The 57,671-nt window shown below is 59.9% G+C and carries 46 protein-coding genes and 1 pseudogene (1 of these 47 running past the window's edge); 25 read left to right on the top strand and 22 right to left on the bottom strand.

Annotated features, from left to right (window positions below):
* Window positions 1-194 carry the beginning of a glycosyltransferase gene (locus tag C8N42_RS16090; RefSeq protein ID WP_107817603.1) on the bottom strand. 709 nt of this gene lie to the left of the window's left edge, so the window shows 194 of its 903 coding nt (coding positions 1-194); its start codon is at window positions 192-194; its stop codon lies off the left edge, out of view.
* A gap of 183 nt (window positions 195-377) precedes the next feature.
* Window positions 378-1,589: a glycosyltransferase gene (locus C8N42_RS16085; RefSeq protein WP_170109335.1), complete on the bottom strand. Its 1,212-nt coding sequence runs from the start codon at window positions 1,587-1,589 to the stop codon at window positions 378-380.
* Between the two features lie 333 nt (window positions 1,590-1,922).
* Here C8N42_RS16085 and C8N42_RS16080 point away from each other — a divergent pair, with 333 nt between their 5' ends.
* The 4 genes and pseudogenes from C8N42_RS16080 to C8N42_RS22185 form a co-directional block, all read left to right on the top strand.
* A complete protein-coding gene (locus C8N42_RS16080) occupies window positions 1,923-8,987 on the top strand; it encodes a GEVED domain-containing protein (protein ID WP_146168284.1) in 7,065 nt (2,354 codons plus the stop codon).
* A 147-nt stretch (window positions 8,988-9,134) separates the two neighbouring features.
* The gene (locus C8N42_RS16075; protein WP_107817600.1) at window positions 9,135-11,975 is read left to right on the top strand and encodes a sensor histidine kinase; all 2,841 of its coding nucleotides are present in this window, start codon (window positions 9,135-9,137) and stop codon (window positions 11,973-11,975) included.
* Window positions 11,976-12,154: 179 nt separating this feature from the next.
* On the top strand, window positions 12,155-13,264 hold the full coding sequence (locus tag C8N42_RS16070) for a sensor histidine kinase (protein ID WP_107817599.1): 1,110 nt from the start codon (window positions 12,155-12,157) through the stop codon (window positions 13,262-13,264).
* A gap of 276 nt (window positions 13,265-13,540) precedes the next feature.
* Window positions 13,541-14,221: pseudogene (locus tag C8N42_RS22185) on the top strand (IS30 family transposase); the annotation flags it as partial.
* Between the two features lie 26 nt (window positions 14,222-14,247).
* Here the strand turns inward: C8N42_RS22185 and C8N42_RS16060 are convergent.
* From C8N42_RS16060 to C8N42_RS16045, 4 genes are all read right to left on the bottom strand, one after another.
* Window positions 14,248-15,552, bottom strand: a complete 1,305-nt coding sequence (locus C8N42_RS16060) for a TRAP transporter large permease (RefSeq protein ID WP_107817597.1) — start codon at window positions 15,550-15,552, stop codon at window positions 14,248-14,250.
* A gap of 1 nt (window position 15,553) precedes the next feature.
* Window positions 15,554-16,057: a TRAP transporter small permease gene (locus C8N42_RS16055; protein WP_107817596.1), complete on the bottom strand. Its 504-nt coding sequence runs from the start codon at window positions 16,055-16,057 to the stop codon at window positions 15,554-15,556.
* A gap of 6 nt (window positions 16,058-16,063) precedes the next feature.
* Complete coding sequence (locus C8N42_RS16050; RefSeq protein ID WP_107817595.1) at window positions 16,064-17,032, bottom strand: TRAP transporter substrate-binding protein; 969 nt, start codon at window positions 17,030-17,032, stop codon at window positions 16,064-16,066.
* 132 nt (window positions 17,033-17,164) lie between these two features.
* Entirely contained in the window at window positions 17,165-18,349 is a 1,185-nt protein-coding gene (locus C8N42_RS16045; RefSeq protein ID WP_107817594.1) for a LysR family transcriptional regulator, read from the bottom strand.
* Window positions 18,350-18,504: 155 nt separating this feature from the next.
* On the opposite strand from C8N42_RS16045, the gene C8N42_RS16040 reads away from it, so the two are divergent.
* The 4 genes from C8N42_RS16040 (at window position 18,505) to C8N42_RS16025 (ending at window position 22,058) form a co-directional block, all read left to right on the top strand.
* Entirely contained in the window at window positions 18,505-19,233 is a 729-nt protein-coding gene (locus C8N42_RS16040) for a PIG-L deacetylase family protein (RefSeq protein WP_107817624.1), read from the top strand.
* Between the two features lie 91 nt (window positions 19,234-19,324).
* Window positions 19,325-20,287, top strand: a complete 963-nt coding sequence (locus tag C8N42_RS16035) for a VOC family protein (protein ID WP_107817593.1) — start codon at window positions 19,325-19,327, stop codon at window positions 20,285-20,287.
* 57 nt (window positions 20,288-20,344) lie between these two features.
* The gene (locus tag C8N42_RS16030) at window positions 20,345-21,016 is read left to right on the top strand and encodes a 4-carboxy-4-hydroxy-2-oxoadipate aldolase/oxaloacetate decarboxylase (protein WP_107817592.1); all 672 of its coding nucleotides are present in this window, start codon (window positions 20,345-20,347) and stop codon (window positions 21,014-21,016) included.
* Window positions 21,009-22,058, top strand: coding sequence for a 4-oxalomesaconate tautomerase (locus C8N42_RS16025; RefSeq protein WP_107817591.1), 1,050 nt, complete (start codon window positions 21,009-21,011; stop codon window positions 22,056-22,058). The genes C8N42_RS16030 and C8N42_RS16025 overlap by 8 nt, the downstream gene beginning before the upstream one ends.
* A 10-nt stretch (window positions 22,059-22,068) precedes the next feature.
* On the opposite strand, the gene C8N42_RS21920 is transcribed toward C8N42_RS16025, so the two are convergent.
* From C8N42_RS21920 to C8N42_RS16005, 4 genes are all read right to left on the bottom strand, one after another.
* Window positions 22,069-22,398 carry an ABC transporter ATP-binding protein gene (locus tag C8N42_RS21920; protein WP_107817590.1) on the bottom strand — a complete coding sequence of 110 codons (330 nt, stop codon included), beginning with the start codon at window positions 22,396-22,398 and terminating at the stop codon, window positions 22,069-22,071.
* 298 nt (window positions 22,399-22,696) lie between these two features.
* A complete protein-coding gene (locus C8N42_RS16015; protein WP_107817589.1) occupies window positions 22,697-23,812 on the bottom strand; it encodes a SufD family Fe-S cluster assembly protein in 1,116 nt (371 codons plus the stop codon).
* Between the two features lie 45 nt (window positions 23,813-23,857).
* Entirely contained in the window at window positions 23,858-24,574 is a 717-nt protein-coding gene (locus C8N42_RS16010; RefSeq protein ID WP_107817588.1) for an ABC transporter ATP-binding protein, read from the bottom strand.
* Between the two features lie 443 nt (window positions 24,575-25,017).
* Window positions 25,018-27,141 (bottom strand): TonB-dependent receptor family protein, encoded by a 2,124-nt coding sequence (locus C8N42_RS16005; protein WP_107817587.1) that lies wholly within the window; start codon window positions 27,139-27,141, stop codon window positions 25,018-25,020.
* A gap of 344 nt (window positions 27,142-27,485) precedes the next feature.
* Here C8N42_RS16005 and C8N42_RS16000 point away from each other — a divergent pair, with 344 nt between their 5' ends.
* The 5 genes from C8N42_RS16000 to C8N42_RS15980 all read left to right on the top strand — a co-directional run bounded on the left by C8N42_RS16000 (window position 27,486) and on the right by C8N42_RS15980 (window position 31,721).
* Window positions 27,486-27,902 carry a hypothetical protein gene (locus tag C8N42_RS16000; RefSeq protein WP_107817586.1) on the top strand — a complete coding sequence of 139 codons (417 nt, stop codon included), beginning with the start codon at window positions 27,486-27,488 and terminating at the stop codon, window positions 27,900-27,902.
* Window positions 27,903-27,968: 66 nt separating this feature from the next.
* Window positions 27,969-28,961 (top strand): ABC transporter substrate-binding protein, encoded by a 993-nt coding sequence (locus C8N42_RS15995; RefSeq protein WP_170109333.1) that lies wholly within the window; start codon window positions 27,969-27,971, stop codon window positions 28,959-28,961.
* Window positions 28,958-29,767, top strand: a complete 810-nt coding sequence (locus tag C8N42_RS15990; RefSeq protein WP_107817584.1) for an ABC transporter permease — start codon at window positions 28,958-28,960, stop codon at window positions 29,765-29,767. Before C8N42_RS15995 ends, C8N42_RS15990 begins: the two co-directional genes overlap by 4 nt.
* Window positions 29,764-30,519: an ABC transporter ATP-binding protein gene (locus tag C8N42_RS15985; RefSeq protein ID WP_107817583.1), complete on the top strand. Its 756-nt coding sequence runs from the start codon at window positions 29,764-29,766 to the stop codon at window positions 30,517-30,519. Before C8N42_RS15990 ends, C8N42_RS15985 begins: the two co-directional genes overlap by 4 nt.
* The gene (locus tag C8N42_RS15980) at window positions 30,516-31,721 is read left to right on the top strand and encodes an NnrS family protein (RefSeq protein WP_107817582.1); all 1,206 of its coding nucleotides are present in this window, start codon (window positions 30,516-30,518) and stop codon (window positions 31,719-31,721) included. Before C8N42_RS15985 ends, C8N42_RS15980 begins: the two co-directional genes overlap by 4 nt.
* A 419-nt stretch (window positions 31,722-32,140) precedes the next feature.
* Here C8N42_RS15980 and C8N42_RS15975 read toward each other — a convergent pair whose 3' ends face one another.
* Window positions 32,141-32,887, bottom strand: a complete 747-nt coding sequence (locus tag C8N42_RS15975; protein WP_170109332.1) for an IclR family transcriptional regulator — start codon at window positions 32,885-32,887, stop codon at window positions 32,141-32,143.
* Between the two features lie 175 nt (window positions 32,888-33,062).
* Between C8N42_RS15975 and C8N42_RS15970 the strand changes: the two genes are divergently transcribed.
* Window positions 33,063-34,703, top strand: a complete 1,641-nt coding sequence (locus C8N42_RS15970; RefSeq protein ID WP_107817580.1) for an FAD-dependent monooxygenase — start codon at window positions 33,063-33,065, stop codon at window positions 34,701-34,703.
* A gap of 76 nt (window positions 34,704-34,779) precedes the next feature.
* Here the strand turns inward: C8N42_RS15970 and C8N42_RS15965 are convergent, their stop codons facing one another.
* From C8N42_RS15965 to C8N42_RS15955, 3 genes are all read right to left on the bottom strand, one after another.
* Window positions 34,780-36,669, bottom strand: a complete 1,890-nt coding sequence (locus C8N42_RS15965; RefSeq protein ID WP_107817579.1) for a TRAP transporter permease — start codon at window positions 36,667-36,669, stop codon at window positions 34,780-34,782.
* A 146-nt stretch (window positions 36,670-36,815) separates the two neighbouring features.
* Window positions 36,816-37,757 (bottom strand): TAXI family TRAP transporter solute-binding subunit, encoded by a 942-nt coding sequence (locus C8N42_RS15960; RefSeq protein ID WP_170109331.1) that lies wholly within the window; start codon window positions 37,755-37,757, stop codon window positions 36,816-36,818.
* 65 nt (window positions 37,758-37,822) lie between these two features.
* A complete protein-coding gene (locus C8N42_RS15955) occupies window positions 37,823-38,836 on the bottom strand; it encodes an amidohydrolase family protein (protein WP_107817577.1) in 1,014 nt (337 codons plus the stop codon).
* A 130-nt stretch (window positions 38,837-38,966) separates the two neighbouring features.
* Between C8N42_RS15955 and C8N42_RS15950 the strand changes: the two genes are divergently transcribed.
* Window positions 38,967-39,884 carry a LysR family transcriptional regulator gene (locus tag C8N42_RS15950; protein WP_107817576.1) on the top strand — a complete coding sequence of 306 codons (918 nt, stop codon included), beginning with the start codon at window positions 38,967-38,969 and terminating at the stop codon, window positions 39,882-39,884.
* On the opposite strand, the gene C8N42_RS15945 is transcribed toward C8N42_RS15950, so the two are convergent.
* From C8N42_RS15945 to C8N42_RS15930, 4 genes are all read right to left on the bottom strand, one after another.
* A complete protein-coding gene (locus tag C8N42_RS15945) occupies window positions 39,881-40,357 on the bottom strand; it encodes a PaaI family thioesterase (RefSeq protein ID WP_170109330.1) in 477 nt (158 codons plus the stop codon). The genes C8N42_RS15950 and C8N42_RS15945 overlap by 4 nt on opposite strands.
* 105 nt (window positions 40,358-40,462) lie before the next feature.
* Window positions 40,463-41,638: an acetyl-CoA C-acyltransferase family protein gene (locus C8N42_RS15940; RefSeq protein WP_107817623.1), complete on the bottom strand. Its 1,176-nt coding sequence runs from the start codon at window positions 41,636-41,638 to the stop codon at window positions 40,463-40,465.
* A gap of 84 nt (window positions 41,639-41,722) precedes the next feature.
* Window positions 41,723-43,363: an acyl-CoA synthetase gene (locus C8N42_RS15935; protein ID WP_281261419.1), complete on the bottom strand. Its 1,641-nt coding sequence runs from the start codon at window positions 43,361-43,363 to the stop codon at window positions 41,723-41,725.
* A 56-nt stretch (window positions 43,364-43,419) separates the two neighbouring features.
* On the bottom strand, window positions 43,420-43,848 hold the full coding sequence (locus tag C8N42_RS15930; RefSeq protein ID WP_170109329.1) for a hypothetical protein: 429 nt from the start codon (window positions 43,846-43,848) through the stop codon (window positions 43,420-43,422).
* On the opposite strand from C8N42_RS15930, the gene C8N42_RS15925 reads away from it, so the two are divergent.
* A complete protein-coding gene (locus C8N42_RS15925) occupies window positions 43,840-45,207 on the top strand; it encodes an ATP-binding protein (protein ID WP_170109328.1) in 1,368 nt (455 codons plus the stop codon). The genes C8N42_RS15930 and C8N42_RS15925 overlap by 9 nt on opposite strands.
* Complete coding sequence (locus tag C8N42_RS15920; RefSeq protein ID WP_107817571.1) at window positions 45,204-45,923, top strand: response regulator transcription factor; 720 nt, start codon at window positions 45,204-45,206, stop codon at window positions 45,921-45,923. The genes C8N42_RS15925 and C8N42_RS15920 overlap by 4 nt, the downstream gene beginning before the upstream one ends.
* Before the next feature lie 16 nt (window positions 45,924-45,939).
* On the opposite strand, the gene nadC is transcribed toward C8N42_RS15920, so the two are convergent.
* The 4 genes from nadC to C8N42_RS15900 all read right to left on the bottom strand — a co-directional run bounded on the left by nadC (window position 45,940) and on the right by C8N42_RS15900 (window position 50,307).
* Entirely contained in the window at window positions 45,940-46,806 is an 867-nt protein-coding gene (gene nadC / locus C8N42_RS15915) for a carboxylating nicotinate-nucleotide diphosphorylase (protein WP_342747978.1), read from the bottom strand.
* The gene (locus tag C8N42_RS15910) at window positions 46,803-48,374 is read right to left on the bottom strand and encodes an L-aspartate oxidase (protein ID WP_107817570.1); all 1,572 of its coding nucleotides are present in this window, start codon (window positions 48,372-48,374) and stop codon (window positions 46,803-46,805) included. Before C8N42_RS15910 ends, nadC begins: the two co-directional genes overlap by 4 nt.
* Complete coding sequence (nadA, locus tag C8N42_RS15905) at window positions 48,374-49,342, bottom strand: quinolinate synthase NadA (RefSeq protein WP_107817569.1); 969 nt, start codon at window positions 49,340-49,342, stop codon at window positions 48,374-48,376. The genes C8N42_RS15910 and nadA overlap by 1 nt, the downstream gene beginning before the upstream one ends.
* An 80-nt stretch (window positions 49,343-49,422) precedes the next feature.
* Window positions 49,423-50,307, bottom strand: a complete 885-nt coding sequence (locus C8N42_RS15900) for an NUDIX hydrolase (RefSeq protein ID WP_107817568.1) — start codon at window positions 50,305-50,307, stop codon at window positions 49,423-49,425.
* A 492-nt stretch (window positions 50,308-50,799) separates the two neighbouring features.
* Between C8N42_RS15900 and thiC the strand changes: the two genes are divergently transcribed.
* The 8 genes from thiC (at window position 50,800) to C8N42_RS15860 (ending at window position 57,639) form a co-directional block, all read left to right on the top strand.
* Window positions 50,800-52,587: a phosphomethylpyrimidine synthase ThiC gene (thiC, locus tag C8N42_RS15895; protein ID WP_107817567.1), complete on the top strand. Its 1,788-nt coding sequence runs from the start codon at window positions 50,800-50,802 to the stop codon at window positions 52,585-52,587.
* The gene (locus C8N42_RS15890; RefSeq protein WP_107817566.1) at window positions 52,584-53,516 is read left to right on the top strand and encodes an FAD-dependent oxidoreductase; all 933 of its coding nucleotides are present in this window, start codon (window positions 52,584-52,586) and stop codon (window positions 53,514-53,516) included. The genes thiC and C8N42_RS15890 overlap by 4 nt, the downstream gene beginning before the upstream one ends.
* The gene (gene thiS, locus C8N42_RS15885) at window positions 53,506-53,703 is read left to right on the top strand and encodes a sulfur carrier protein ThiS (protein ID WP_107817565.1); all 198 of its coding nucleotides are present in this window, start codon (window positions 53,506-53,508) and stop codon (window positions 53,701-53,703) included. Before C8N42_RS15890 ends, thiS begins: the two co-directional genes overlap by 11 nt.
* A gap of 1 nt (window position 53,704) precedes the next feature.
* A complete protein-coding gene (locus C8N42_RS15880; RefSeq protein WP_107817564.1) occupies window positions 53,705-54,466 on the top strand; it encodes a thiazole synthase in 762 nt (253 codons plus the stop codon).
* Complete coding sequence (locus C8N42_RS15875; protein WP_107817563.1) at window positions 54,463-55,071, top strand: thiamine phosphate synthase; 609 nt, start codon at window positions 54,463-54,465, stop codon at window positions 55,069-55,071. Before C8N42_RS15880 ends, C8N42_RS15875 begins: the two co-directional genes overlap by 4 nt.
* Window positions 55,068-55,982 carry a HesA/MoeB/ThiF family protein gene (locus C8N42_RS15870; RefSeq protein WP_107817562.1) on the top strand — a complete coding sequence of 305 codons (915 nt, stop codon included), beginning with the start codon at window positions 55,068-55,070 and terminating at the stop codon, window positions 55,980-55,982. Before C8N42_RS15875 ends, C8N42_RS15870 begins: the two co-directional genes overlap by 4 nt.
* Complete coding sequence (locus C8N42_RS15865; RefSeq protein WP_107817561.1) at window positions 55,979-56,707, top strand: hydroxymethylpyrimidine/phosphomethylpyrimidine kinase; 729 nt, start codon at window positions 55,979-55,981, stop codon at window positions 56,705-56,707. The genes C8N42_RS15870 and C8N42_RS15865 overlap by 4 nt, the downstream gene beginning before the upstream one ends.
* Before the next feature lie 437 nt (window positions 56,708-57,144).
* Window positions 57,145-57,639, top strand: coding sequence for a cytochrome b (locus C8N42_RS15860; protein ID WP_107817560.1), 495 nt, complete (start codon window positions 57,145-57,147; stop codon window positions 57,637-57,639).
* Window positions 57,640-57,671 lie beyond the last annotated feature (32 nt).

Genomic DNA, 57,671 nt, shown 5'->3' with positions numbered 1-57,671 from the left:
ACAAAGATGAAGTCGACATCCGGATGACCTGCCATGAAACAGGCGAAGGCTTCGTTATTGAACCGGCGCGCCTCATTGTAGCAGGGCACCACGACAAGCGTGCGCAAGCGCGGGTTGTTCGGCCAGGGGCAGACCGGGGCCGGGATCTCTTGCGACACGGTTTTCGTCAGAGGATGAGAAACGATGGCGTTCATGGCAGCACCTTTGATTTTCGGTTAAACCTTTATTTCAGATGCAACCGTGAAATGCGCGGAAACGGCGGTATAGACCATTGTTTCAAAAGGATATTCACTATGCCTTGGCGGTATTTCTCAGAACAAAGGAAGAGCGGCCTATCCTTTCGGACAGGCCGCTTTCTCCACCGAGGTGAGGGAAACTCAGGCGGAAATCTGGCTCAATTCGGGTCTCTGTCGCCGGGACATACGCAGCATTGCCACATGGAATCGCGCGATCTGTGAGAGCGGGATATCCTGAGAGGCCACGCGGTTCTTTTCGACCAGACGCTGCGCGGCAACGAGATCGCCCAAGGCTTTGCGCATCACCCAGGCCAATTCGACCGGCTTGCCCGGCGTGTAGTTCATGCCGCGCAGACCCTCGTGCTCACAGACATCGACGAAATCCCCGATATTGGGAAAGATCGGCACGGTTTCATAGCTCACCGCCTGATGCAGGACGCCGGAACTGCCGGTCGTGGCATTGTAATCGAACACGCTGAGACGTGCCTGCGAGAAGAAATCCGGCACATCCTCTTCGGCGACATAACCATGAAAGACAACGCCTTCGTCACCCTCTCGCATCCGGGCGACCCGGTCGAGATAACCGGGGGCCGCCGGATGATCCATGCCGCCGATCACCAGTTGGTAATCGGCGAACTCCGGCATCGCGCGCATCAGGTCAAACGCTGCGAGCAGGGTTTCGAGACGTTTATAGGTGCCGAATTTCCCCATGGTAACGATCCGTTTCGGACGCTCGGACAGTTTCGGCAGGGTCCGCGCAGCGGTGTCGAACGTGCCGTGAGGAATGTGATGAACCTCGACGCGGGGATAACGATCATGCAGCATTTCGGCATAGGAGGTGAGCGTCACGGTCATATAATCGGCCGACAGCAAAGCGCGGGTGACAACCGCACCAGCGGAGCGCACGATGGCCTGACGGATCGGCCTTCCTTTGAGCTGGGTGTTGTCGAGGTCGATCCCCGAGACGAGATTGTGCGCAATGACCCCGCTGCGCCAGCCTGCGAGGCGGGCGAGGGCAGGGGTGAGCAGGGCGAGTGCTGCGGGAAGTTCACGATTGCCGAAACTCGCCATCTGGAGATTCCAGAGCACCCCGTCCACCTCCTCGCGATAAAGCGCACGCAGGATCGCGGGACCGGCGGAAAGCCTGTTGAAAGACCAGACACGACAGACGCGGATTTTAGGTCCGAGATCAAGCTCTGGCTCTGAAATCGCAAGCTTTTCGGCGATGACGACGATCTCCTCGACATCCGGGAAAGCGGCCAGTTCGCGGGCGAGGTGAAGCCCGTATTCATTGAGGCTCTGGCGGCCTGGCGGGAAGGCGGAGACAAGAGCGATACGTTGGGGGTTGGGCATGTGGGCAATCCTTCGCGACATAAAGGGCGCCGCATTTCGCGGCCTGATCCCAGTATGTTCTCCGTGTTCTGGGCGCGCTTTCACGCAGAGGATCAAACCAGAGGACATGCGCAGAGGCCGCGCACCCCGACCGGGTCGCCCAACTACCCAGAAGGATAGGGACCTGGGCCAATGGCCCGCGCAGGTAGACCAAGGCGCGAAGGCATTTCCCCCTGCGATCAGACAAAGTGATTCCTGTGTCGCAGACCCCGGGTCGATGCGCACGGGTGCCGCGTCCCTGCCGGTCCCGTGGCTCCGGGGCACTCAAGCAGGGTCAGATCGAGGTGCCTTCCCGTGTTCAAGCCAATGTCGCGGCTCCTGTTGTCAGCTTTGTCTTTCTCCGTCGTCTTCGGCGGGGTGTCTGTCCTGTCTTCGCCTGCACAAGCCGGGGATTTCACCATTGACTGGGGGGCCTTTGATTGGCCTGCGGGTTTTGGCGGACCGCTCGACCGAACGCTTTACGATCAATACGGGTTCGCCGTGGATGTGACGGTCGAAGTGAACGGACCGTTGAGCACCTATGTCAACGGATCGGGACAGACCGTGCAGACGCCGGATGACGACACTATCTTTGGCGGCAATATCGAATCCCTCATCCTTGTGTCCGACGCACCGCAAAACGCAGGTGCAATCGGCGACAGCCGGGTCGTCAACACCGTTTCGGCCAGTTCCGGCGGCGTGGCGGTTCAGGTCGACAATCTGCGGATCGACGTGCTGGACATTGACGCGACCGATAACAATGCGACCTCGGACCGCTGCGACTTTCTCACAGCTTTTGGCGACAACGGCAATCCGGCGCTCACCGCACTCAGCCCTACACCGTCTGTCGTGGTCGGCCCCGGTCCGGGGTCGGGGCTGACAGGGACGATTGCCGCCAACCAGGCGCAGTGCATCTATAATGAGGGTCCGGCAGGCTCACCGACCTCGCCCAATGATTACACGGGCACGGTGCGCGCGACCTTCCCGGACGGCACGTCTTCGGTGACCTTCTGGTATGACGAAAGCATTCAAAACGTGCGCAATTATCCTGTATTCCAAAATTACAACCCCGGCGCGCGCGGCATCGGCATGTTCGCCGAAGTCTATTTCACCGTCGATCAGAGCATCACACTGGCGCGCAACGTCTCTCCCGCCACAGCGATCGAAGGCGACACGCTCACTTATACCTATACCGTGACCAACACAGGCACTCTGCCGTTCAACACCGAGCAGGATGTGGTGATCGAGGACACGCAGCTTGGCACTGTGTCCTGTCCCGCCATCACCGCGCCTGTGGCGCCGGGCGGCACCGTGACCTGTACCACCACCTACACTGTCACGGCGGCGGATGTTCTGACCGGCAATGTCGACAGCACGGCGACTGCCGGGATCGGCACGATCGGAACCGGATTTGTGTCGCGGCTGCAATCGAACAGCTCAAGCACGAATGTGGCCACCAGTGCCGTAGTCTCCCCGAGTCCTCTGACCTGTACCCCGGAAACGATATTCGATCATCCCCGCACCCAGCTTGCCGGCAGCGGCAGCGCATCGGCGCTTCAAGTCGGGGATACGTTCCTCTTTGAGGATGTGGCCACCGATGCGGCGGGCAATTTCATCGACATCGTAACCCGGATCGAGACGATCTCAAACTCAAGTGGCGCAATACTTCAGACCACAGGGATTGAGGCAACGATGACGCCGACGCTCGATTCACACATCATCTACCGGATCAACCTGGTCAAGGACGGCTCCGCCACGACCGCAAATCCGCTGGGCGATCCCATCGACCAAAGCGGGATCAATGGCATCATCGTGCAACAAAACGATGTGGACAGCCTTTATAACGGCCATGATTCCTCCGATGTGGTGGGCTTTCTCGATGGCATGCCCACGATCACCCATTTCAACACTGTGGAAATCACCGGCTTTGCGGCTGGCGGCACGGCGATTGCCATGGACCCGGCCAAGGTGGGCGATCCGACGAACTGGATCGAAGAGCCGAACGAGACACCATGGGACAACTTTGTCACCTATGAATTCCCAACCTTCGCAACAGCGCGCTTTATCCACGGCTTTACCGGAAGCAGCGCCGAATCCGGGTATCGCGGTTCCAACATTCTCTTGTGCCCGATCAACGAGACCTCTGCCGTGGTGCGGGCCGAGGATGACGATTACACTTCTACGCCCGTGAACAACCTCTTGGGCGGCAGCGCGGGCGAGGTCTACACCAACGACACAATCAACGGTCTGACAGCCACGGTCGCCACCGCCGATCTGAGCGTTCTTGTCGAGGCGACGCCGCAGAATATTGGCGATCCAGTGCCCTTCATTGAAACCTCCGGACTCGATGAGGGCCGCGTGGTGGTGCCCGCAGGTGTGCCGGCAGGTGTCTACACGATAGAGTATGAGATGTGCGATGCGCTTAACCCCGGCGATTGTGACCGTGCGAAGGTGACCGTGGCCGTGTTCGACGGCGACGGGGTGGATTTCGGGGATGCGCCTTTGAGCTATCTCATCGCCTCGCATGGGGTGAATGCCACGCAGACCGTCTATCTCGGCACTATTGCCCCCGACGCGGAGCTGATCGCCCAATCGGACTCAACCGCCACCGCCGATGACCTTTTGGACACAGACGACGAAGACGCGGTGACTTTTCCCGTGCTCACACAGGGCATGATTTCAACCCTGGATGTCGCGGTGAGTGGCGACGGCTATCTTCAGGCCTGGATCGACTTTAATGGTGACGGGCTATTTGAAGGGACACTTGGCGAGCGCATTGCCACCGATCTGCGCGATGACGGGACGGGGTTTGACGATGTGGCGGGCGATGGCGTGATCCAGATCGACGTAACCGTGCCGACGGATGCGACGACCGCGACCACCTTCGCGCGGTTCCGCTACAGCTCGGAACTGACCCTCCTGCCGTCCTCTTTTGCCGTCGATGGCGAGGTGGAGGATTATTCTCTGGTGATCGCCGCCGCCGACTTGGTCGACCGGGGCGATGCGCCCGCCTCCTATGGTGATCCGCGCCATATCGTCGTGCCGGAGATTTACCTCGGCGCAGGGCTTCCCGACACGGAGACCACAACCCAGCACACGGTCGGCGCCGATGGCGATGACCTGTCGGGTATCGACGACGAAGATGCCGTGGCGGTCTTCCCCGAGCTTGTGGGCGGCAGCACGGTGCAGCTCACCGTCGTGACCCATGAAACCCTCAGCCTGCAACTCGATCTCGGCCTGCCGGTGACCGAAGGGATCACCAATTTGCAGCTCTGGATCGACTTTGACCAGAACGGGCTGTTCGACACCGCTGAACAGATCGCCGTCGACTACCGCGATGGTGGCACGGGCGACACCGATGGGGTGTTCAACAATCAGATCACCCTCGACATCGCCGTGCCGACGGATGCGGTGAGCGGCGAGACCTATGCCCGCCTGCGCTGGTCCACCACAAGTGGCGTGACCTCCGATCCGTTCAACGGACTCAATGCGGATGGCGAGGTGGAGGATTACCTTGTCACCGTCACCAATCCCGAAGGGCCGCTGGTCTGTGACACCGGGTTCTTCATGGTCTTTGCGCTCAATGGCGATCCGGTTCTCGAAAAGCTTCAGATCACCGGAAGCCCCGGAAGCTACACCTCCGTGCGCACCACCTATCCGCCCGATTTCACCGGCAACTATGTGACGACTGGCTGGGGCTGGAACGAGCTGGACCATTATATCTACGGCGTCTTGCGCGATACGTTCCAGCTGTACCGCGTGACCTATTCCGGCGCGCTGCGTCCGGTGGTGGACATGGCTGGGTTGGGGCTTGGCACTGTGGGCTCGACGCTTGAGATTCTGCCCAATGGGGTGATGGTCTACAACGTACTGAACCAGAGCGGGAAATATCAGCTCGTCGATCTGTCCGATCCGTTCAACCCGGTGAACCTCGGGATTCTCGATGCGGGGGCCTCCGCGCCGAACGGGCTTGATATGACTTACAACCCGCGCGACGGCCTGCTTTATATGGTGGTCAATGGCAATTCGATCTATGCCATGGACCCGAAAGGCGGCACGGCGGGGGCCACGACAACCACACTTGTCTCGGCAAACATCCCTCTGCCCGCAGGGTTCGGCTCGGCCCAGCTCGACTCCGTCTGGATGGATGAACACGGCTTCTTCTACGCCTATGACAACAACTCGAAACAGGTGTTTTACGTCGAAGTCGGCGCAGAGGGCGCACGTCCGGCAAGCTATCAGTTCGAAGCGATCGCCGGCACCGGGTCCGCCCCCATCGGCAACGATGGCGCGTCTTGCCGCAAAGGGTCGTTCTATGCCTCGACCGTTTTTGCCGAGGGGTCCATCTCTGGCACTGTCTTTGAGGATGTGAACGCCGATTCTGTGCTTGACGCGGGCGACAGCGGCCTCGGCGCCGTCACGGTCACGCTTTATAATGATAATGGCACCCCCGCCGACACAGCCGACGACACGCTTGTCGCCACCACGGAAAGCGTGGCGGACGGCACCTATAGCTTTGCAGCTGTTGACGCGACCCAGACCTACCGGATCGAGGTAGACGGCGCGGATGCGGATGTTCCGGCCAACCTCAACCTGACCTCCGCAAACCCGATCACGGGCGTCGTCGTCACCTCGGGCGCCGATACGGGCGATCAGAATTTCGCTTTCACCGATCCCGCGACCCCGGTCTACGATCCCAACGGGCCGCTTGTCTGTTCGGATACATTCTACATGGTCGCGACGGAAACCGCGCAGAACCTACCGGCACTGAGTGAACTGCGCGTCACCGAGTCGGGCGGAACCTATACCCTGTCCCAGACGCTTTTGCCGCCCGATTACACCGGCAACTACCTTGTGACCGGCTGGGGCTATAACGAGCTTGACGGCTATATCTACGGCGTGCGCCAAAGCCCGCGCACATTGATGCGGATCGTCGCCTCTGGCGCGGTGCAAGAGGTGGCGGATATTTCCGGTCTGACGATCGAAAGCCCGGATACCTCCTCCGATATCCTGCCCAACGGAGTCATGGTCTATATGTCCGGCACCAACTTTGGACACTACCAGCTTCTGGATATTTCCGATCCGCTGAATCCTGTGGCGCTTGGGATCCTCGATACCGGGCAAAGTGGCCTCTACGGGCGCGACATTGCCTATAATCCGCGCGATGGCCTGCTCTATTTCATCGACTCGAACCGCAACATCTATGCGATTGATCCGCTCGGCGGCACGCCGGGAGCGACCACGATCACGCTGGTGGGCAATGTGCCTTTGCCGGTCGGGATTTTCTCTATGGACCCCGATTCCGTGTGGTTCGATGGCTCGGGCTATCTCTACCTCTTCGACAACCAATCCCGTCAGGTCTTTGCTGTGGAAGTGGGCGTGGAGGGCAATCGCCCCCTGACCTTCTCCTTTATCGAAGTGGAAGGCACGGTCGCCGATCTGACCTATCAGGGCAATGACGGCGCCTCCTGCCGTGCGCCGGGACCATTCGCCTCGACCCTGTTCGAAGAAGGCACGATCTCCGGCACGCTCTATCAGGATGCGAACGCCAACAGCATCTTTGACACCGGAGAGACGGGCGTCGGCTCTGTCACGGTGACGCTTTATAACGACAATGGCACGCCTGCGGACAGCTCCGACGACACGCTTGTCGCCACCACGGAAAGCGCGGCAGACGGCACCTATAGCTTTGCCACTGTCGATGCGACCCAGACCTACCGGATCGAGGTGGACGGCGCGGATGCGGATATTCCGGCGGGCTATGTTATCAGCACCACGAACCCGCTTACCGGCGTGGTCGTGACCACGGGGGCCGACACTTCCGGGCAGGATTTCGGCTTTGCCGAAGGAGCGCAAACCGCCGATCTGTCCATCGCGATGGAAATCCTGGACACGGGCGCGGTGGTCGTGACGACAGCATCCGAAGGCAATGCACTCGACCTCAAACTGACCGTGACCAATGACGGGGCAGGGGGCGCGACCGGTGTGCTGGTACGTGATCTCATCCCGGACGGGTACAGCTATGTCTCCGACGATGCCGTGAGCCTTGGCGATACATATGATGCCGCAACCGGCATCTGGGATATTGGCGCGATGGCGAATGGCGAGAGCGTCACGCTCACCATTCGTGTCACCATGAATGCGACGGGGGAGCACACCAACACGGCCGAAATCGTCGCAGCAGATCAGGACGACCCGGATAGCGATCCCGGCGTAGGGCATCTGACCGACGATCTGTCGGACGGGATTGCGGATGACGACGAAGCCTCCGCAACTGTTGCGCTTTCGGGCACGGGATCGGTTCTGTCAGGCACCGTGTTCCGCGACAACGGCGCGGGCGGTGGTACGGCCTTCGACGGGCTGATCAATGGAACGGAGAGCGGTGGGGCGGTTGCGCAGGTGGCGATCTATGACAGCACCGGCACGCTGATCGACAGCCCGGAAGTGGCCGCAGACGGCACTTGGTCTTTGACCCTGCCCACGGGTTACACCGGCGCGATCACTGTGACGGTGACGGCAGATGCAGATCACTTGGTGATCTCGGAAACCCCGGCGGTCCTGCCATCGCTGGTCAATACCGATCCGCGCGACGGAAGCCTCACTTTCACCCCGGCGGCGGGCACGGATTATGCTGGAATCGACATCGGTGTGCTGACGCAGGCCGTGCTGCGCGAGGATCAGGCGCGATCCATTTCCGCCGGTCAGATCGCGACGCTGCGCCATGAATATATCGCAGACGCGCCGGGGCTTGTGGACTTCTCGTTGGCCACGATTTCGGAAACGCCCGCAGGCGGCTATTCCGCCGCGCTCTTTGAGGACATGAATTGCGATGGCTCGGCGGATGTGGCGATCACCGGTCCGATTGCGACCGATGCCGCAACGACGATCTGTCTGGTGTTGCGCGTCTCAGCCTCTTCCTCCTTGGGACCAAACGCGAGCTATGTGGTGAAACTCGATGCTACCACGAACTACGGCGCCACCGGCGTGAGCGAGATCGACAGCAATGTGGACCGTCTGACTACAGAGGCCCACACCGGTGCACTGGACCTGTCGAAAACCGTGCGCAACGTGACCAGGGGCGGGGCCGAAGGTGTCCGCAACGGCGGCGCGCCCGGCGATGTTCTGGAATATCGGATCACGGTCTCCAACCCGACCGCCTTGCCCGCGAGCGAGGTGAAACTCTACGACCGCACGCCACCTTATACAGTGCTCGCCGCGCCGATCCCGACGCCTGTCACGCTGGGAGATATGAGTTGCACACTCGCTGTACCTGCGACGAATCCTGTGGGATATAGCGGAGATCTGCGTTGGGATTGCGCTGGCCTGTTCCGACCGGGGGCCGAAGGGACGGTAACCTTTCAAGTCAAAATTGCACCCTGACAGAGCTTATAATCATAGTTTACGCATAGTTACGCACGCTATGCGCGAGTTGCTCTTTCGAAAATGAAAAAAATCGACGTATAAGCAACAATCAGGTTTACTGAAACGTGCGAACAGAGTTGAGGCCGGAGAACAGGATGACGCAAAATGCCCGATAAGAACCGCGTCAAGTCCATGAATTTGTTGATCGAGAGCGCATCCTACGCTGCGATCATCGGCATTTGTGTGCTTATTTATATTGGGGCGCTTCGTACAGCACAAATCGAAGCGGAAGAAAAACAGACCGATATGATGTATCGCGACCAATCGGTCATCGCGACACGCATTCAACAGTCGATCAACAAAAAACTGCTCTTTGCACGCGGACTTGCGGGCGCAGTGTCGCTGTCCCCAAACATCTCGGAGGCAGAATTCTCGGACCTTTGTAGCGTTATAAAAACCGAGGACTCTTCGGTGGTGAACATGGCTTTGATAACAGGCACCACCATCACCCATGTCCACCCTTTCGAAGAAAACAGTATGTTTATCGGGCGCGATCTGGCGGCACGGCCAGAACAGTACGAAGTGTTGCAACTGGTCAAGCGTACCGGCGAAACATTCATTGAGGGGCCGACAAATCTCTTTCAGGGGTATCCGGGGTTTATCGTCCGCGAACCGATTTATCACCGTGGGGGGAGAGAGGGAGCCAACGGGATGATCGGCTTGGCCTCGATCGTTTTCGCAGTCGATCCTTTCTTACAGGAAATCGGCCTGACCGATTTCGACAGCTTCTATAACATTGCGATCAACGTACATACCACGCTCGACAAAGATGCCCTCCTCGTCGGAGATGAGACGATCTTGCAAAAAGCAAGGGCCATCTATGAGATGCCATTTCCCGGCAGCACCTGGACAGTGGCGATGATGCCGAAACGAGCGGCCGGGATCGCTCCGGACGCCCTGAACTTCATCCGTCTGAGCGTGTTGGCCGGTGGTGCGCTTGCGCTAATCTTTGCACGTTATCTTCACTCCCTGAGAAGGCGGAACTGGCGCATCGCCATGCAGTTGCGCGCCGCACTCAATGCCGCCCCTTCCGGCCTCGTGATGTTCGACAAGGATGACAAGCTTGAGCTGTGTAACCGCCGGTATCGCGATCTGCACGGAGCGGCTTCCGATGCGATCGTCGTGGGTGCCTCTTTGGAAAGCATTCTGCGCGCCGGGATCAAGGTCGGCCTGTATAAAGACGCCCTCGGAAACGAAGAGGAATGGGTGTCACGCCAACTCGCGCGCGGGCACCAAAAAAATTCCGGCTTTACTCTGGCTCTGAGCAACGGCACATGGATGCAGCTTCTCGAACACGGAACGCCCGAAGGCGAACGTGTGGCAATCATGAACGACATTACCGAAGTTCAGAACAGCCGTGAACGCGCCAAGCTGGCCGAACAGCGCCTTCACGATGCGATCAATGCGCTGCCCGTTGGGTTCTGGCTGTTCGACAGCGACGACAAACTGATCATGTTCAACACCGTTGCGGGCGAGAAACTCGACGGAGTGAAGCGCAATCTGATGACAGGACGGTCTCTGTCAGACTTGATTTCACGGCGACTTGCGATTTCCGAGGAAGTGCGCCTGAACGGGGTGCGGACAGAGAATGAGACGGAGATTCTGACGGCACTGACCGGAGAGACCTCCGAACTCGAAGTGCGCTACAGCGGGGATCGGTGGTTCAAATATTTCACCCGCCGCACTTCTGAGGGCGGTCTGGTGATGTTCCGGGTGGAAATCACGGATCTGAGGCGCCACCAGCAGGAGCTTGAGACGTCGAACTGCGAATTGCGCGCCGCCCTGCGCAAGCGCGACGCGGCCGAAGCGCGTCTTCAGGACGTGGCCGACCTGAGCTCGGAATGGTTCTGGGAACAGGACGCCGACATGCGCATGACCCATGTCTCGGAAGGGTTCGCCCGGACGATCGGAGCCAATCCGGCAGATTACGTCGGCAAGATGCGCTATGATTTTCTTAAAAACGATCATCGCGATGAAGGTCCGCTTCAGAACCTCTATGCAAAGATGAGGGCGCATGAGCCCTTCCGGGATATCGTCTACAGCTATCACTTCAAGCCCGGCCACCTCAGTTGGATCCGGATCAGCGGCAAGCCGCTTTTCGACGCCGAGGGCGTGTTTACCGGCTACATCGGCATTGCCGAGGACGTGACGAAATTCTACACCGCTCTGCGTGAGGCCGAACAGGCCGACGAAGCTAAAACACAATTCCTCAACGTGATCAGTCACGAGCTGCGCACACCACTGTCGGCGGTGCTGGGCTTTAACAGTTTCATCTCCAATTTCGAGAAGCTGCCCAGCTATGCCGCCCTGCGCGCGGCGTTGAACGAAGGCGATCTCGAAAAGATCGAAGCCGCACAAAAAGGCTTCGAGGCAGATATCGCACGCTTTACCACGCGCATCCAAGCCTCGGGAACGCAACTGAAAGCCCTGATTGACGACATGCTCGATCTCGCACGGATCGAGGCCAACACCATACGCCTGAACCTGGAGAAGGTGGACAGCAAAAAGATCATCGAATCCGTTGTGGATCAGATGCACACACTGGCGGATGAAAAGGGGCTGACGCTTTCCCTTGATCTGGTTGCGGCCGATGTCTATGCCGACGAAACCCGACTGCGGCAGGTTCTGACCAATCTTCTTGGCAACGCCTTCAAATTCACCGACGAAGGACAGGTCGCGATACGCAGCCAGATAAAGGACGATATGGCGATCTTTGAGGTCAGGGACAGCGGTATCGGGATCGCTGAGGACCGTGTGGGTATCATCTTCGACCGTTTCGCTCAGGCCGCTTCGGGAACGAACCGCAAAAATCCGGGGGTCGGGCTCGGTCTTGCCATCTGCAAGGATTTGGTCGCGTTGCAAAACGGCTGGATCAAAGCCGAAAGCGAACCGGGGGTCGGCACCAAGATGACATTCGCGATTCCGCTCTGGACGGCGTCAAATTGAGCTACAACACACGCCCTGGTTGTATGTTTTTGTTTATGAACACATTTTCATCATGAATTAACCATAGCCATGTTTTAATTTACGTACAGTATCACTTATGTCGGGAATATCCTTCCAACAAAGCGTGCTGTAATGCGTAAACTTAAACTGGTGATTTTGAATAGTTCGGATGTAATCGTATGACATGTACACTCAAACACGGCATAAGTGACTATGCCTTCGGGGAAGAGACTGCCTGTTTCGCTCACGCTGGCTCTGACTTTCACCGATCTCTATGGGATGGAATTTCCGACGCCGTGCTTGTGTTCGAGCGCACGATGGAGAAACCGCATTACATGAACGCCGCCACGCGAAACATGTTGGGCGGCGGTTCTTCCATTCAGGCTGCGGTACAACTTTGTGAAGGCGGATTTTTCCATGACCTCATGGCAGAAGGCGCGGCTCTGGACCAAGCCGAGGCCACCGGCAGTGCGACCTTTCGCACCCATCCGGCCTTTGGCGGCAAACGCCTGAACGGGCGCGTGATGTCGACATTGAATGAACAGGGCGAACTCTATTTCGTCGCGATGTTCCATGTCGAAACGGAACAGGAGAGTGCGGAATTCCTGCGCAAGGAAGTGAATTCCGTGATCACCCATGAATTGCGCACCCCGCTGACCAGCATCAAGGGCGCGCTCGATCTGATGAAGTCCGGACTGGTGGGGCCGCTGTCGGACAAGGCGCAGTCGCTTCTCAACATCGCCGGAGCGAACAGCGACCGTATGCTGTCGCTCATCCAGGAAATCCTCGACCTCAACGAAAGCGCACAAGCCGGCCCCAAGCCCGAAAGCGAAGTGATCGGGATCGCTGGCCTGCTTGAAGGGCTCGTTGCAACGCATCAGGGCTATGGCGCATATCATGGCGTGGATGTCAAAATGCGCCCCACCGATGCGGCGCTGCAAATTCGCGCCGTCCCGGCTCAAGTGACGAAAATCCTCTCAAACCTCCTCTCGAACGCGGTGAAAGCCTCCGAGAGGGACCAATCCGTGGATATCTGGGCACAACAGTCGGGTAGCGAAATTGCCATTTTCGTGCGGGATCACGGCGGGGGTATTCCAGCGGAACTGCGCGATACGCTTTTTGAGCGTTACACCAAGGCAAGCTGGGGCAATGACCGGCGTGTCGGGAGTTCCGGGCTTGGGCTCAATATCGTACGCACACTGGTCGAACAGATGGACGGCACAATCTCATTCGAGACGCAAACCGGCGAGGGCACAACATTCCGCATCAATCTGCCCGCATGGTCCTGAACCGGATACTCCGATCTTTACGGCAATGACCTCAGCGGACGCCGCTGTGGCAGCAGGCCACTTGGTTGACACCGTGACGGGTTCACTCTCATGCGGCTCTGCGATTTCCGGTATGCGTCATGTGCTCCTAGATCAGCTTCTGGCTTCTGGGCATGTGCCGATGGTTGGAAAATAAATATTCAGGCTTACAAATATACATAACATTCATTAACGGATAATTAAACATCCGTAAGCGTGCGCTACCTTGAAGTGCGACTCCTGTTAGAAACCAAGTAAGGCATGGCGCAGGAACTCCGGCGGTATCTGCCAGAGCACCGGAAGTCCCGCAAACCGCGGCGGGCTAGGAAGCGCCTACCTCCGAAATTCGACCGTGATGTCAGCATCCTGTTCCGGTCGGACGACGTCGCTCACCGTCGGCAGTTCGGGCACTGGGAATGAGGGGCCGAACTGCCATCGGTCCGAGGCCGGTCCCGAATGATTTGGTCTTGTTCAAACAAAGCTTTGGCCAGACAAACATCACATCGATGGTCGAGCGCGTCAGCCGCTTCACGGTGCTGTTGAAGAACCCGAACAAACGCACGAAGCCAGTGATGGGAAAGATCATGAAGGCCATCGGAGATCTGCCCCTCATGGCGCGCAAATCGATCACATTCGACCGCGGCACAGAGTTCGTGAGTTGGCCGCATCTCCAGGCAGAGCTCGGCACGCGAACATGGTTTTGCGACCCGTCCTCGCCCTGGCAGAAAGGCACTGTCGAGAACACCAATCGTCGGGTCAGGAAATGGCTGCCCCGCACGCGGGACATCACGCGCATGCCCGATCGTGAGCTGAAAACAGCTCTGCGATCAGCTCAACAACACACCGCGAAAATGCCTCGGCTGGAAGACCCCCGCAGAGGTCTTCCGAGAAAGGATGCTAGCGGAGATGGGACGATCACCCTACCCTCCACGGCGATAGGAGGCGCGGTTCAAGTAGCGCTCACATCACCCGAACATCGTAGTCGGGATGATCAGGGCGATCTGCGGGAAGAGGATGATCAGGATCAGCCCCAGAAGCATCGCCAGAAGGAAGGGTGTCACACCTTTGAACACCGTGCCGAGGCTGACATTGTCGGCCACGCCGCGCACCACGAAGACGTTGATCCCCACCGGCGGGGTGATCATTCCCATCTCGATCACGATCACCGCGACAACGCCGAACCAGATCGGATCGAAGCCGAAGGAGAGGATCACGGGAAAGACGATCGGAATGGTGATCACCAGCATTGACAAACCGTCCATGAACATGCCGAGCACGACATAGGCCAGCAGGATCACGATCAGCGTGCCATAGGCCCCGAGGTTCATCGCCCCGAGCCCCTCGCCCAGCATCGCGGGGATATGGGTCACGGAGAAGAACGGGTTCAAAATATTCGCGCCGATGACGATCATATACAGCATGGCGGAAGTCTGGAGCGTGCCGAACACGGCTTCCTTGAACGTCATCCAGCTCAGTTTGCGCTGAACCAAAGCAAGCAACAGCACCAGACCTGCGCCAATCCCTGAGGCCTCGACCGGGGAGAATACCCCAAGGTAGATGCCACCAATGGAGGCGACGATGACAAAAAGCAGCGGTGCGGCCTTCATCAACAGGGTGAAGCGTTCGCGAAACGGCACCTTCTCGCCACGCGGCCCAGCAGTCGGGTCCATCGTGGACACCAGCCAGACCACCGCCATGAACAGCACCATCAGCATCAGCCCCGGCAGAATACCCGCCATGAACAGCCGCCCGATGCTTTCCTCGGTCAGAATGGCATAGAGGACAAAACCCGTGGAAGGCGGAATGAGAAAACCGAGTGTCCCGCCCGCCGCAATGGAACCGGTCGCAAGGCTGTCGGCATAACCTAGGCGCTTCATCTCCGGCAAGGCAACCTTGCCGAGCGTCACGGCAGTCGCCACCGAAGAGCCCGAAACGGCAGAAAACGCGGCACAGCCGATGACCGAAGCCGAGGCCAGCCCCCCCCTGAACCGCCCGACCCAGGCGAAGGCGGCATCGTAAAGCCCGCGCGAATAGCCCGCGACCGAGGAAATATTCCCCAAAAGGATGAACATCGGCACGACGATCAGCGAATAATTCGCCACCGCCGAATAGCTTTCCGTCAGCAAAAGCGCGGAGGCCGAGCGCATTCCTTCCAGAAGGCCATAGCCGAAAAACCCGACCACGAGCATCGCGAAGGCCACGGGGGTGCGCAGGATCAACAGGCCGAAAAGGCACAGGATGCCGATCAGTCCAACGGTCGTATCAGTCATGTCAGTCTTTGTCCTTACCCGTGAGGATCAGCACGATGTCGATGGCGAACACCACCACACACAGCGCCGTACCTGCGGCGAGAATGCCATAGAACGGCCAGATCGGCAGGTTCAGCATGTTGGTCGCATCGCCCCATTCCAACGCATCGAGTGCCTTGTAAAACGCACGCTGCGCCAGAAGAAACAGCACATAGCCCGAGATCACCCGGGACAGGATATCCCCCGCCATCCGCCCGAACCGGCCCAGTATGGTGTCGAACACATCGACACTGACATGCACCCGATTGGCTGTTGTATAGGGCAGAGACGCCATAACAAGTGCCGTTGCCGTAAGCTGAACGATCTCGTTGATGCCGAGGATCGGCTGGCCGAGGACGTAACGCATCACCACCCCGAAGGCGAGGATCGCCACCAGGGCTATGAGACAAACACCCCCGAGCGCGGCCAACACGTAGGTCGCCCGGCCGAACACCTTCGCCCAGGCAACAGAGTTATACCCGTTCATGACGGATCACTTCGCCAGCGCGTCGACGAGGGCGGAGGCCATGCCGCCGGTCTCCTCGACCACTTTGAGCGTCACCTGATGCGACAGGTTATTGAATGGCGCAGCTTGTTCCGGGGTCAGGTGGATCACCTCTTTGCCCTCCATGGCGGCGAAGGCCTCGACGCCATCGGCGGCGACTTTGAGCTGGGTTTCCTGCGCCATGAGGGACGCTTTCTTGCCCGCTTCCAGAACTGCGGCCTGGTTCTCGTCCGAGAGCCCCTCAAAGACATCGCGGTTCATCAGGATGAAGAACGGCGAATTCGTCGTCTCCATACCGAGCGTGAGATAATTCGCCACTTCGCCCAGACGGAAGGCGCGGGTGGCCGTGGTGTCGATATAGGCACCGTCGATCACACCGGTCTGCATGGCGTTGTAGATTTCCGAAACCGGCATCGACACCGGCGTTGCGCCCCAGGCTTCTATCACCTCACCCGCGTTGCGCGAAGGCACGCGGATTTTCAGACCGGCGAGATCGTCCGGGCTGTCGACGGCGACATCGCGCATATAAAGCGCGTTGCCCGCAGAGGACCACAGAGACACGAGTTGCACCCGGCGATATTCGCTTTTCAGCAGGTCGATATTTTCCCACAGATCGGCGGTGCCAGTGGCTTCGTTCAGCACGCCCGGAAGCTCGGCGGTGAGAGTCAGCGGGAATTGCGATGCGGTATAGCCCGGCAAGGAGATTGCAAATTCGGCGACACCATCGACCACGCGGGAATATTGCTCGACCGGGCCCGGCCCAAGCTCGCCGCCCGAATAGATCGTCACCGTCACCTCGCCATGCGTTCCCTCCGACACCATATCGGCAAAGGGTTGGAACGCACCGGCAACATAGGGATGCATCGGCGGCATGTAATTGGCGAATTTCATATCTTCGGCGTGAGCGGCTACGCCCATGACCGTCAGAGCGGCGGTCAACGCGAGGGTTTTCTGCATAAGTGGGTCCTCCCCTTCTTGATCCTGAATATCGGAAGGTCCATCCTCCTGAACCCGCCTGTCTCAAGGCAGAGTTGAGTGAACATGCGACCGAAAACCAATTCAAAGGGAGGTTTTGTGTATAAGTTTTCGCTATACTTTGCGTTTTTCAATGCCTGCCTGACGCAATAAATCAAGGAGAATCGCCTGTGATTTCGTCGGCTCCCATCCTTGACGTGTGGTCAATCCGATCGACCGCCCGGGCCAATTCCCCGACAGGTTGATCCGCGCGACCAGGCCCTTGGCGATCTCGGCCTCGGCCTGAGCTCCGGACACGCAGCCGATGAAATCCCCGGCATGAAGCATTTCGCGCATGAACAGGATGGAGCCGCATTCAATCAGACTTTCGGGCGGCGACAGATTTCGCTCCTGAAAATACGCGTCGAACTGACCGCGCGAGGGGCTGCCCGGACGCGGAACCACCCATTGTTGGTCTGTCAGATCTTCCAGAAAGAGTTCCTGTTCGACAAGCGGGTGATCGGGCCGGGCAATGAAAGCCAGTTCGTCGTTGAACAGAGCCTCCTGCACCACATCCCCGATTGGCGCAGGCACCCGCAACGCCCCAACGATCAGGTCCAGATCGCCACGCCGAAGCCCGGCCAGAAGGTCGTCATAAGGCCCGTCGTTGATCTCGACCGGCAGGCGCGGGCGCAGTTTGCGAAAGGCGGCAAGCGTCTTGGGCAAGAGGATCGACCGCGACAGCGGCAACGCACCGATGGCGATCCGCCCGGCCTCCAGCCCATCGAATTCCGCAAGCTCCGCTTCCGCCTGATCCAGTTCGGAAAAGAACAGTCGCGCCGATTGCGCCAGCATCCGCGCCGGAGGGGTCGGGATTAACCCGTGCGCGGCGCGCTCAAAAAGCGGCCGTTCAGCGACATTTTCGATCTGGGACACAGCGCGATGCACCGTTGGCTGCGCCAGCCCGAGTTTCTGCGCAGCGAGAGTAAAATTCTCGGCCTCCCGCACAGCAATCAGGGCCTGAAGCTGGGCACTTGTAATGGTCACACGCAGCCTTGGACCGAGACTGTCGAGGACCGGATCGAGATGACCGAAGGCACGTTTCAGACGTCGGACCAGCACCTCTCCACGCGAACTGAGAAACACACCGTGACGCATGCGCGAGAACAAATCCCCTCCCGACTGCTTTTCCAACTTATGCAGCGCCTGGCTCACCGCAGGTTGCGACACGTTACACATTTCCGAGGCAAGGGTCAGTGAGTTCAGCTCAGCAACGGCGAGAAAAACCCTAAAATGCCTAATATTGCGCGAGATTTCCATCTGCTTGCCTTTCGCCTTCCTGTCTCTCCGGCCCTGTGCACAAAGTCGCGTCGGACATCTGACTATAGCAAATTCTTATCCAAATGCACCTGCAATCAAATTGCCTCGGAGGTCGACGCATGGAATGTCGAAAACAACTGCTTTCGGAGGATTTCATGACCAACAAAACCGCTCTCGTCATTTCCGCTCATGCTGCCGATTTTGTCTGGCGGTGCGGTGGTGCGATCGCGCTTCATGCCGAGAAAGGCTATGATGTCACCGTCGCCTGCCTGTCTTTTGGCGAGCGCGGCGAAAGTGCACGGCTCTGGAAAGAGGGCAAAAGCCTTGATGAGGTGAAAGCCATTCGCCGGGGTGAGGCCGAAGCCGCTGCGGAAAAACTCGGTGTGACGCGCCTTGAATGCTTCGATCTGGGCGATTACTCGCTGGTTCTGGAAAAAGAGGACAAATACAGACTCGTGGACCTGATCCGCGAGGTGCAGCCCGCTTTCATGATGAGCCACAGCCAGTATGACCCCTACAACACCGATCATATGTACATGACGCAGGTGGCGCTGGAATGCCGGATGATTGCACAGGCCTGGGGGCACAATCCGGGTCAAAAGGTGCTCGGCGCACCGCAGCTTTATCTCTTTGAACCACACCAGACCGAACAGATGGGCTGGAAGCCCGACACCTTCCTCGACATCACCCCGGTCTGGGACAAAAAACGCGCGGCGATGGAATGCATGAACGGTCAGGTCCATCTGTGGGACTATTACACCCGCGTGGCCCAACAACGCGCCAACCATTTCAAACGCAATTCCGGCGGGATGTCCGGCGGGCGTGATTGTCACTATGCCGAGGGCTTCCAGTCCATCTTCCCGCGCACGGTTGACGAACTCTAAGGAACGCATCTCACGCCGGTGCGGAGGAAGGACCGCACGGGCAGCCCAATCATCCGTCGTGGCTGCACGGAAATCTCTCGGAGGAGACCCAATGTCCAACCCTACCAACCCCTCTTTCGACATCGCCCATCTGGGCCATGTGGAAATGCTCACCGACAAATTCGAGGAAAGCCTCGATTTCTTCACCCGTATCTATGGGCTAAAACTGTCGGCGCAGGACGAAACCTCGGCTTACCTGCGCGCCTGGGACGATTATGAATTCTGTACGCTGAAACTCACGAAATCCGACACCACTGGCGTGGCCCATATCGGCTATCGCGCCGCCTCTCCGGAGGCGCTGGAACGCCGCGTCAAGGCAATCGAAGAAAGCGGTTACAAGGTGATCGGCTGGAATGAGGGCGATCTCTCCCATGGCCGCGCCTTCCGGTTTGAAGATCCCTTCGGCCATGTGTTCGAGATTTACTACGACACCAACTGGTGGGAGCCGCAGGAAGATGCCGAAAAGGCCGCACTGAAAAACACCGCCTCCGCTTTTACCGGTGCGGCACCGCGTCGGATCGACCACCTCAACCTCTTGTCCGAGGACGTGACCGAGTTCAAACGCTTCATGCAGACCTGTCTCGGGTCTCGCGTGACCGAATATATCCAGCTCGACAACGGTCGTCTCGGCGGCTGCTGGTTCACGGTGAACAACAAGACCTACGATCTCGCCTGCACCGAAGAGCACGGTGGCGGTCACGCCCGCCTGCACCACGTCACCTATGCCACCGATCAGCGCGAAGATATCCTGCGTGCAGCGGATATTTTCCTGCAAAACGGCGTACACATCGAAACCGGCCCGCACAAACACGCGGTGCAGGGCACGTTCTTCCTCTATGTCTGGGAACCTGCCGGGAACCGGGTGGAACTTGCCAATGCGGGTGCGCGTCTGATCCTTGCCCCCGACTGGAAACCGGTGTGCTGGACACAATCTGACCGGATGAAGGGCCAGGCCTGGGGTCTCAAGACCATCGAGAGCTTCCACACCCACGGCACACCACCGATCAAGCAGTAATCCAGATAAAATACGGAGGGGCGGCTTTGTCGCCCCCTAAGGCAAAAGGAAACACTCATGCCAGTTGTCGTCCAGAACATCGAACGCGCCAATCCCAAGGTAATCGACGCCCTCGGTCAGGCCGGGGTTGCCACTGTCCACGAAGCGCAGGGCCGGATCGGATGCCTGCACTCCTACATGCGCCCGATCTATCGCGGTGCCAAGATCGCGGGCTCTGCGGTGACCATTTCCGCGCCTCCGGGCGACAACTGGATGATCCATGTCGCCATCGAACAGCTCAAGGAAGGCGACATTCTCGTGCTTGCGCCGACCTCGCCCTGTGACAATGGCTATTTCGGCGATCTTCTGGCGACCTCGGCACAGGCCCGCGGTTGCCGCGGACTGATCATCGACGCGGGCGTGCGTGATACGGTCGATCTCGAACAGATGGGTTTTCCGGTCTGGTCCAAAGCGATCTCATGCCAAGGTACAGTGAAAGAAACGCTGGGCGATGTGAACGTGCCCATCGTCTGCGCCGGTCAGGCGATCAACCCCGGTGACATCATCTGCGCCGATGACGATGGTGTTTGTGTGGTACGTCGCGAAGACGCCGAAACGGTTCTGGCCGCCGCGCAAAAGCGTCTCGATCTCGAAGAAGCCAAACGTGTCCGCCTCGCCAATGGCGAACTGGGCCTCGACATTTACGACATGCGCCCGCGGCTTGAGGCCAAGGGGTTGAAATATGTCTGAGGGCATCCCCTGTCTCTGGATGCGGGGAGGCACCTCGAAGGGGGCTTATTTCAAGGCCGCCGACCTGCCTTCTGACACGGATGCGCGCGATGCGCTCTTGTTTCGGATCATGGGAAGTCCCGACCCGCGCCAGATCGACGGGATCGGCGGCGCGGACCCGCTGACCTCAAAAGTCGCGATCCTGTCGCCCTCCGCGCGTGAAGATGCGGATGTCGATTACCTGTTCTTGCAGGTCTTTGTCGATCAACCGCTGGTTTCGGGCGCACAGGCCTGTGGCAATATCCTTGCCGGCGTCGGACCCGCCGCAATCGAGATGGAGATCGTTCCGGCGCAGGACGGCGAGACCCACGTGCGGATTTTCATGGAGAACACCGGGGAAATTGCGGTGGCGACGGTGCAGACACCGAACGGCCGGGTCACTTACGAGGGCAAAGCGCGCATCGACGGTGTTCCCGGAACTCACGCGCCGATCCCGCTTTTGTTCACCGGGCTCGCCGGGTCGATGTGCGGCGCGCTTTTGCCCTCTGGCAATACTGTTGACGTGATTGAAGGTGTCGCCTGTACCCTGATCGACAACGGTATGCCCATCGTGGTGATGGCTGCCGAGGATTTTGGCCTGAGCGGTCAGGAAAGCCGCGAAGACCTGGATGGCAACGCCGATCTCAAATCCCGGATCGAGGCCATTCGTCTCAAAGCGGGTGAGATGATGACCCTCGGAAATGTCACCGAGAAATCTGTTCCGAAAATGACATTGGTCAGTGCGCCGACACAGGGCGGGGTTATCAACACGCGCAGTTTTATCCCCCATCGGTGTCATGCCTCCATCGGCGTGTTTGCAGCTGTGTCCGTGGCAACCGCCTGTGTCCTCGACGGCAGTCCTGCGCAACGCCTGGCGCAACAGCCTCAGGACACGACATTCGTGATTGAACACCCTTCGGGCGTGGTGGAGATCATTCTTGACCGCGACAGCTCGGGCACCGTGATCGGCGCGGGTACATTACGCACCGCTCGCAAACTTTTTGCCGGTCAGGTCTTTGCCTGAGATCAATCTCTCAAAATATGCGCCACCTCGTCGGGCAAATATATACGTCCTGCATCCATGACGACGATCTGGTCGGCATGGCGAACGGTCTCCAGACGATGCGCGATGACCAGTCTGTCCCGCTTCTGCGGTGAAGGAAACGTTCTCGAACCGCATCACCTCTGAACACCGGGGCGGGGTGTGCGTCCGGGCCGTCGGTCACGTCGCGTTCCGTGGAGAGAAGTTCGAGGTAGCTGCGAAATCCGGCAATCGCACGCGGGTAGGTTTCGATCACGGCGGCGATCAGCACCAGTTGCGGGTGCAGGTTCAGCATCAGGAAAAACGCCCCCACAAACGTCATGATCGCGATCCCCTGCGCAACCCGGCAATGACAAGGGTTTTGCTCAACAGACTTTCGGTTACGCCATGGAACTGCGGTCCTGAGACCGTGTAAACAGCCAGCTTGAGATGCCCATACAGGCTCTGCGGAACAAGGCAGTTGCCGACCATAGTGTCGGCCCCGGAAGGGACGGTGCCAAAGCCCTTTCGCCTCCCGCCTTCTCCCTGAGACAGAGACAGGCAGAGACATCACATGATATTCGCATTGTACGCCCCCGCCAAAAGCTGTTGCAGGCTTTTGGCGGGGCGTGTTCACATCCTCACATCGAGCCGGATTTTGCAGCAGAAATCATATCCTTTACGGTCTCGCGCACCGGGGCAGGCATTTCCTGTTCCTTCAGGTTCAGGAAGCCCTGCACGATTAGCTCATTGGCGCTGTCCTCCGTCAACCCCAGAGATTCCAGATAAGCCAGTTTCTCCTCACTCACCATGCCAACAGAGGCCTCATGAGAAAGCTGAGATTTCTCGGACAAGGCCCTCAAGGCGGGTACGGAGAGAATCTCACCATCGCTGGTCAGCTTCAACCCGTCGCAACCAAGGAAACCCTCGGTATCGTCCGCCTCCCCGACAAGCATCGCATTGTTCCCAATCGTGCCACCCGCCGTCACCATCCGGGTCAGGCTTTCAGCATGCGCGCGCTCGCCCCTGAGATGAATTTCTCCCTCCATCATCCGCGTGGTGCCTTGTGGCGCGAAGACGATGGACTGATCCTTGGCCGTCGCATCCTCGCCCACGGTCGTGGATGTCCGACTGCAATGATTGCGTACCGGCGAGACCATCACCTTGTTGGAACTGCAATGGGCCGATTTCGCCACATCCGCACGATCATAGCTCATCACATCCACGTCCTTTGCCCATTGTTCGATGGAAAGAGACTCACACCTCGCCCTTTCGCGTAAATAGGTTTCGCACAGGCAGGTATGCTGACCCGTATGCACCCCATCGGCCACGGAACTGCCGGAGATCACGGAGGCCTGCGCCCCTTCCTCGATCACAGTAATATTATGCAGCACCTGCCGCACCTGCGGCGTTTCCAGCAGGCAGAAGGACTGGATTGGCTGCTCAAGTTTCGCCCCGGCTTTCACCCGGATGAAATGACCGACGGGAGTGTCAGCCGACCGTGCCAGATGCTGCACTTCTTCAGCTTCGTTCACGTCAATCAGACCGAAATAAAGCTCCTGCACCCATACATATTTTTTCAGCGCCTCGGCAATCGGCAGGATTTCCACCTGATCATCATTGATGGAGATATGTCGTACCTCCTGATCGGCGATCACCACCGTTGCGGCACGTTCAGACTCCGCCACATAGCCCACTTTGCTCAACGTGGTTTTTTCGGCATCGCTCAGTGGCGATTGTGTGATTTGAATGTTCATGATCGTTCTCCTCATAAGACCTGAGCGACAGACTTGGGCGATCGCTCAGGCGGCATGATAACCGTTGCTTTTCACCTGCTCGAACATCTCTTTCGGGTCACCGGTCGCAATGATGCGTCCATCCACCATCATATGTGCCGTATCTGCTTTCACATAATCGAGGATGAAGCCTGTATGGGTGATCACCAGTGCGGCGCGTTTTGCTCCATTGGCCGTCCTGCTCCGCGCAAGCCGTTCGATGGCGGCGCCCACGGCGGCAATATGTTCAAGATCGACCCCGCTTTCGGGTTCGTCGAAAAGCAGGAACTGCGGATTCTGTAAGAAGAGCTTGAGCACTTCCCAGCGTTTGATCTCGCCGCCCGAAAATCCGACATTGACTTCGCGTTGCGCAAAATCCGCCATATCGAGTGCTGCGGCTTCCGTTGCAAAGGTCGCATCGGCACGCATGACATGCGCCAGAGCCGTCAGCGTCACCCCGTCGATTTCCGGCGGCTTCTGGTAAGCCATGCCGAACCCCAAGGCAGCACGCTGATCCGGCGTCAGATCACAGATCGACCGGCCATTGAGCCGGATATCGCCCTTGGTCACACGAAATGGCGGAACCCCCATGATCGCTTGCAGAAGCGACGATTTTCCGGATCCGTTCGGCCCGAGAAGAATATGCACTTCACCGGGGTGGATCGTCAGATCGACATCGCGCAACACTTGCGTCTCGCCGGCGAAGACATCGAGGTCCCGAATTTTGAGAATGTTGTCGGACAAGGAAATCCTCTCTTTTTTCTTTGAATTCTCATGCGGACCGCACTCCCTCCCAGGCATCGGGTCGACCAAACGGCCCTCTGCCGACAGGACGACACAGGGCTGGGCTCACACGAGATAAACAAGTCCGCCCCTAACCGCCTGTTCACGAAGCGCGGAACCAGACATGGCTCTGAACCAAATGACACATTGTACTGAGAATGAGCCAACACGCCTCTTCCGCCGGCCTGTGTCTGGCGAAAGCTGGAGGTCCTCAACACAACGAAACTATAACCGACTTTTTTTGTCAAGAAACTGATCCGCAACATTGTCGCGATAAACCGACCAAAGCGTTATGCCTGAAACCTCTGATATCGGCCAAAGGTATGACGCTTGGCACGGAGCAGACGGTCGGGAACAGGGTCTGAAGAGCCCGGCGTGCGTGGCGACACACGCCGGGGGAAGTTTCAGAAACTGAAATTTGTGCCAATGAACACCGCCCGACCGGAGCCCGGAATGAACACGGCCTGATTGGCATAGCTCAGGATGTCATTGGCTACGACAGCGGAGGCATAGGTCTCATCCGTGACATTGGTAACTTCAGCGACAAGTTCCACCATGTCACTGACCCGCCAACGCGCCCCCAGATCGAGCAGAACCGCATCATCGGCCCAAGTGGTGTTCATGTTGTCCACCGGCATCTTGTCTCGCCATGTCACCGTCCCAGAAAGCGTCAGGTCCTCCATCACATCCCATTCCAGCCCTGCGGTCAAAAGATGTTCCGGCGCCCCCGCCAGTTGGTTATCGCCGCGTGTCGCGTCATTGTCGAAATGGAAATCCTGCCAGGTATAGGCCAGACGCCCGCGCAGAACCGGGCTGAATTCGCCGCTCAACCCAAGCTCAAGCCCGTTATGCACGGTCTCGCCGGCATTGGTGGTGTAAGGCACACCAGACGAGGTATTGAGCAACAGGAATTCGTTCTCAATCTCCGCGTGATACGCGACGGCATCCCAGCCGAACGCGCCGATTCGCCCGCGCCAGCCGATCTCGATCGTATCGGCGATCTGTGCGTCCAGGTCCGCTGCCTGTACGGTGGTGGGGCTGGTGTTGACGTTGCCTCCGACCGGGGAAATCAGATCGTCACTGGTCGGAGCATCGAAGCTGCGTGCGACAGAGACCCATGCGGTCTGATCCCCATTCGGTTTCCAGCGCAGCGACAGTGACGGGCTCCAGCCGTCATAGGTGTTTTCAAAATCAGAGCCGTTGCCCCAGAGATCCTCGTTATCTCGCGTGGCACGGGTATAGGAGAGCGAGGGCGTCAAAAGCCAATTGATGCCAATCGGCACATTCGCACCCGCGTAGACACTGAGTGTCGAGGCTTCGAATTCATTCTGACCGAATTGCGCACCACGGTTACCGCCGGAATTCTCATAGTAATCCCGATCCGCTTCGCCATAGGCATAGTTGGCGGTCAGTTCCACTAGCGGCAGTTCATAGGCATCCGGCACATAGGCGTAGCGGGCCATCAGATTGGTGTCCCAGCCATCGGTGACACGCACCCCGTGGGCAATCGGAAAGGTGAATTCATCATCCGTCTGACTGTAGGAGACACCGACATCATAGCGATGCGCCCCGTTTTCAAAGGTGGTACGGCTACCGATCAGGGTCTGTTCGGTCTCACGTCCGGGTTGATCGCGCACCACATTCGGGCCGATCCCCGTGCCATTCCCATTGGCGGCCCCCAGCATCGGGTTTTGGTTGATTACCGTGTAATCCGAATTCAGGTCTTCCAGACTCAACGGTCCGGGCACATCGAAATCGAGCTTGGCATGGCTCAGAAAGACCTGCGTCACCACACCGTTACCCCAGTCGTAGGAAAGATTACCGCCGTAAATCCTGCGATCAGACCCATTATAATCACGCTCACCATCCGACGTAGACAGATCGAAGCGGAACAGGGCGCTCAGATTGCCATAATCAATCGCATGGCTGCCCTTTGCGCTGTAGCTGTCGAAACTGCCTGCGCCAAAAGACAGGGTGCTGCCCGGACGGGTGTCTGCCGTAGAGGAAATGAAATTGAGCGCGCCCCCCATGACGGAAGCCCCGAGCCGGTTCGCCGATGCGCCACGCCAGACCTCGATGGCCTCGGCCTGCGAGGGGGCTGCAAGCCCGACGACAAACGTTCCATCGGCACGGTTGATCGGCATACCGTCCTGCAAGACGATGATGCCGCGCTCGGTCGGGTTTTGTTGCAGGCCGGAGCCTCGGATTTGCAGTCGGGGCTGATCATGGCCGCCGAAGAACTCCTGCACCACGACCCCCGGTGAGAATTTCAGGGCTTCGGCCAGTGTCGGAGAGGGTGCGGTCGCATAGTCCTCCCGACCTACGACATCAGCCGCAAGCGGCACATTCTGCATCTTCTCTTCCAAAAGCTCCGCCGTGCTCAAGGCATCCTTACCCTTGATCACGATAGGCTCAAGCTCAATAACCGCACCCGGTGAGGCAGATTGCGCGACAGCCACGCTGCTTAAAACGGGTGTCATCAGCGCCGCTGCGGCCACGCTGGACAAGAAAAATCTGGTGTAAGTCACCTGTGCTATCCCCTTTGCAAACGGATAGCTGGCGACAGGCGGGCGACCGGATCTCGATATTTATCTGACGGCGTCACAATCCACGGATATGCATGCAAAAACAAGCATGCGAAATGTCGCATATGTTACGGTATCGCAAAAACCCGGACAATGCACTGATTTGCTCTGAGTGGCATTGGCTCCGTGAAGGAGTTTATACTTGAGGTCGAACTCCAAGACATTGCAAAATAGGAATTCATAAAGTGATGTTTCGCATACTTGGCGAAACGCTCTTTCGCCTCACGCCAGAACGGGCACCCAAGGCTCTTTTCAGCAGAGATTCTCGCCGTCATCAGGAGCCCACTATGTCCAAACCGCAGCGTCTCATTCTCCATCTGTCCGCTTTCGTACTTTGCCTGCTGTTCTCCGCCGCGCTCGCGACATGGCGTGGGGCCTTGTGGCCTTTTGATCCAAAGGCAACGGCCCTGATGACTGTGAGCGGACTCGCCAGTGTTTTCTCCGGCTGGGGGCCGGTCTGGATTATCCCCCTTGTGCTGTCCGTGGCCGTGAACAGGATGGTCTGGCGCCTCGCGTTGTGGATCATCACGGTCGTGGCAATGATCGGGATGCATGGCACACTCGGGCCCGCTCAGGGCTTTGCACCGCTCACACGTCTCACGGTGCCCAGTGCGGTTTTGCTTTATGCCGTCCCAACCGCAATGTGCCTGCTCCTCGGTTCGCTTATTCGCCTCACAATGTCGCGCTCCACAGAATTCAATTGATGAATGTTAATTTCTGACTGAAAATATCGGATATACATCACGAGATCAGTTATGGAGCCTTCCGATATGCATGATCTGCCGAGCCGCCGCCGTTTTCTTCTGTCTTCGGCCATCTCCGTTGCGGCCTTGTCCATGCCCGCCGTACTGCGTGCCAAAACGCCGCTTCAGGGTTTGACCTTTTACGGCCCGCCCGCCGGCCCCTCGATCACACTCGCCTATGCGGTCGCGGAAGGCTCATTTTCCGACATCGCCGGGGAGGTCGCGTTCAAGACCTGGCGAGATCCTGATGAATTGCGGGCCGGACTGACATCCGGCACGATGAAAGTCGTGATCATGCCTTCGAACGCCGCCGCCAATCTCTATAATCGCGGGCTTGGCGTGCGCATGGTCAATGCCATGACACTCGGTCTCAACTATATCATGACCAAAGACCCCGCGATCAAAACACCCGCCGATCTTAGAGGTCGCTCCATCACCTTCCCCTTCCGCAATGACACGCCGGACATCCTTTTGCGCCGCGTTCTGGCAGCTGCCGATGTGCCTGAGAACAGCCTCAAAATCGTCAATGCCGCCACCCCGATCGAAGCAGTGCAGCTTCTGCTCTCGGGTCGCGCGGAAACGGCGGTTCTGCCGGAACCCGCCACCACCATGGCGGAGATGCGCGCGCTGCAAGCCGGGCAAGAGGTTTATCGCGCCATCAACATCCAGGAAGAATGGGGCAAGATCACCGGTCTTGGCCCCGTCGCCCCCCAAGCCGGTCTGGCAGTGATGCGCGATTTCGATGAGGCCAACCCCGGCGTGATCGAAGCCATTCAAAGTGCCATCGAGGCGACCCTCCCCAAAGTCATTGCCAACCCCATGGAAGCCGCCAAAGCCGCCGCTAACGCACTTGGCATGCCCGCACCGATCCTGGCGAAATCCATTCCGCATTCCGCCTTGTCGGCAGATCGGGCCTCAAGTCTGCGCCCACAATTCGAGGCCATGTACAAGGCCGTGGCCGATGTCGAACCGCGAGCCATCGGCGGGCAATTGCCCGATGATGGTTTCTATCGCCTATGACCGGCCTTCTCGACAGACTGGGGCGCAGCGCGCGCTTTCTCTGGGGCGGCTGGTCGGGGCTGGCCGCGCTCGCGCTGTTTGCTGCGCTTTGGCAGGCGGGGCACGAAGCCTATGGCGATTTCATCCTGCCGGCACCTTTGGCAACGCTCCGAACCGCGCTGAACATCCTCGGCAGCCCTGAGAACTGGGCCATTTTCATCGCTACAATGCGCCGCGCCCTGATCGGGTTTGCGCTCTCCGCCCTGATTGGCGGCTTTGCGGGTCTGATCGCAGGCTACTCACCCGCCACCATGCGTCTGGCGCGCCCGCTTCTGACGGTCATCCTCGGGGTTCCGCCGATTGCATGGCTGGTGCTGGCGCTGATCTGGTTCGGGGCGACGGATGGGATGGTGATCGTCACCATTTTCGTGGGGGTCGTGCCTCTGGTCTTTGCAGGCACAGCCGAAGGCATCGCCACACGAGATCGCGGGCTGGATGCCATGGCCGAAGTGTTCGGGGCCACCCGGTTGCGCCGGTTCTGGAGCGTCGGGTTTCGCCAGATGCTCGCGCATCTTTTCCCAGCGTTGCTCTTGGGCCTGGCTTCTTCGATCAAGGTGGCGGTGATGATCGAAGTGCTCTCCTCCGTCGGCGGGATCGGCAACGAGTTGGCGAAAGCCCGTCAATATATGGATGTGACACAGGCGCTTGCGTGGATCGGCATCGCGGTCGCAGGGTTGATCGCGGTGGAGTATGCGCTGGTGCATCCGGTGCGCGCAGAAGTCGAGCGCTGGCGTGAGGCGGCACGGCCTTGGGGAATCAAACGATGAGTTCTCCGTCCCTTGCACTGCGCCGGGTTTCTCATGCCTTTCTCGGGCGCGAGGTCATTTCGAAGATCAACCTAGAAATCGCCGATCACGAGGTCGTGGCACTTGTCGGCCCCTCCGGTTGCGGCAAGTCCACACTGGCCCATATCGCAGCCGGTCTTTCCGAACCGAAAGAAGGCCGGGTGATCCGGGGTTACGCCCGTCACAGCATGGTGTTTCAGGAGCCGAGACTGATGCCATGGGCAACTGCGCTTGAGAATGTCGCCTATGTCGCGCGCCTCTCGGGCCTGTCGCGACGGCGCGCACGAGCCGCAGCGGCACAGAGCACCGAACGTGTGGGATTTTTGCCTGAAGACCTGGACAAGTTTCCCGTCGAGCTGTCCGGCGGTATGCGTCAGAGGATCGCCATTGCCCGCGCTTTGGTTGCCAATCCCGATTTCATCTATTTCGACGAGCCCTTTACCGCACTCGATGCCGCACTCAAACACCGGATGCAGGACATCGTGATCGAGGCCTCGCAATCGGGCCGGTTCGGCGCACTCTTTGTGACCCATGATCTCACGGAAGCCGCCCGTATCGCCAGCCGCATCGCGGTGATGCACCCCACGGGTCAGGGGATCATGGGGCTGCGCGACATTTCCGGTCGCCCGGGAATGCGGTCCGAACGCGAGCTGTTCGACCTGACTCAACACTGGCAACATGACGATCCGTTGTTTCGCCATGTGCATGATGTCGATGAAAGGCGGATCGCATGAAAGACACGTCTCAATCCGCTCCGCCACTCTCGACGGTCCTTGCCGACGAAGGCTTTCGCCTGTTCTTTCCGCTGGCTGCCGCCCATGCCGCCCTTTGGCCGTTTCTGTGGGTCGCGGTTCAGGGCTATCTCCTGATCGGCGCGACGGAAATCGCCTCCTCCGTCTGGCATATGCATGAGATGATTGTCGGCTCCTTTGGCGCCGCGCTGATCGGGTTTCTGACCACGGCTTTCCCAGAATGGACTGACACGCCAAAGCTGCAAGGTTGCGCGCTTTGGAGCTTTGCGGCGATCTGGGGCGTTGCGCGGCTGATCGGGCTGATCGGTTTCGACGCGCTGACACCGCTGGCCGCGCTTGGCGATCTGGCATGGATGGCCGGGCTGATCCTCTACGGGATCGCAATCACATGGCGCAAACGCACGGACCGGCTTCTGGCCTTTCTGCCATGGCTTGTGGGCTTCTTCATGGCCGAGGCGATCACGCGCTATTTCACGATCACCGGCGACAGTTATCTGGCGGGGGAAGCGGTGAAATACAGCGGCCTTGTGTTTCTTGGCGTGTTGGGGCTGGCGCTTGCGCGGATCACCGTGCCTGTGACCAATCTCGTGCTGGACCCGAGCGAAGAGACCTCGCCCTACCGCCCCCATCCGGGCCGCAAAAATCTCGCCCCCGGTCTGGTTGCGTTCGTGCTTTTGGGAAAATTCTTCGGGCTGAGCGACACAGTCGTCGCCTGGCTGATGATTGCGGCCGGGGCAGGGTTTCTCGACCGTGCCGGAGAAGGATTCATCGGGCGCGAGACATTCCGGGTCGAAATCATCGCCCTCACCCTGCCCTCCCTGCTTTCTGGTGCTGGTCTGATCTGGCTTGGGGCTTCCGCGCTTGGTGCTCCTGTATTGCCCGCAGGCGGCTGGCATCTCGCACTGATGGGCGGACTTGGCGTCGCCGTGCTCGCGGTCCTCTCCATTGCCGGGCTGTTCCACGCCGGTCTGACACTTCCGGTCGGAGGCGCAGTCAAAACGGCACTGGTTTTACTCGTGATCTCTGTCGTGCTGCGAATTTTCCCGGAACTGGGCATGATCTCCGCCATGGCAGGCCACCTGAGCGCGTCTGTGTTCTGGGCCGCGGGATTTGGTCTCTGGCTCTGGCGCTACTGGCCGATCCTCACCGACCCCGACACGCTTGGTCAGCATGAGGGCTGCTGAGGCGGAGAGCGGCACAGGACAGGATAGAACTCCTTGGCCAGTTCTCTGATGCTTTACCTGCTCAATAAGAGCAATGATTTGATCCCGGAAATCCGTCGGGTGGTACGGGGGCCTTGCACCTAGCGTATGCACACTTTTCCATTGCAGTCAAAAAGCGTCCATCAAACCGGGGGAACTCCAATCAGCAGGCGGATTATTGAAGATCATCATTGAGCGAAGACTGGAGCGGGCGTAGATTCAAGTATTTATCCGATGTGCCCGATCTTGAAATCGCGACGGGCGATGCAACGCTGGTCAAGGTTCACCGACACGATCATGGCGCAAAAAGGGGCACTCGTCACGGCACGGTTGGGTCGCGCCATTGTGACGACATCGCTTTTGAAGCGCGCTTCTCAACGGACGATGAAGCACCACAGACCCTAGAGCGCCTTGTGCAATCTCTCGGCAACGCTCCGGGATGCATCGGAAAGCCGTTTGCCAATCCCCGCGATCTCTTCCTCAGACAGATCGGTTCCCGGAAAGGTCAGGCTCAGACTACCTGTCACCTCCTCCTGCGCATCGAAAAGCGCGGTTGCAACGCCGGTCACCCCGGGGGTCACCGCTGCGACCGTGTGATGCCAGCCCCTCTGTCGAATGTCTTTCAGAACCGAACGGACCGCAGGCAGGGTCTCACCCAGACCCGCTTTGGCAAACGCGACCGGGTTCTCATCGTAAAGACGGGAGAGTTGATAAGGCGACAGATGGGCCAGAATAACTTGCGACGCCGCCCCTCTCAACAAGGGTCGCGACCGTCCCCGTTCAAAGTTGGACCGGACTTGATCGGTACTGCTTTCCTGATGAACGCAGAGGACACCCTGACGATACCGGCGGCACAAAAGACTGACGCTGGGATATTCCTGGGTCAGGTCCTGCATGATCGGCCGCGCCGCCCGGATCAGGGGGTCGCTGACAATGATCTGATAGTCCATCTGGATGATGCGTGGACCCAAACTATAGCCACGCCCCGGAAAGGACGACAACAACCCCGCATCCGTCAGAACCTTGAGATAACGGTATAAAGTCGAGCGGCTGAACCCCAGTCGCACAAGCATCGCATCGAAATCCCATTCCGGATTTTCCTCATCGAAGAGATCCAGAATGCCCAATAGTTTTTCATGACTTTGCACGAGATGCCCCTGCTCTGCGGCTGCGATCTGTCGCAAGACCGTAAGGGAGCCGTCGTCAGGTGCCAAGGGTTGAGCAGATTGTTTTTAAAAATCCTATAATATGGGATTATTTATTGACTCACATCAAAACCACCCGTAGCCCTGATCCCGTGAAGGAGAACCAAGGGAGAAAAAAATGAACACCCAAGTCACAATCATCGGCGCCGGTCCCGTGGGGCTGACCCTCGCGGTCGATCTCGGCCTGCAAGGCATCAAATGCACATTGGTCGAGAAAAAACCGCAGCCGGAATTCCTGCCGAAGATGGAACGCTGCAATGCGCGCACCATGGAGATTTTCCGGCGCATGGGGCTGGCCGAAAAAATCAGGGAGGCGGGCTTGGATGGCGATGTCCCGATGGATGTTTTCGTCATCACGAAAATGACGGAAAAGCCCCTGCTGCATCTCAAGTACCCTTCGGTGAACGAGGCCCGCAAAATCTGCGACGCGTCGGAAGACACGTCGGAACCCGCCGAACCCTATCAGTTGATTTCCCAATATACCGTGGAACCGCTGCTGAAATCCGTGGCCGAGAAACTGCCCAGCGTCACCCTCGCCTACGATACGGAATTCGTCGACTTCAAACAGGATGCCCGCTCCGTCGTCACCACCTTGCGTCGTGCGGACGGAAGCACCTACGATCTGCGCTCCGATTACATGGTCGGCTGCGACGGCGGCGCAAGCCCGGTTCGCAAGACGCTTGGCATTCGTCTGCGTGGAGAGGGCAACCTGCTGCAATTGCGTCAGGCGCTCTACCGCTGTGACGATCTGTTCGACCGCCTTCCGCTGGGTGACGGTCCGGGCCATGGACGGCATTACCATGTCGCCGACAACCAGGCCTCTTTTCTCATCATGCAGGACTCGACCAAACACTGGACCCTCCACGCCGTCGTCGAAAGCGACGAAGCCATGGCAACCCAGTTCGAAAAGGTTGTGGGCACGGATGTCGATTATGAAATGCTCTATGTCGGGGAATGGAAACAGAACCTGCTGCTGGCCGACCGCTACGGGCACGGGCGGGTCTTTCTCGCCGGGGATGCCGTCCATTTGGTGATCCCCACGGGTGGCCTCGGCATGAACACCGGCGTGGGCGATGCCATCGACCTGTCGTGGAAACTGGCTGCGACGCTACAAGGCTGGGCCGGGCCGAACCTGTTGCGCTCCTACGAGGTCGAACGCCGTCAGATCGGCGACCGCAATATCGGTGCGTCGCGCTATGCCTCTCAGGGCCGCCGCAAATGGCGCGGACAATGGCAACCGGGCTTCAACGACGACACGCCGGAGGGGCAGGCTCTGCGGGACAACCTTGCGCAGGTTGCAGACGTCGAACAGCGCAAGACCAACGAAATGATCGGGGCCGAGCTTGGGTATCGCTATGTGGACAGCCCGGTGATCTGGGACGAACCCGGTGGCCCTGAGCATCTGTTTCGCAGCTACAACCCGACCGCATGGACCGGTGTACGCATGCCGCATGTCTGGCTCGCCCCTGGACAGTCGATCAATGACGGCTTCGACCGCAGTTATTCGTTTGTCCGCTTCACCGACAGCTCCGATGGCGTAAGCGAACTCGCCGCAGCCTTCCAACTTATAGGAGCACCGCTCCGGGTAATTGACCTGCCGGACCCGAAACTGCGCGCGCTTTATGGGAGAGACATGTTCCTGCTGCGCCCCGATCTTCATATCGCCTGGCGCGGCGATGCCCTGCCACAGGACCCGATGACGCTGGCGCTTCTGAGCACGGGCTACCCGGTTCAGGGAATGGGACGGCATCACCTCTGAACGTTCTCACATCGAGACGAAAGCCCCCGGCTCAATGGAACCGGGGGCTTCTTTGTGCTGATTGTCCAAACCTTGTTTAGAACACAGTGCTTTTCTGCGGCAAAACAAAACGCCGCCACAGCCAGACAACCCCGAGCAGCAGTCCGGCCAGTTCGATCCAAAGACCGAAGGCTCCTACATCCGCCGGGATCAGCAACATCAGACCGGCGATAGCCACCCACAGACGTTCCGCCACCCCAAGATGAGCGCGACAGAACCCGACCATGGCGACAGAAACCAGCCAGATGCCGGCAGAGGCCGAGACCACAGCGAGAACGATCGCCGGCCAGCTCCCTTGCATCAGAAGCGAGGGAGAGAAGACAAAGAGAAACGGCACGATGAAAGCCGGCCACCCAACACGCACCGATGTCAGCGCGGTCTGCATTGCGCTTGCCCCGGAAATGCTTGCAGCGGCGAAAGCAGCCACGGCAACCGGGGGCGAGATCATCGACATCATTCCGAAATAGAAGATGAAGAAATGCGCGGCAATCGGCATCACACCGAGTTGCAGCAAAGGCGGGGCCGCCAGCGTCGCCACCAGAAGATAAATCCCCGTGGTCGGCATCCCCATGCCAAGCAGAATACATACAACAGCCGTGGCAAGCAGCAACAGCAGCAAACTGGTCTGCCCCAGACTGACAAGCAGATAGGTCAGACCGAAACCGAGGCCCGTCGTCTGAAGAACGCCGATCACGATCCCCGCAATGGCTCCGATCAGCACGATCTCGACCGATCCTCGTCCGGTGTCCAGCAGCGCATCCCAAAGTTCGCGCAATTGAACCCGGTGTCCTTTGTAGCCAAAGAGCCGGTTGAAGATGATGACCGCCACAATCGCCCAGAATGCGGCTTCCGTCGGGGATTTGTTTTCACTGAACAACAGCCAGATCAGCACCGCGAATGGTATCGGGAAATACCAGCCGACCCGCAGAACATCCGCAAGACGCGGGATCATCTCTTCGGGGACCGGCGGAATATGTTTCACCCCGGCCTCAAGATCGGCCTGAATGATCACGGCCAGAAAGAAGAGAAACGAGGGAATGATCGCGGCGACCACCACGGTCGCATAAGAGGTCTGCAACAGCTCCGCCATGAGAAAGGCCGCGGCCCCCATGACCGGCGGCATAAGCTGCCCCCCGGTCGAAGCGACCGCTTCGAGCGAAGCGGCCATCCGTGGGCTGTATCCCCCCTTTTTCATCAGAGGAATTGTGATGACGCCGGTGGAGGCGACATTGGCCACGGCACTGCCGGAAATGGACCCGAAAAGCGCCGAGGAAACGATGGCCATTTTGGCGGCACCGCCGCGGCGGCGACCCACCAGAGCAATGGCGAGATCCGTGAACCAGTGCGCCCCACCCGTGGCCTGCAACACCGCTCCGAAAAGGATATAGATCACCACGATTGTGGCCACGATCTTGATCGGGGAACTCATCATCGCCGTCGAGTCGATGGTCAGATAGCCCAGCAATTCATCCAGCGGGCTGGCACGTCCCCCCAGAGCTCCGGGCACCTTGTCGGCCAAAAGCCCATAGGCAAGAAAAACCAGAACAACCGCCACGAGACTGAACCCCGCCTTGCGTCGCAGGGCTTCGAGCAGCAGGGGGATCAACCCCATGCCTATCCATGAAATCTCCTGCTCGTAACGAAAGAAGTTCGTGGAGATCATCGGATAGCGCCAGGCTGTCCAGACACAAATCCCAAGCCCTGCCCCCGCCAGAAGAAAATCGACCCAGCGCGGATAAAACTGTTTCGGGCTCATAATATAAGCCGCGCCAATGGCACAACCGAGGACCAGGAACAGGAGTTGTTCCTGGAAAACGGCGATGCCGAAACGGGACGCGATATTACCGCCCAGGATAAGTGCGAAAAAAGTGATGCCAAGACCGAGGCCCCGACCCAATGCCGCTACCGGCTTTGAAGTGACTTGCATGTGCGTGTCCTGTCGCTTGCAGGAAAAGGAAGCGCGGATACGGGAATGGTGTTTGTTATGACCGATGCGTCATCTGCGTCGGCGGGTCTCCCCATGTCCGCCAGTCAAGTCGCGCCCGCCCCTCCCGGAACGGGCGCAAAATGCGATCACTGAGCGCTCAGCCCGGCTTCTTCGTAATAGCGTAGTGCGCCCGGATGATAGGCCATGCCGAAATCGGTATGGATTTTTGCCGTAGAGTAATTCGCCCACAAAGGCCCGGACGCTTTCAAGGCAGCCTCATTCTCGGCCAAGGCCTTGGTCACGGCATAAACGACATCATCCGGCACATCCTTGTTGGCAAAGAGTACGGTTTCGTAGACGTGCAATCCGGTCGGCACATCAATCCCGTCGAGCCCCTCGGCCGGGTCCACCATCTCGATACGAGTCGTTGGCAAAGCGGCCATCATGGTCCCCTCGGGTTCCAGCGGAATATAACGGATACCGCCGTCGATCGTCGCGTTCATCTCACGCACCGCAGCCGATCCCGCCGCCGCGATCACCGCATCCACCTGACCTTCGCGAAACGCCTGCCAGCTGTTGGGCAGGGATGTGACCGGCACACCCGACACATCGTCATGGCTGAGCCCGGACCCGGCGAGAAACGCATCCCAAAAATATTCGAACAGAGGCGAAGCATTGTATCCGGTCGGGATACGCTTTCCTTTCAGCTCAGTAACGCTGTTCACCCCACCCTTCTTGGTGACGATCACACCTTGCACGAAAGGCGCAAGCGTGGCGACAATGCGGAGGTTATCATGCGGTTGCCCATCGGAGAGCATCGTCCCCGTGACCCCCATGTAATATTGCATGGAATTGGAAATGCCGAAGTCGATCCGCCCCATATCCACGCCCGTCATATATTGCTGCGTTCCGGCCATCGCCTGCGGGCGCATCTGATGGTCCGAATGCGACGAGACGACATTGGACACAGCTGCTCCGAGTTGTGCCACCGCACCGCCCTCGGTCGTGCCCACGCTGAGCACCTGTGCCGAAGCGGTTGACGCCAGTGACATGGCGATCGCAGCCACCAAACCTTTCATTTTGAGCATCTTCTCCTCCCTTTGATGCATTATTCACGCGCGGCGGCCATGAGACGACAGCCGCGCGTATTTTTTCAGTTCTTTTTCAATCCGAAAAAATCCTGTGCGTTGCGGTACGAAATCTTCTCGCGGGTTTCCGTGGACATCTCAATGGATTCCAGAACCTTGATCGTATCGCGAATATAGCCCGGCCCACGTTCCGGGTCGAAGGGGCTGTCCGAAGCAAAGAGAACTTTGTCCTCCCCGTAGAATTCCAACCCGCAAAGCGTCGCCGCACGGGAGCCGAAGACGGCGGTATCGGCATAGAAATCCTTGAAATAGTCCAGCGGACGTTTCTTGAGGCTCTTGAGCACGAGGCTCAGATCCTCATCCGTGGTGCGTTTGCCGAGTTGGTCCATGCCCGGCCCGACGCGTCCTTCGAAATAGGGCACCATGGCACCGAGATGGTGCCCAAGCACTTTCAGCTTGGGCAAACGGTCCATCATCCCCGAAAACACCAGTCGCGCCATGGCCGCACTGGTTTCATACGGCCAGCCGAACGTCCACCAGATCTCGTATTTCGATTTTTCCTCGTCAATGTAGTCCGGCATGTTGGCGCCGCGCGACGGGTGCAGAAGCACCGGCTTGCCGTGTTTTTCCGCCATTTCGAACACCGCGAAGAATTCGTCGTTGTCCAGCGCGCGCCCGTTCACATTGGTATGAATTTGAAGCCCGTTTGCCCCCAGTTCAGTAAAAGCCCGCTCCGCCTCCGCTGCCGCATTGGGCGAATTCATCGGCAAGGATGCGATGAAGCCCGCGAAACGATCCGGATGACGATTCACGAGTTCGGCCATCCCGTCATTGCCGAGCCGTGCGAATTCCTCGGTCTCTTCCGGGGCACCGAGGCTTTCCAGCGGCGGCATGCCCAAAGAAAGGATTTGCGTGTAGTCGTCGAAACGATCCATCACGCGGAAGCGTTCTTCCAGATCGTAAATCGCCGGGATGCCCCGCATCCTCTGACCGATATCACGTATCGTCCCCTCGGAGGTCTGCATCTTGTCCCACAAGGGTTTGGGAAAGAAATGGTTGAAGGCGTCGATGTATCTCACTCTTTGTCCTCCCTGAGATCAGTCCCGGAAAAGGTACGGAACCGCAGACAAGCTGACAAAGACCGTTTGCCTCTTAATGATATAAGAAATACTTTTACCTTATCCGGGAACAGACCGGGAGGAGCGATACATGAAACTCAAACAGCTTCGCTATTTCATCGAAGTTGCCCATTGCGGCAGCCAGACCTCGGCAGCGCAACGGCTCAATGTCTCTCAACCGGCTCTGGGGCTTCAGATTCGCGAACTCGAAGCGGATCTCGGCGTTCAGCTTTTTCACAGACGCAGCCGCGGAATGGAATTGACCCCGGCGGGAAAGGAACTCCTCGGGCGCGCCGAACGGGTGTTTCAGGATCTGGAAGACACACGGCAAGCCATGCGGAGTTTCGCACAACGTCCCCGACGCATATTGAGCCTGGGAACCCCGCCCACGCCGGGAAAGCTCCTGGTGCCGTCGCTTCTGCGCGCGCTTGCCAGTCAGGACGCTCTCACTCTTGCGCTTCATGAAGGGCTGTCTTCGGATCTCGTCACACATATCAAAAGCGGAGATCTCGATCTTGCCCTGAGCTATGATCCGCCTCCGGATGAGACCCGCCTCAGTGCCGCGCTCGCCCATGACGATCTGATCCTTGTCGGCCCACCGGGAGAGCTGGGAGGGGGCCTTCGCCCCGTCGATTTTCACACCTTAGGCGAGTTCCCCATGGTGATGGACAGCCCGAAACAGATCACACGGCGCCTGTTGGATAAAATGGCGCGTCAGGAAAACGTCACGCTTCAGGTTGTGCTCGAAGTGGACTCCGTCAATCTCAAACGCGAGGTTCTTCTGTCGCAAGACTGCTTTGCGATTGTCCCGCGCGGCCTGTTTCAGGAGGCCATCACGGAAGAGCGTTTCGACTGGGCCCCCATCACGGCCCCCTGTATCACGCGCACCCTGTATCTGACGGCCCGCCGCCATTTACCTGTCGAGGATTTTCATCTGATCCTGGACACGCTCACCCCGATTGTAAGCGACCATATCCGCGGCAAAGACGTCAATTGGCGTCAGCCCTAAAACTCCAGGATCAGACAGGTCGTCGTGCCGAAGGCGACAATGCGGTCTTGCGCGTCGAACAGTTTCGCTTCCGCCGTGGCGGTGCGGCGACCGGCGGTCAGAATTTTGCCTTCGCAGAGATACCGCTCGCCCACTTTGGGCGCGCGTGTCAGGTTGGTTTTGACCTCCATTGTCGTATATCCGGTCCCCGCCGGCAGTACCGAATGCACCGCACAGCCCAGAGCCGTGTCGAGCACCGTCATGGCCCAGCCGCCATGCACACCGCCCATCGGATTGACGAAGTTCGCAGGCGGGCTTGCCTCCCAAAGCGCACGGCCCTCCTCGATCTCAAGCATCCATTCATTCGCAACACCGCAAACCTGCGGCGCGGGCAAATCTCCGGCGATGACGCGTTTGAACAGCTCGACCCCGGACAGGGTTCTAAGGTGATCAATCGGAATGGGCGCCAGAAGGTTTGTGTCGATGGTGTGCATGAAAATTGTCCTTTGAGTTCGGCTTTTGATTTTTGACCATGCGCACGGCATGGCGAACAGGGCGCAGCGCTATCGCCTACGCCCTGTCGTCTGTTCATCCAAGGATCACAGGGCCTCGATGGCCACCGCGATCCCCTGCCCGCCGCCGATGCACATGGTGATCAGCGCGCGTTTCTGGCCAGTCCGTTCAAGCTCATAAAGCGCCTTGATGAACAAGATCGCCCCCGAAGCCCCGATCGGGTGACCCAGCGCAATCGCACCGCCGTTCGGGTTCACCTTGTCATTGTCCATGCCAAGCGTGTTGCTCACCGCCAGCGCCTGCGCCGCGAAAGCCTCGTTCGATTCGATCAGATCGAAATCGGCGAGCGACAGCCCGGTGCGGGTCAAAAGCCCCTGAACCGCCGGGATCGGACCTGTGCCCATGACTTCGGGACGCACACCCGCGACGTGATAGCCGACGATCCGCGCGCGCGGTTTCAGACCCGCCTTCGACGCCGCCTCCGCCGTCGCGAGCACAACCGCCGCCGCCCCGTCGTTGAGGCCGGAAGCATTGCCCGCCGTCACGGTGCCGTCCTTCTGGAAGGCCGGGCGCAGTTTGGCGAGCGACTCGAGCGTACTGGCCTTGGGGTGCTCATCCGTCTCAAAAGCCACCATGTCGCGTTTCACCCGAACCTCGACGGGCACAATCTGGGATTTGAAATACCCGGCCCCGATGGCCTTGAGGGCGCGCTCCTGGCTTTGCAGGGCAAAGGCGTCCTGCGCCTCACGGGTGATGCCATATTCGGAAGCGACATTTTCCGCCGTGATCCCCATGTGACCCGTGCCGAACGGACAGGTCAGTGCGCCGATCATCATATCGGTCGCCCCGGTGTCGCCCATTTTCTGACCCCAGCGCAGGGCGGGCAGGATATAGGGCGCGCGGCTCATATTCTCGCTGCCGCCCGCAAGCGCGAATTCGGCATCCCCCAGCATCAGCGATTGCGCCGCCGACACGATGGCCTGAAGGCCCGAACCACACAGCCGGTTGACGTTCATCGCAGGCGTCTCGTTCGGCACGCCCGCGCCAATGGCGGCCGCGCGGCTCACATACATATCGCGCGGTTCGGTGTTGATCACATGGCCGAAAACCACGGTTTCGATCTGTCCGCCCTCGACGCCGGAGCGCACCAGCGCCTCCTTTGCCACAATGGTTCCCATCTCGATCGGGGACGTGCCCACAAGCGAGCCTCCAAAGGCTCCGATCGCCGTCCGCGCACCGTCCAGCACCACGATATCCGTCATATTCTTCTCCATTCCTATGCGCCGGTTTCCGATGTCCGGGCGCGGATCAGGGGCGGGCCTGTACAGGCCCGCCCGTCTCGTGTGTCAGCTTTGCAGGTCCAGTGCCCGCGCCTGTTCGCGCAGCACGAACTTCTGCACTTTCCCGGTCGAAGTTTTCGGCAACTCGCCGAAGATCACGGTTTTCGGGGCTTTGAAATGCGCCATGTTCTGCCGGCAATAGGCGATGATCTCCGCCTCCGAGACAGAGGCCCCGGCCCTGAGCGTGACAAAGGCGCAGGGGGTCTCGCCCCATTTCTCATGCGGGCGCGCGACCACCGCGGCCTCCATGATCTCGGGATGCTTGAACAACACATCCTCGACCTCGACCGAGCTGATGTTCTCGCCACCGGAGATGATGATGTCCTTGGAGCGATCCTTGAGTTGAATATAGCCGTCCGGATACATCACCCCGATGTCGCCGCTGGCGAACCATCCGCCCCGGAACGCCTTGTCCGTGGCCGATGGGTTCTTGAGATAGCCTTTCATCACGTTGTTGCCGCGCATGAAGATCTCGCCCATGGTCTCCCCGTCCCACGGCACGGGCTGCATGGTTTCGGGATCGGCAACCATCAGACCTTCGGCGGCCAGATTGCGCACGCCCTGTCGCGCTTTCAACGCGGCGCGCTCAGAAGCCGCGCGGGCATCCCATTCGTCGTGCCAGGCGCAGATCACAGCGGCACCGTAGGTTTCCGTCAGACCGTATCCATGGGTCACGTCGAAACCCAGCGCTTCCATCTTTTCGATGATGATCGCAGGCGGCGGGGCTCCGCCGGTCAGCACCTTGATCCCGGCATGAAGTCCCTTTTTCAGGTCTTCCGGCGCATGAACCAGAAGCGCAAGGACGACACTCGCACCACAGAAATGCGTGACCTTTTCGGCCTTCAGCAGTTCAAAGACCGGCTCCTCGCGCACCGCGCGCAGACAGACGACCGTTCCCGCCGCCGCCGCGATGGACCACGGGAAACACCAGCCGTTGCAATGGAACATCGGCAGAGTCCAGAGATAGACCGGCGCATTGCCCATTTCCCACATCACGATATTGGAGAGCGCGTTGAGATGCGCGCCGCGGTAATGATACACGACGCCCTTCGGATTGCCCGTGGTGCCCGAGGTATAGTTGAGCGAGATCGCGTCCCATTCCGATTGCGGTGGCGTCCACATGAAATCGGGGTCGCCCTCGGCCAGCACATCGTCGTAACTCAACGCGCCGATTTTACGTCCGCCCTCGAAACTCTCGTCGATGATGTCAAGCACCAGAATGTCGTCCCGTCCCGTCATCTTGACGGCCTGAGAGGCCACCTCGGACAGTTCCGGATCGACAATAAACACCTTGGTTTCCGCGTGGTTGAGGATGAAGGCGATGGCCTCCGCATCGAGGCGTGTGTTGATCGCATTGAGCACACATCCGGCCATCGGGACGGCAAAATGCGCCTCGTAAATCTCCGGAATGTTCGTCGCAAGGATGGAAATCGTATCGCTGCGCCTATAGCCGCGTTTCACAAGTGCGCTGGCAAAGCGGCGGCACCGGTCATAGGTCTCCGCCCAGCTTCGACGAACGGCGCCATACACGACGGCCGTACGGTCGGGGTAGATATGGGCCGAGCGCGCCATGAAACTCACAGGCGTCATCGGAACGTAATTCGCGGGTGTCTGGTCGAGCCCCAGATCGTAAATCGTATCTTTCACTCTGTTGTCCTCCTCCGTGGAAATCTTGTGCATCGGGGCCGGTCCGGCCCCTAAGCTCATATCCGAAGCGGTTTTCCGGTCCGCAGCATGTGGCGGATCCGTGCAAGCGTTTCCGGCGTTTTGGTAAGCACCATGAAAGCATCGCATTCAAAAGCCGCGAGATCTGCGTCCTCTATCCCGCCCCCTCCTCTGGCGAAAATTTCGGCGATGCGGCTCTGAAGGTCGAACGCGTTTTGTGTCAGCGTGCCCTCGTCCCGTGCAGTTTTACGATCTGCGAGCAGCCGGTCCAGAAGGCTCTGAGGATCCAGACGCAACGTCACCTCCGGTTGGTCGCAACCACCCGGCGACAGAGTGTCGAGATGCGCAATCGCCGCCTCGAACACGTCGCCCTCATACATGACAACCGGCTGGGACGGGTCCAACAGCCCCAAGGCCCCCGCCTCCCGCGCGCCTATGACGTTCTCCACCCCAAGACGATGGAGCATTCCTCCCGCTTCTTTGAACAGGCCCGGCGCGGCATGCTGGTGGATTTCGAAATGCGTGTCGAGTTGCCCGAACATAAGTTCAAGGACGTTCGCACGTTGCTGCGCCCGGAAAAACCCTCCAGCAGAGAGGTCATCGGGTTCTACCTCGTCTCGATCGACGTGACCCGGCGCAAGGCGACCATGACCGCCCTGATGCAATCGCAGAAAATGGATGCGCTCGGGCGGATGGCCAGCGGGATTTCCCATGACTTCAACAACCTTCTCACGGTCATTCTGGGCAATCTTCTGCCCCTGAGCGAAAGGCCGGAGAGCGCTGCGATCAAAGAGGAATTCCTCATGCCCGCGATTTCCGCGGCGCGGCGTGGGTCGGCGCTCACCAAACGGCTCGTGTCATTGGCCCGGCGCGAACAGTTCGATGCACGTCCGACAGACATCGGCGAGGCGGTCCGAGAAATCTACAGCCTGCTGCAATCCTCCATTCCCAGCACACAGACCATCAACCTGACACAGAAATCCGCTCTGCCCTGCGCCTTCATCGACCGGTCGCAATTCGAAATGGCGATTCTGAACCTCGCGCTCAATGCCCGCGATGCGACGGGCGGGCGAGGCCGGATCGACATTACACTCGCCCCCTATGCGTTGCCGCCCGCAGAGGCCGAACTGTCGCGTCTTCCGGCGGGAAATTACGTGAGGCTCTCGTTCAAGGATGACGGCTGCGGCATGTCAGAGGACCTGACCGAAAAGATCTTCGAACCCTTTTTCACCTCCAAGACAGGGGGCGGATCGGGCCTTGGCCTGTCGATGGTCTATGGCTTCGTCGAACAGTCCAACGGCGCGATTTATGTGAACAGCGCTCCGGGTCAGGGCAGTGAATTCACCATACTGTTGCCCAGCGTCGATCTGACGCCAGAAGAATACATCGGCCCTCTGTTACCCGACACATCCTCCGACACCACCGGCGAAGACCCGGATCGCGGCATCGCCCTGCTCGTCGAGGACGATGTGGATGTGCGCCGCGCCCTGTGCCGCAAACTCACCGCAACCGGCTTTACGGTTCTGGAGACGAGCGATGCGGATGAGGCGCTTGACGTGCTCAGCGTCGTTCAGGGTATCACCGCCGTCATCTCCGATATCGACATGCCCGGCGCCATGAACGGTGTCGATCTCGCCCGTCGCCTCACCGACAGCCGTCCCGATCTCCACGTCGTGTTGATGAGCGGCAAACCGGGGCATCTCGACAAAGACATCTGGCCCTCTGATGTTCCCTTTCTGAACAAACCGTTCACACAGGAGGAGTTGCTCGCATCTCTCGGGCAACGGTCCCGACACACGGCCACAGAGGAAGTGAAAAACAGATGACACGAATTTTTCTTCTCGAAGACGATGCCGATATCTGTCGCCTCGTCTCGCGCTCGTTCGAAAGCTACAGCGCCAGTGTCGAATGCTTCGATCTTCAGGCAGAGTTTCTGCGCGCGGTGGAGCGGGATGCCCCCGATCTGTACCTGATCGACCTGAGCCTGCCCGATGGCGACGGTCTCAACCTTTTGCGCCATGGCACCCTGCCAGAGGGCTTGCCGAGGATCATCGTCAGCGGGCGCGGCAGCATTTCCGACCGCATTCTCGGGCTGGAAATCGGCGCGGACGATTACATCGTCAAACCTTTCGAGCCCCGCGAACTGATCGCCCGCATCCGTGCCGTGCTGCGGCGCAGCGAAGGCGCCGCCCGCGACACCGATGACCCAAGCGGCCAGAGTTTTGCTTTCGGTGACTGGACGGTCGATTTCGACGCCTGTGTGCTGACCCATAAAAGCGGCGATCAGGTGGAACTGAGCTCGGCCGAAGCCGAGCTTTTGCAGGTGTTCACCAAGGCTCCCGGACGCGTTCTGAGCCGCAATCAGCTTCTGGATGCGACCACCGGACGGTCCGCAGATCCTTTCGACCGCAGTATGGATGCCCGGATCAGCCGCCTGCGCCGCAAACTCCGCGACGATCCAAGATCTCCGAAAATCATCCGCACGGTCTATGGGGCCGGGTATGTGTTTTCGGCCTCCGTGCTCAAGACAGGCGAGACGTAAATCCCGCCTGCCCCTGTTACTGTGGCACGAAATCCAGCCCGATATCGAGCACGGGCGCGCTGTGCGTAATCCAGCCCAGCGAGATCAGATCGACGCCCGACGCCGCGACAGAAGCCGCCGTTTCCGGCGTGATCCCCCCCGAGGCTTCGGTGATGGCACGGCCATCGACCATGGCCACGGCCTCACGCAATATCTCCGGCGACATATTATCGAGCAAAACCGCATCTGCCCCGATCTCAAGCACCTCGGCGAGCTGATCGAGCGTATCCACCTCGATCTCGATCTTCACCAGATGCCCAACTGTTCTCCGCACACCTTCCAGCGCCGGACGGATACCGCCCGCGAGCGCGATATGGTTGTCCTTGATCAACACCGCATCGGCCAGCGAATAACGATGGTTCATCCCGCCACCCGCGCGCACCGCATATTTCTCCAACGCCCGCAGCCCCGGAGTGGTCTTTCGCGTACAGGTGATCGCGGCTTTGGTCCCCGCGACGGCCCGCACCAGCCCCGCCGTGACCGTGGCAATCCCCGACAAATGCCCCATGAAGTTGAGCGCCGTGCGTTCGGCGGTCAACAGGCTGCGCGAAGGTCCCTCGAACGTGGCGATATGTGTGCCGGGGGTCACCGCCGTACCGTCCTCGACACAGCGGGTCACGATAATGTTGGGATCGACAAGGCGACAGGCGATCTCGGCGCAATCGAGCCCGGCGATCACCCCGTCATGGCGCGACACCGCCGTGACGATGGAGCGATGCCCGGCCGGGATCGCGCCCTGTGAGGTGATATCACCGGCCAGCCCGAGATCCTCCTCAAGCGCGCGACGCACCACAGGTTCGATCATCAGATGCGGCAGCGGGGCCAGAAGAGAAGGATGGATCACGTCAGGGTCTCCGGTAGAGGTTGAGAAGCGGGGGCCAGCAGCGTGCCGCTGGCGGTAAAAATATCATCGAGGGTCATGCGGCGGCGGGTCGACACGGCCTCCGGTTCAGGAAAATCGCTGCGGGCATGGCCGCCCCGCGATTCCGTGCGCAATGCGGCGAAACAGGCAATGCCAAGCGCGACAATGGCCGCATCCGCACCCGGACCGTTCCCCATCGCCAGAGGGCGCAGCGCACGCAGGGCCGCTTCGATCCCCGCACGGTCCCGGATCATTCCGAGATACTGCGACACGATCGGGCGGATGTCGTCGGCCTCCGCCTTTGGCAACATCTGCGGCGCTGCTCTGCTTGGCTCGGTCTGCGACATCGGTCTGGCGGTCTCATAAATGTCGCGCGCCGCGCGCCGCCCCATCACCACCGCCTCCAGAAGCGAATTGCTGGCCAGCCGGTTGGCCCCGTGCAGACCCGTGCAGGCACATTCACCGACCGCCCAAAGACCGGGTACGGTGGTTCGCCCCCGAAGGTCCGTCGCGATCCCACCCATGTAGTAATGCGCCGCGGGGCGCACCGGGATTGGCGCGCGCGCGGGATCAATCCCCGCCTCGCGACAAAACTGATGAATGATCGGGAATTTTGCAGCAAAATCCTCGCCAATCGCCCGCGTCGCATCGAGATACACCCGCTCCCCCCGCGCGATTTGCGCATGGATCGCACGGGCCACAACGTCGCGCGGGGCCAGTTCCGCGCCGGGCGTGTCGGCCATGAACCGCTCGCCCGCCCCGTTGATCAGCCACGCCCCCGCGCCCCGCACCGCCTCGCTGACAAGCGCCAGCGGCGTGCGCGGCACATCGAGTGCCGTAGGGTGAAACTGCACGAATTCCAGATCGGTGAGCACGGCACCGGCGCGGGCGGCCATCATGACCCCTTGCCCCACATTGCCGCGCGGATTGGTGGTCGCATCATAGAGCCCGCCAAGACCGCCGGTCGCCAGCACCACTTGCGACGTCGGCAGGATCATCGCCTCATCGCCAGACTGAAGCCACAGACCGCTCACGCCCCCGTCCGTCACACAGACACGCCGCGCTTCGACCCCGGTCAGGCAGGTGATCGACGGGGTGTTGAGCACGGCCTTGACCAGCGCCTCCGTGATCGCCGCGCCCGACCCGTCACCACCAGCGTGCAAGATACGGTGCCGCCCATGTGCGGCCTCAAGCCCAAGCGCGTAGCTGCCATCGGCATTTCGATCAAAGCGCACGCCATAGCGTTCGAGCGTTTCAATGGCATCGCGCGCCTGAGACAGAATCCCCCGCACCGCCTCCGGGTCACATAGCCCCGCCCCGGCGCGCAGCGTGTCGTCGACATGCTGTTCCGGGTCGTCCTCCGGACCGAGGCTCGCGGCAATTCCACCCTGCGCCCAGAGGCTCGAACTTTCCCGGCCAAGATCGGCACGGGTCACCAGAACCACGGGCCTGGGTGCCAGTTCCAGCGCAGTCATCAGCCCGGCAATGCCGCTTCCGACCACCGCGATCTGTCCCGCCACAGGGGCAACGAGGGGCGCGAGGCTTTGCATCAGACCGTCAGCATCCGCTCGACGGCACGACGCGCGTCTTGCGCAATCGCCGGGTCGATCGTCACCTCATGCCGCCCGGTTTCCAATGCCTCCCGGATATTGGCGAGGCTGATCTTCTTCATATGCGGGCAGAGGTTGCAGGGCCGCACGAATTCCACATCCGGGTGGTTCGCCGCCACGTTGTCGCTCATCGAGCACTCGGTCAAAAGCAGGACACGCGCAGGTTTCTGCTTTCCGACGAAATCGGACATCACCGCCGTCGAGCCGGAGAAATCGGCCTCCGCCACAACCTCCGGCGGGCATTCGGGATGGGCGAGCACGATGACGCCCGGATAGGCCTCCCGCATGCTGCGCACATCCTGCGGAGTGAACAGTTCATGCACCTCGCAATGGCCCTTCCACGCGATCAACTCGACATCCGTCTCCCGCGCGACGTTTTGCGCCAGATATTCGTCGGGCAGCATCAACACCCGGTCAACACCCAGAGATTCGACGACCTGTTTGGCGTTGCCGGAGGTGCAGCAAATGTCGGAGACCGCCTTCACCGCCGCCGATGTGTTGACATAGGTGACGACGGGCACGCCGGGGTGCGCGGCCCGCAGGAGCGCGATGTCCTCCGGCGTGATCGAGTCGGCCAGCGAACAGCCTGCACCGGGATCGGGGATCAGCACCGTTTTTTCCGGGTTCAAAAGCTTGGCGGTTTCCGCCATGAAATGCACCCCGGCAAGCACGATGACATCCGCCTCCACATCCACCGCCTTGCGCGCCAGCGCCAGACTGTCGCCCACGATATCGGCCACGCCGTGAAAAATTTCCGGCGTCTGGTAATTATGGGCCAGGATCACTGCGTTTTTCTCGCGTTTCAGCTCAAGAATCGCCGCGATATCATCCTCGAACAGCATCCAGTCGGGATGCGGGATGATCTTGGAAACACGCTCGTAAAGCTCGGGCAGGCGCATGGTCGTCATAGAATCCTCCTTGTACTCGAATTGAGTACATCCAGGGGATGACTTATTCTCGATGTGAGTTTATGTCAAGTGCATGACACTCAGTGACGGGAATAGGGAAGACGCGCCCCCGACAGGGCGCTCGCCTCCAGAATGGCGGGACGGTAGCGGAACAGCTTGGCCGGGCGTCCGCCCGTCTCACTCGACATCTCCCCGGTCTCCTCAATCAGGTTCTGCTGATCGACCTGACGGCGGAAATTCGATTTGTGAAGCCTGAGCCCCGCCAGCGCTTCGGTCATGCGCTGAAGGTCCAGAAGAGTGAAACTGTCCGGCATCAGTTCGAACACCACCGGATAATATTTGATCTTGGCCCGAAGCCGCGTGATCCCGGTGGCCAGAATACGACGATGGTCGCCGGCCATTTGCCGCCCAAAGCCCGGCTCCTTTTCGAGTTGCGCCTCGTAGATCATCTCGTAGCGCTGCAAGACAAGATCTTCGTTCCAGAGCAAGCCGTTCAGCCCGAACAGAAATTCCACCCTCTGACGACGGGTCACATCCTCCCCCGCCCAGACCAGAAGCCGCTCGGTGATGTGGTTCAGCAATTCGGGACGCCGTTCCCGGTGATCCTCCCACGGGAAATATTCATACCAACTGTGCCATTCCGGGCGCCCTGCCCCCAGAGCTGCCTGTTCGCGGACAAGACCGAGATAGCCGATGGAAATATGCCGGGTATGGGGCGCGGCACTCGCTGCCTCTGTCGCCCGGTCGCGATCGGCAAAGGTGTAAAGCTGTTCGAGATAGCCCACGGGATGCCCGGTCTGGCTCTCGATCCAGGCCCGCAGCCCGCTCTGAAGACTGCGATGGCTCGTTTCGAACGGACCCGACGGCAATGCCTCCCCCGCGCCGATGGTCATGACGCGGGGTTCATTGTCCGTCACAGCGACAAGAACGGCGATCAATTCGGCATATGCAAGGTTTTCGGGCAAGACATCTTCCTGTGTAACTCGGTGAAACGTTTCGGCAAAAGGACTGCCGCACATCCATTTACCCCGGCTTTGACGGTTTCGATAGATTCATAAAGAAAAAACAGACCTTTTGGTCGGATTTTCGGCGGCATGTTTTGTGACAAGACCTGCCGGTCGCAATGCCCCGACAGTCTCGGGCACCGGCTTTGAAGATTGTCTCCCTTTGTCGACCGTTGACAAACGAGGCAAGGCTTTCGATAAATGCGCTTACGTCAGGGGAGTCCCGCCCAAGGGACTGAGAGGCTGATTGACGGCGGCAAACCCGCCCGAGGTGACGCGACCCTTAGAACCTGACCCAGTTGACACTGGCGTAGGAAGACCGAAGGGCATCTCCGCAGTCTCGATCATGAGAGCGGTCCTTTCGGGCCGCATGGCCCTGTTGCGTAACGGCATGGGCGGCGGTCCATGTCTGCTACCCGTTTCACTTGGGTCTCATCGTTTGAGGAGACCGAAATGAAAGACACCATTCCCACGATCACCACCGGTGCCTTGCCTGCATCGCAGAAAATCTACGTGCACGGTGAGATCCATGAGCTGCGCGTGCCGCTGCGTGAAATCGCCGTCACAGACGAAGCCCCGCTGCGCGTCTACGACAGTTCCGGGCCCTACACCGATCCAGCGGCAGAGATCGACATTGCCAAAGGCCTGCCCGATGTGCGTGGTGGCTGGCAACAGCAACGCGGCGACATCGAAGAGTATCAGGGCCGCGTGGTCACCGACGCCGACAACGGTTTCGCGACTGGCGACCGCCTGACGCCTGCCTTTCCGAAACAGCGTGATCCTCTGCGCGCCGTGGGCGACCGCGCCGTAACCCAGCTTGCCTATGCCAAGGCCGGGATCATCACGCCGGAGATGGAATTCGTCGCGATCCGCGAAAACGAGGGCCGTTTGACGGGGCGTGAAACGGATGGCGAGGGCTTCGGAGCCACACTACCCGATCTGGTCACTCCGGAATTCGTCCGTCGCGAAATCGCCGAAGGCCGGGCGATCATTCCCGCCAATATCAATCACCGCGAGTTGGAGCCGATGATCATCGGCCGCAATTTCAAGGTGAAGATCAACGCCAATATCGGCAATTCCGCCGTCACCTCCTCGATGGAGGAAGAGGTGGAGAAAATGGTCTGGGCGATCCGTTGGGGCGGCGACACGGTGATGGACCTTTCCACCGGGCGCAACATCCACAACATCCGCGACTGGATCATCCGCAACGCGCCTGTGCCGATCGGGACCGTGCCGCTCTATCAGGCGCTGGAAAAGGTCGGCGGCATTGCCGAAGACCTCACCTGGGAGGTGTTCCGCGACACGCTGATCGAACAGGCTGAGCAAGGCGTCGATTATTTCACCATCCACGCGGGCGTGCGGCTTCACATGATCCCGATGACCGCCAAACGCGTCACCGGCATCGTCTCGCGCGGCGGGTCGATCATGGCGAAATGGTGCCTGCATCATCACCGTGAGAGCTTCCTCTACGAGCATTTCGACGAGATTTGCGACATCTGCCGCCGCTATGACGTGTCGTTTTCCTTGGGCGACGGGCTGCGCCCCGGCTCGATTGCCGACGCCAATGACGAGGCGCAATTCGCGGAACTTCGCACGCTCGGCGAACTGACCAAGATCGCCTGGGCCAAGGATTGTCAGGTGATGATCGAAGGCCCCGGCCATGTGCCAATGCACAAGATCAAAGAGAATATGGACGAGCAGCTAAAGCACTGCCACGAGGCGCCGTTCTACACGCTCGGGCCGCTCACGACCGACATCGCGCCGGGCTATGATCATATCACCTCCGCCATCGGAGCGGCCATGATCGGCTGGTTCGGCACGGCGATGCTTTGCTACGTGACGCCAAAGGAGCATCTTGGCCTGCCCGACCGGGACGATGTGAAAACCGGGGTGATCACCTACAAACTCGCCGCCCATGCCGCCGATCTCGCCAAGGGGCATCCGAGCGCGCAACTCCGTGACGATGCGCTGTCGCGTGCGCGGTTCGAGTTCCGCTGGGAGGATCAGTTCAACCTCGGCCTCGATCCCGATACGGCGCGGGAGATGCATGACGAGACCATGCCGAAAGAGGCGCATAAGGTGGCGCATTTCTGTTCCATGTGCGGGCCGAAATTCTGTTCGATGCGGATTTCCCACGACATCCGCGCCGAGGCGGAAAAGCAGGAAGGCATGGCGGCCATGGCAGAGAAATTCCGTGAAGGTGGTGCGCTTTATGTCCCCACAGAGGAACCCGCACAATGATCTCTGTCCTTGGATCGGGAGTGGCGGGACTCTGCGCTGCCACGGCCCTTATGGACGCGGGGATCGCTGTCGAAGTGATCGCGCCGGAACAGGCTCCGTTGCCGGTATCTCATCTGGCGGGGGGGATGCTTGCACCGTTTTGCGAGGGCGAAAGCGCCCCCGATCAGATCGTCACACGCGGACAGGCGTCCATCGACTGGTGGGCCGCACATGTGGAGGTGACCCGACGCGGCACGCTGGTCGTTGCGCCCCCGCGCGACACCGCCGAGCTGGATCGCTTCGCCCACGCCACCCGCGCGCATCGCTGGGTCACTCCCGGCGATCTCGAACCCCATCTTGAGGGGCGCTTTTCTCGTGGGCTGTTTTTCGAAGACGAGGCGCATCTTGACCCGAAGGCCGCGCTTGCGACGCTCAGGGACAGGCTCATGGCACAAGGCGTGCTCTTTCGCGACGGTCCATCGAAAGGCCGGACAGTCGACTGCCGGGGTATCTCCGCGTCCGGAAAACTTCCCGATCTGCGCGGGGTGCGGGGCGAGATGCTTGAGGTCTACACGCCCGAGATCACGCTCTCACGTCCCGTGCGCCTGCTGCATCCGCGCTTTCCCTGTTACATCGTGCCACGCGGCGAGGGGCAGTTCATGATCGGCGCGACCATGGTGGAAACCACGCGTTCCGGCCCGATCACCGCCCGCGCGGCAATGGAATTGCTGTCGGCGGCCTATACCCTGCACCCCGCGTTTGCGGAGGCCGAAATCGTCATGACCGGCGCGGGCCTGCGCCCGTCATTTCCCGACAACATCCCGGCGATCCACCGCGACGGCACGGGGTTTCACATCAACGGCATGTATCGCCACGGTTTTCTGATGGCCCCCGTTTTGGCCATGGAAGTTGCTGGTATTCTGATACAGGAGAGCGCCCATGCGCATTGATCTCAACGGCACGTCTTATGAGACCCCGGCCCGTACGCTGGCCGATCTCATCGCGGAAACCGGGGCGGAAGCGGCGGCGGTCGCGACCGCGCTCGACGGTGTGTTCGTCCCCCGCGACGCCCGCGCAGCGACCCTTCTGAGCGATGGCGCAAAGGTTGAAATTCTCGCACCGATGCAAGGAGGCTAACATGTTCTACGGCACCGATCTGACAAACCGCCTCATGCTCGGCACTGCGCAATACCCCTCGCCCGAGATTCTGCGCGCCGCAATTTCGGCCTCGGGTGCGGAGGTCATCACCGTGTCACTGCGCCGCGAAGGCACCGGCGGGGCGGGGTTTCGCGACATTCTCAGGAAGAGCGGCTGTCGCATCCTACCCAACACGGCGGGCTGTCACAGCGCGCGCGAAGCCGTCACCACCGCCCATATGGCGCGCGAAGTCTTCGGAACCACATGGATCAAACTCGAAGTGATCGGCCATGCCGACACGCTGCAACCCGATCCCTTCGCATTGGTCGAGGCCGCGCGCATCCTCTGTGCCGACGGGTTCGAGGTGTTTCCCTACACGACCGAAGACCTGATCCTCGGAGAAAAGCTGATCGAGGCGGGGTGCCGCGTGTTGATGCCATGGGGCGCGCCCATTGGCTCCGGGCAAGGGCTGCGCAACATCGAAGGGCTGCGCACGATGCGGGCACATTTTCGCGACGTGCCATTGGTGATCGACGCCGGGATCGGCGCGCCATCACAGGCGGCACAGGCGATGGAGATGGGGTTTGACGCGATACTGCTCAACACCGCCGTGGCCAAGGCGCTTGACCCGGTCGCAATGGCAGAGGCCTTTGCCCGCGCCATCGCCGCCGGGAAACAGGCCCATGACGCCGGTCTCATGCCCCGCCGCGACATGGCGCAGGCCTCCACACCGGTGTTCGGCATGGCGGAGCTTTTGGCATGACACTCGATCCGTTTTATCTCATTGTGGGCCATGTCGGACAGCTCGAATTGCTCGTTCCTCATGGCGTGCGTCTTGTCCAGCTTCGGCTCAAGGATCAGCCGGAGCCGGAGATTTACCGCCAGATCCGCCGCGCCCGTGATTTTTGCGCGGTGCATCGTGCCCAACTCGTCGTGAACGATTACTGGCAGGCGGCGCTCGATCTCAAATGCAGCTTCGTCCACCTCGGGCAGGAGGACATGGAGACCGCCGACCTCAAAGCCTTGCGCCGGTCGGGCGTCGCTTTTGGCCTCTCGACCCATGACGAGGCCGAACTGGAGCGTGCTCTGTCCCATGACCCGGCCTATGTCGCCCTCGGCCCGGTCTATCCAACCTTGCTCAAGAAGATGAAATGGGGACCGCAGGGACTTGAGCGGGTGCGGGAATGGAAGAAAATCGCCGGGAGCACCCCCCTGGTCGGCATCGGCGGTCTGACACCCGAGCGGCTGCCCGGACTGTTCGATGCGGGCGCGGACAGTGCCGCCGTGGTGACCGATATTGCCACAGCCGAAAACCCGGAGGCGCGCTGTGCCGAATGGATTGCCGCCACGCGGAGGTATCTCAAATGAGCCGCTATGCCCGACAGATATGTCTCACCGACTTTGGTGCGAAGGGGCAGGCCCGGCTGGCCGCCGCGCGGGTGCTTGTGGTCGGCGCGGGGGGGCTTGGTGCGACGCTTTTGCCGCAACTGGTGGGCGCGGGCGTTGGCTTTATCCGGCTCATGGACCCCGATGTGGTCGAAGAAAGCAACCTGCACCGCCAGACACTCTATCGCATGAGCGATCTCGGACGGCCCAAGGCCGAGACCGCCGCCACGTCGCTGGTCGGTCTGAACCCCGATTGCACGCTGCAGCCACACACCGCCCGGCTCGATCCCGCCTCCCTCCCCCGATGGTCGGCGGATGTCGATCTGATCATTGACGCCGCCGATACTTTCGCCACCAGCTATGCGCTTTCGGATCATTGTCGGAATGCCGGACTGCCACTGATCAGCGCCTCCGTCACCGGACGACAGGGCTATGTCGGCGGGTTTTGTGGGGGTGCGCCGAGCCTGCGCGCGGTGTTTCCCGATCTGCCGGAGGTCATGGGGTCTTGCGCGGAAACCGGAGTGCTCGGACCGATCGTCGCGAGCCTCGCCGCGCTTCAGGCGCAGATGGCCCTCACGGTGCTATTGCAACATCAGCCCTCCCCCCTCGGACAATTGCTCTCGCTCGATCTGGCGAGATGGCGACTGGGTGGTTTCCGTTTTGATGACGCGCCCGAACCGGCCAATCCCTCGCCTGTCATCCTCTCCCCCAGTCAAATCAAAGCGGCGGACCTCGTGATCGACCTGCGCGACACCCCCACCCCCATCCCACGCCCCGCACCGGATCAGCGCGTGGTTTTCACCTGTACCTCCGGGCTACGGGCCTGGCGCGCGGCAAGAGCGTTCGCGGCAGAGGGACATGCCCATGTGGCCATCGTCGGGATGGGCACATGAGCGCGCCTGTGCTGATGATCGGCGGGCTCGATTCAAGCGGCGGTGCCGGGGTGCTGCGCGATTGTGCTGTGGCGAATGCTTTCGGGGTCACGGCCCGCGTGGCCGTCACCGCCGTCACCGCCCAAAGCGATCATGCGGTGAGCGCCGTTCATCTTGTTTCGCCCGACACCGTCCGGGCACAGATCGCCATTGCCGGGCAGGTGGGCGCGGTCAAGATCGGCATGCTTGGCACGGCTGGGACCGTCCGGGCCGTCGCCGATACGCTGCCCCCTGCTCCCTGTGTGCTCGATCCGGTTCTGATGTCGAGTTCGGGGCACATGCTGCTCGATGAAGCCGGGACAGAAGCACTTCTGGACTGTCTCCTACCGAAAACCGACCTTCTGACCCCCAACCTGCCGGAACTGTCGGCGCTTGCACGCCATTTCGGGCTTGCCCCCAAGGAGCACGAGGCCTGTGTGGCGCGGCTTTTGCAACGGGGGTGTGGGGCCGTTCTGGTCAAGGGTGGGCATGCCGGGGGCACTGAGAGCGTGGATCGCCTCTATCGGCCCGGCCTGCCGGTCGTGCCGTTTACCGCGCCCCGAACGAACAGCACGCTCAGGGGAACGGGCTGCCGTCTGGCCAGCGCAATTGCCGCTCACCTGTCGAAAGGCGCGCGCCTTGTGTCTGCGATTGAGACGGGGAAAGCTCATGTCCATGAGGCGTTGAGCTCCACCTCCCCTCCGTGAATCGCAACCGTCCCATATGTCCGACAGAGACCGAGATCGTGGACATTCCGGGCCGCTTTCCGACCGGGAGCTTCACACGGACCCCCGTGTGGCTCCGGGATTATCTTGCCGTGCCCTCAAAACAGGGCACACCAGAGTTCATTGAAGGGGTGAGAGGATGCCAAGCGTGTGTCTGACCGCGTAACTTCCGATCCCATTGCGGCGAAGAAAAGCGGGGCGGGGCCGCACCCGGCTCTGCAACCGAGGTCATTTTATCTTATAAAACAGCCACCAATATACCTTCACATGTCGACGGCACTTATAAACCAGTCCCTTGTCTGCCGCACGTTTCTCAGGAGAAACAATAAACTTTTCGTCAAGCCATTCCCCTGTCCAGCATAAATACGCCATAGTATTGTGAAAACACATCTTTTCCGCCCCAACGCCGAGATTTTCGCATGAACCTGCCCTCCCGCCTTCTCGACAACTCCGCTTCCTATGGTCTGATCAGCCGCCTGTTCCACTGGACGCTTGCCGCGCTGATCATCTGGCAATTCATCGGCATGGGCCTGCGTGCCATTTTCGGTCGCCAGCCTTTCGTGTCCTTTTTCGTTGGCACGCACCAACAGGTCGGCACCGTGATTTTTATGATCGTCGTGCTGCGTGTCATCTGGATGCTCGCCATGCGCAAACGCCGACCCTCCCATGGGACAGGCTGGCTTGGACTTGCGGCCAAGGCCGGACATGGGGCGCTTTACCTGTTGATGCTGCTCGTGCCAGTCGCGGCGCTGATCCGCGCGGCCGGATCAACGCGCGGCTTTGCCCCCTTCGGATTTACCATTTTCGAGAAACACGAGAGTGAAGTGAGCTGGATGAAGCAGATCGGTGACTGTCAACGGCGGAGTAAAAACCTACCAAAGGGCGGCGCAAAAGTAGACCACTTGTGGGTTTAGCGTGACGGGCGCACAGAGCGCTGGCGGCCAGT

Source organism: Celeribacter persicus (genome assembly GCF_003050785.1).
In the GTDB taxonomy this organism is placed as follows: domain Bacteria; phylum Pseudomonadota; class Alphaproteobacteria; order Rhodobacterales; family Rhodobacteraceae; genus Celeribacter; species Celeribacter persicus.
Note: the sequence above shows the minus strand (reverse complement) of the source record. Positions and strands in the feature narration are given on the sequence as shown.

Coding starts and splice junctions, on each gene's coding strand:
- C8N42_RS16085 (WP_170109335.1), bottom strand. CDS start 1,589: ATGCCCAACCCCCAACGTATCGCTCTTGTCTCCGCCTTCCCGCCAGGC.
- C8N42_RS16075 (WP_107817600.1), top strand. CDS start 9,135: ATGCCCGATAAGAACCGCGTCAAGTCCATGAATTTGTTGATCGAGAGC.
- C8N42_RS16070 (WP_107817599.1), top strand. CDS start 12,155: ATGACATGTACACTCAAACACGGCATAAGTGACTATGCCTTCGGGGAA.
- C8N42_RS16060 (WP_107817597.1), bottom strand. CDS start 15,552: ATGACTGATACGACCGTTGGACTGATCGGCATCCTGTGCCTTTTCGGC.
- C8N42_RS16055 (WP_107817596.1), bottom strand. CDS start 16,057: ATGAACGGGTATAACTCTGTTGCCTGGGCGAAGGTGTTCGGCCGGGCG.
- C8N42_RS16050 (WP_107817595.1), bottom strand. CDS start 17,032: ATGCAGAAAACCCTCGCGTTGACCGCCGCTCTGACGGTCATGGGCGTA.
- C8N42_RS16045 (WP_107817594.1), bottom strand. CDS start 18,349: ATGGAAATCTCGCGCAATATTAGGCATTTTAGGGTTTTTCTCGCCGTT.
- C8N42_RS16040 (WP_107817624.1), top strand. CDS start 18,505: ATGACCAACAAAACCGCTCTCGTCATTTCCGCTCATGCTGCCGATTTT.
- C8N42_RS16035 (WP_107817593.1), top strand. CDS start 19,325: ATGTCCAACCCTACCAACCCCTCTTTCGACATCGCCCATCTGGGCCAT.
- C8N42_RS16030 (WP_107817592.1), top strand. CDS start 20,345: ATGCCAGTTGTCGTCCAGAACATCGAACGCGCCAATCCCAAGGTAATC.
- C8N42_RS16025 (WP_107817591.1), top strand. CDS start 21,009: ATGTCTGAGGGCATCCCCTGTCTCTGGATGCGGGGAGGCACCTCGAAG.
- C8N42_RS21920 (WP_107817590.1), bottom strand. CDS start 22,398: ATGACGTTTGTGGGGGCGTTTTTCCTGATGCTGAACCTGCACCCGCAA.
- C8N42_RS16015 (WP_107817589.1), bottom strand. CDS start 23,812: ATGAACATTCAAATCACACAATCGCCACTGAGCGATGCCGAAAAAACC.
- C8N42_RS16000 (WP_107817586.1), top strand. CDS start 27,486: ATGTCCAAACCGCAGCGTCTCATTCTCCATCTGTCCGCTTTCGTACTT.
- C8N42_RS15995 (WP_170109333.1), top strand. CDS start 27,969: ATGCATGATCTGCCGAGCCGCCGCCGTTTTCTTCTGTCTTCGGCCATC.
- C8N42_RS15990 (WP_107817584.1), top strand. CDS start 28,958: ATGACCGGCCTTCTCGACAGACTGGGGCGCAGCGCGCGCTTTCTCTGG.
- C8N42_RS15985 (WP_107817583.1), top strand. CDS start 29,764: ATGAGTTCTCCGTCCCTTGCACTGCGCCGGGTTTCTCATGCCTTTCTC.
- C8N42_RS15980 (WP_107817582.1), top strand. CDS start 30,516: ATGAAAGACACGTCTCAATCCGCTCCGCCACTCTCGACGGTCCTTGCC.
- C8N42_RS15970 (WP_107817580.1), top strand. CDS start 33,063: ATGAACACCCAAGTCACAATCATCGGCGCCGGTCCCGTGGGGCTGACC.
- C8N42_RS15965 (WP_107817579.1), bottom strand. CDS start 36,669: ATGCAAGTCACTTCAAAGCCGGTAGCGGCATTGGGTCGGGGCCTCGGT.
- C8N42_RS15960 (WP_170109331.1), bottom strand. CDS start 37,757: ATGCTCAAAATGAAAGGTTTGGTGGCTGCGATCGCCATGTCACTGGCG.
- C8N42_RS15950 (WP_107817576.1), top strand. CDS start 38,967: ATGAAACTCAAACAGCTTCGCTATTTCATCGAAGTTGCCCATTGCGGC.
- C8N42_RS15945 (WP_170109330.1), bottom strand. CDS start 40,357: ATGCACACCATCGACACAAACCTTCTGGCGCCCATTCCGATTGATCAC.
- C8N42_RS15940 (WP_107817623.1), bottom strand. CDS start 41,638: ATGACGGATATCGTGGTGCTGGACGGTGCGCGGACGGCGATCGGAGCC.
- C8N42_RS15925 (WP_170109328.1), top strand. CDS start 43,840: ATGGAGCATTCCTCCCGCTTCTTTGAACAGGCCCGGCGCGGCATGCTG.
- C8N42_RS15930 (WP_170109329.1), bottom strand. CDS start 43,848: ATGCTCCATCGTCTTGGGGTGGAGAACGTCATAGGCGCGCGGGAGGCG.
- C8N42_RS15920 (WP_107817571.1), top strand. CDS start 45,204: ATGACACGAATTTTTCTTCTCGAAGACGATGCCGATATCTGTCGCCTC.
- C8N42_RS15910 (WP_107817570.1), bottom strand. CDS start 48,374: ATGCAAAGCCTCGCGCCCCTCGTTGCCCCTGTGGCGGGACAGATCGCG.
- nadA (WP_107817569.1), bottom strand. CDS start 49,342: ATGACGACCATGCGCCTGCCCGAGCTTTACGAGCGTGTTTCCAAGATC.
- thiC (WP_107817567.1), top strand. CDS start 50,800: ATGAAAGACACCATTCCCACGATCACCACCGGTGCCTTGCCTGCATCG.
- C8N42_RS15890 (WP_107817566.1), top strand. CDS start 52,584: ATGATCTCTGTCCTTGGATCGGGAGTGGCGGGACTCTGCGCTGCCACG.
- thiS (WP_107817565.1), top strand. CDS start 53,506: ATGCGCATTGATCTCAACGGCACGTCTTATGAGACCCCGGCCCGTACG.
- C8N42_RS15880 (WP_107817564.1), top strand. CDS start 53,705: ATGTTCTACGGCACCGATCTGACAAACCGCCTCATGCTCGGCACTGCG.
- C8N42_RS15875 (WP_107817563.1), top strand. CDS start 54,463: ATGACACTCGATCCGTTTTATCTCATTGTGGGCCATGTCGGACAGCTC.
- C8N42_RS15870 (WP_107817562.1), top strand. CDS start 55,068: ATGAGCCGCTATGCCCGACAGATATGTCTCACCGACTTTGGTGCGAAG.
- C8N42_RS15865 (WP_107817561.1), top strand. CDS start 55,979: ATGAGCGCGCCTGTGCTGATGATCGGCGGGCTCGATTCAAGCGGCGGT.
- C8N42_RS15860 (WP_107817560.1), top strand. CDS start 57,145: ATGAACCTGCCCTCCCGCCTTCTCGACAACTCCGCTTCCTATGGTCTG.